Below are 57,671 nucleotides of genomic sequence, written 5' to 3' on the forward strand. Positions count from 1 at the left end.
ATGCATAAATGGATCCGGGTGGCCTTAGCCGTCTTACAATCGGGGAAGCCGTTTGATTCTCGACTAAACCTGCCAACCGAAGAAAATTTGGTTTCAAACTTGTAAAATTTGACAGTTCATAGGCACGGCATGTTTGTAGCAAATCGGATCACCCGGTTCCTGCGATTTGCTACAAACATCAGTCCGCTACGCGGCCAATAATCCCATAGTTCGCGTTAAAATGATAAATACTAAATGTAAAAATTATGGACCCACGCGGGCAACTTTTACATTTTGCATTGCTCATTTTGCATTTTAAATTCATTAAAACTCTTACCTCCGCAACAGCGGAACCCTCACCCGGAACTCCTCGCCGTCGTCTTTGATTTCCAGTGCGGGCAGGCCCAGCCGGCGGAAGCGGTCGGTGAGCGTCCCCAGTCCGATGGGAATGGCCGTTACACGAAGCGGTTTGCGCTGAATCGGATTGGAGACCAGCAACTGACCGTCTTCCAGGGTCTCAATCGTCAGCCGCAACGGTTTTTCGGGCAAAATGACGTTGTACCGAATGGCGTTTTCGACCAGCGTCTGGAGCGTCAGCGGAGGCAGCATATCGTCCAGAAACCGGTCTTCCACCCGAATGTCGTACGAAATGGCCGGGCCAAACCGCGTCTCTATCAGAAACAGATACGACCGGATAAACTCCACCTCGCTGCGGAGCGAGGTCAATTCCCGCTCGCCTTCCTGCAACAAATACCGGTAGACGCTCGCCAGTTCGTCCAGAAACGCCCCGGCCTGTTTTTTGTCTTCGGTAATGAGCGACGATAAGGAATTGAGCGAATTGAACAGAAAATGCGGGTTGACCTGGTTTTTCAGCGTGTCGTACTGGCTCTGCAAGGTCGCTTTTTTGAGTGCCTCGGCTTCCGTGATGGCTTCCCGGTTTTTCTGGAGGTAGTACATACTTTCGTAAATCGCCCCCACCAGCAGGGCAAACAGAAGTGCCATGCCGATGTGAATGAGGTAAACACGCGGAAATTCGGCCGGTGTAACCATCCCCGTCAAATCCAGGTGGCTCACCACCCAGGTCTCGATGGGTTGCACAGGAATGATCAGCAGCGAATACCCCAGAAACGTCGTCAGGATGCGCTGCCGAAACTGCGTCCGGTCGGCATAGCGCACCCGCACCTTCATCACCCACCACCGCAACAATTGCCAGGCACAGGCGGTTGAAACCAGTCCCCAGAGAAAAGCCTGGGCAAACAGACGCCAATCGTAGCCGTATTCATTCATGTAAAAGAACACGAACGGCAAAACCGCCACCGGTGTGCCGATGATTTGCAGCCATTTGTCGTTGATGGGCTCTACCCGGTTGATGGGTTGGGTCATGGTCACTTTGTTCACGGAATCGGGTGGTTCTCGTTTCGTATGGGCCGGATGCGAAGGCGTTAAACCGTTCGCTAAAAGTAGTTTACCGGCAGTCTGTTTCAAAAGATAGTCGGTTGAATCCGCATTTTTAGCCCCCAAACCGTCAGATTTCGGTATGGATTTTTTCCGTACGGTTTTATTTCATTATTTTCAGGTTAAAGTATAGTATTCCTACACAACATGAACTATTCCTATGATTACCAACCCCTTAATCAAAAGGCTGTACCGACTAACCGGACTGATCGTACTGATCGGCGCGCTGGCTTTTATGCCAAAAGCGGATCATAAAACCCTGGAAATCGGTGCTTCGGCCCCGGATTTCTCGCTGCCCGGCGTCGACGGAAAACAGTATAGCCTGAAAAGCTTTGCGGGCTCTCCCGCGCTCGTCATCGTGTTCAGTTGCAACCACTGCCCCACCGCGCAGGCCTACGAAGACCGGCTGATCCAATTGGTAAAAGACTACAAACCGAAGAAGGTAAGCTTCGTCGTGATTTCGCCCAACAGCCCGGTCACCGTGAGTCTGGCCGAACTGGGATACACCGATCTGAGCGACAGTTTTGCCGAGATGAAAATCCGGGCCAAGGAAAAAGGCTATAATTTTCCGTATCTCTACGACGGTGATACGCAAACCACGTCGGAGAAATACGGCCCGGTGGCAACACCCCACGTTTTCATTTTCGACCAAGACCGCAAGCTGCAATATGCCGGGCGGTTCGATGCGAAGGAAAGACCGGGCTCGGCCAATGCCGAAGACGCCCGGGCCGCTCTGGATGCGGTATTGGCCGGGCAAAAGGTGCCGATGGCCACCACCAAAACCTTCGGTTGTTCGGTCAAATGGATCGAAAAGAGCGATTATATCCAGAAACAGCAGGCAGAATGGGCAAAACGACCGGTTTCTCTGGCCGATGTGGACGTGGCCGGGCTGAAAAAACTGATCAAGAACGATTCCGACAAACTGCGGCTGATCAATGTCTGGGCGACCTGGTGCGGGCCGTGTGTGCAGGAATTTCCAGAGTTCATCACCATTGACCGGATGTACCGCGAGCGGGATTTCGAGTTCGTGACAGTTTCGGCCGACAAGCCCGACAAAAAAGCCAAAGCCCTCGAATTTCTGAAGAAGAAGGAAGCCTCCAACCAAAATTACCTCTTCAGTTCGGACGACAAATACGCGCTGATCGAAGCCATCGATCCCAATTGGCAGGGTGCCTTGCCCTACACGATTCTGGTGGAGCCGGGCGGCAAAATCGTCTACAGCAAACAGGGGCCGATTGATCCGCTGGAAATGAAACGGAAAATTGTGGAAAACCGGCTGATCGGGCGGTATTATTGAGAAGCGGTTTTTTAATAACAAATGTAAAATATAGGACTTATGTCTGAAAATTTGTTTGCATTTAAAACGCCCCTAAATCCCCTAAAGGGCACTGTCAAATCCGGATCACAAAGTCACCTTTAGGGGATTTAGGGGCGTTTTAAATGATGGACGCTAAAGGTAAAAGTGCGGGATTAGGAAACTCTGTTACATTCATCATTTAACATTTATTATTCCTCCAAAACGTTCTTCATTCAATTAAAAAGTATATTTGGCGATCTCAGCAGAGTCCCGATCGATTGCTAATTCGGAAATCGGCTTCTTTTTCTCCGTCTTTGACTGCACCCACCGTGAAAACCGTAAGCCTTGTAACGGGCCTGTTTTTCTGTTGCTGCCTACTGGCAAATGCCCAGCAATTTGCAGCCTCGGTGAAACACTACGGGCCGGAAAATGGCCTGTCGCACCGCGAGGTGAATGCCATTTTTCAGGATCGGCAGGGGATGATGTGGTTCGGAACCAAGTTCGGACTCAATCGCTTCGATGGCAAAACCTTTACGACGTTTACCAAAGACCGGAACGGCCTTGATTTTGATAATATCCAGTCCATTGCTCAGGATGCGGAAGGGAATTTGTGGCTGATGGGGGCTAAAAGCCAAACCAATGTTACGGTATTTAATCCGCTGACAAACCAGGCAACCTCTTTTCAGAAAAAGTTTGAAAAGCAACAATTCTCTACTTCTTTTACGGATCTTCAGGGCCTGTCAAGTAGTGATAACGGTACCATCTACTTAACGAACTACCAGCCCGCTGCGCTCCTCTCCTATCATCCAACGTCGGGCCTGCGTGTAGTTTCGCTCCCGCAATTTAAGACGCTGGGCACCTTCCGGGCAACCGCCCATCATACCGTCTGGGCCATTGCGGACGAAAACCGCGTCGTTGAACTCACCGCCGATGGCCGTATTTTACATCAGTTTTCGCACGGAAAAGACGTCGTCAGTTGGTGTTTTGGGAAGCAAAATGCCGGGATTGAATTCTTCTACACGGTTTATAATCCGGCCCAAAAACAGAATCACCGGTTTTATAGTGTCGACGAATCGGGGCATCGGCGGGAGTGGTCACCGGCCCTGCTCGAATCGATGAAACGGTATATGGGGCCAGTTTGCTATCCCTTCGACCGAACTGGTTTGGTCTGGGATGGCATCAGTTTGCGGGACTCAACCAACCATACTTTACTCACCATTGCCGGACAAACATCCGGCGAAATCATTGAAAACCGGGATTTTTATCGTGATCAGAATGGTCAATTCTGGTTAGGAACCAGCTTTGGCGTTTATCAGGTCAAGCTGACTAAAAACCCCTTTCATCGCTTCTTTTATCAGGAAAATAACAAGGCAAAACAGGTGGCGACGCGGGGCATTACCGTAGTGGGCGATCAGGTTTTCGCTAATCTGGAAAAACTTGGCCTCTTCGCGATTCCGAGACAGGGTGGCTTACCCAAAAAACTGTACGGGAATACGGTTTTCGCGTACGGTTTAACCTCCAATGAACAGGGAAAAATCTATGCCGGAAACGGCAATCAACTGGTTCAGTACATCCCCCCGTCAGACAGATACACCACCCTGCAGTTGCCCAAGTCGTTCGTGGTCTGGGCTCTTCATCCCCTTTCCCCGGAACACTGGTTGGTTGGCACTCCAAACGGGTTGCAGTGGGTGGATACCAAAAACGGTCTGTCAAAACCATTTACGGCCTATCATCAATTTCCGGAACTCGCTCAGGCTCATGTGCTCCACATTGCTCCCGACCGGCAGGGCACCATCTGGATTTGTTCCAACGCGGGTTTGTATGTCGTTGACCCAGCCAAAGGCATCACCGCCCGCTACTGGAGTGGCGGCAAAGGCGGTTTTTACCTGCCCGCCGACAATTTTCAGCATTTCTACCAGGATGCGAAAGGCATTTACTGGCTCGCGACGGCCAATTCCGGCCTCATCCGCTGGGATCGCCCAAAAAACCGCTTTCGTCAGTTCCGACGTTCGGAAGGCTTATCGAACGATAATATTTATGCGGTTTACCCGGACCGGCGGGGCAATCTGTGGATGAGCAGCGACTACGGGGTGATGCGGTTCGATCCGGCTCGGCTGACCACCCGGACGTATTTTGTGCAGGACGGCATTACGCACAACGAATTCAACCGGATTTCGCATTTTCAGGATAAAACCGGACGGATTTATTTCGGGGGCCTCAACGGTATTACCGCTTTTGATCCAAGGGATTTTGAAGCCGAAAAACCGCCCATTCCGCCACCAATGCGGATTATTTCGTTTCGTCAGTTTGATCCTTCGCTCGATAAACTGATCGACAAAACCGGGGAATTATTGAAAACCAACGAAATCGTTTTGGAACCGGGCGATCGAACGAGTGTGCTGGACTTCGCACTGCTGAATTATACCGACGCCGAAAAAAACGTCTATGCCTATCAGTTTAAGGGCCTGGATCAGGACTGGACGGTTCAAACCGAGTCGTCGCTGCGGCTGGGCAATTTGGCCTACGGCACGTATCAGTTGCTGATCAAAGGACAAGCCGCCAACGGGCAGTGGTCGGCCAATACGCTGACGATTCAGGTTGAGGTTCGACGGCCTTTTTACCTGCAGATCTGGTTTATCATCCTGACGGTTTTGCTGCTGATTGCCGGGATCTGGGGGTGGCTGCGGTGGCGCATCTGGAACCACCAGCAGGAACAGAAACGACTGCAAACCGAAATCCGACAGGCCACTGCCCAAATTCAGGACGACAAGGAAATCATTGCCCGGCAGGCCCAGGTGTTGCAACGGCTCAACGAAACCAAATCCCGGTTTTTTGCCAATATTTCGCACGAATTCCGCACCCCGCTGACGGTTATTCTGGGCATGTCGTCGGAAATGAAACGGTATGACCCCTCGAATCGGATTCGGCGGGCATCCGATCTGATCGAACGCAACGGGGGCAATCTGCTGCGGCTCATCAATCAGATTCTGGATTTGTCCAAACTCGAAGCCGGCGAAATGCAGCTTCAACCCATCCGGGCCGATCTGGTGAACTTCGCCCGCTACCTCGCCGAATCCTTTCATTCGATGGCGACCTTAAAGGGCATTCAACTCCATTTCCGGACCGATGTAGAAACCTGCGAAACGGATTTCGATCGGGATAAACTGCAGGACATCCTTTCCAATCTGTTAACGAACGCGCTAAAATTTACCCCCGCGGGGGGCGATGTGTATTTCCATCTGGCCACCCACGCCACCTGGAATCCGCCGGGCGAGGGGTTTTACAAGGACATTTCCCCCACCAAACACCTGGGTGAACCCTGGTTTTCGATCCGGGTACGCGACACCGGGCCGGGCATCGAACCCGAGAGTTTACGCCACATTTTCGACCGGTTTTTTCAGGGCACCACCCGTCCGGATTCCGAAACCGGCGGAACCGGCATCGGGCTGTCGCTGGTGCGCGAACTGGTGTTGCTGATGAACGGCGGACTGGCGGTGTGGAGTTTGCCCGGCGCGGGTGCCGAGTTTGTGGTCAGTTTCCCCCGCACCCAAAAGGCTCCGCCAACCGACGTTGCGACAACCGACTTTGTTCTTATCAGCCCGGAAAACCGGGCCGAAACCGAACCGGTGATTTCGTTAGCCGGTGACAAACCGGTGCTGCTGCTGGTGGAGGATAACAAAGATGTCGCCACCTACATCATCTCCTGCCTCCGGAACGAGTACCGGATTATCCGGGGTGAGAATGGCCAGATGGGTATCGATCTGGCATTTTCAACTATTCCGGACCTGATTTTGAGTGACGTTATGATGCCGCAGAAAGACGGTTTTCAATTGTGTGATGAATTGAAGAACGATCCGCGCACCAGTCACATTCCCATTGTGTTGCTGACCGCCAAAGCCGCAGCCAGCGACCGCATCAGCGGACTCCGGCGGGGTGCGGATGCCTACCTGACCAAACCCTTTCAGCGGGAAGAATTGCTGGTGGTGTTGGAAAACCGGCTGCAATCCCGGCGCGTCATGCAGGCTTATTACAGCCAACTGGCGCTAAAAACCGCCCCAGACGATCCGGCGGTTACCGAAGAAACCGACTCACTGGAAAGCCTTTTTTTACTGAAGCTACGGTCGGCGCTGGAAGAACAGCTAGACAATCCCGATTTTTCGATTGAGGCCATTTGCCAGCAGATGCGGATGAGTCGCTCCACGCTTCACCTCAAGCTGGTTGCCCTCACCGGTATGTCCACGACCCGGTATATTCGGGCGCTTCGGCTTGGCAAAGCCAAAGAACTGCTGGTTGCTTCGGACTTGAATATTTCGGAAGTGGCCTACGCCGTCGGTTTTGAAGACCCCAAGTATTTCAGCCGGGTATTTTCCGACGAATTCGGCATTTCGCCCGCTAACTTTCGCCTTTCGGCCCACCATTAAACAATAGTCCACCTTTTCAGACAATAGTCCACCTTCGTTTTACGACGGCTCACGTATTCTTGTATCGCTGCCCGGGACCCTACCCCTGACGCCCTTTACAACTAAAATATCGTGACCATGAAAGAGTTAGACAAGACCGCTTCGGATCGAATTCTGGACTTTGCAGCCGCCGGCATGTGGTGGCAGATTACCAAAGATACGAAAGAGACCAACGGTGCTTTTTTTGAAGCCATCAATGTGCTGGTGCCCGGTTTCGAGGGACCTCCGCAGCACATTCACCCCCAGGCCGAGGAAAGCTACCAGGTGCTGGAAGGCACGCTGGATGTGTGGATCGACGGACAATGGCGGATGGTCAAACCGGGCGAAACCGCAACCGTTCCGGCGGGTGTTCCGCACACGCTCAAAAATTCACACGCCCAGGAGGTTCGACTCATCAATATCCACAAACCCGCCCTCGGTTTCGAGCGGTTTTTCCGGCGGATGCACACCCTGATTGCTTCGGGCAAATTGACCCTACCCCCCAAGAATTTTGGCTCCCTGATCCGGATTTCGATGCTTTTCGTAGAGCATGAAAAAGAAATCAAGTCGACCAACCCGCCCCACGGACTCATGCGGTTTCTGGCGTTCGTGGGCAGTACGCTCGGCTACAAGCTACCGGACTAACCCCCGGAAAAACCGGCCACCTGTCATCGAACCAATGTTCTGACAGTATCCATTTTTCGTCCTTAATCGATCCATGTAAAATGAAGAAACGTTTTACCTCCCTATTCCCGACCGATCCGGTCGGGACATTGCGTACCCGGTTTTTTCTGCTGGGATGCCTACTCGGTTTATCCCTGGTAACCTCCGCCCAGACGACCACCCGGTTTGTGTCGACAACCGGTACCAACTCCAATCCGGCGACGGCCACCAGTTGGGCCACGGCCACCTCCAATTTACAGGGTGCCATTAACTCGCTCAGCGCGGGCGGTGAGGTCTGGGTAGCCGGGGGAACCTACAAACCCACCACCGGAACCGACCGCGAAATTTACTTCAGAATGAGGAACAACGTGGCCATTTACGGCGGTTTTGTGGGAACCGAAGCCAATCGTAGCGAGCGGCCCGCCATCGACCTGACCACCCCTTCCAGCACTACCTTGAGTGGTGACATTGGGGCCGCGCGCGACCCGAGGGACAACAGTTACCATGTCATATACAACTCAAACATCAACAGTACGGCCATTCTGGACGGGTTTGTCATTACGGGTGGGTATGCTGACAGTGATGAAACAAACGATTCGAGGGGGGGTGGAATGTATAATTCTTTTTCCAGTCCCAGCCTGAACAACTGTATCTTTATAGCGAATTCAGCCTCTGTTAGTGGCGGGGGGATGTATAATTCTCGTTCCAGTCCCAGCCTGACCAACTGTAGTATCACATCAAATATTGCTATTTCTGGTGGTGGGGTCTGTAATTCCGGCGAAGGTGCCAGCCCCAGCTTTACCAATTGTAGCTTTGTATCAAATACCGCTAGGCAATTCGGGGGAGGAATGTGCCGTGGTGAGAACGTATATCTGACCAATTGTCGTTTTATCTCCAACTCTGCCAGCTATCTTTTGGGCGGGGGAGGGGTGTATAATGAAAATGAGGCCCACTTCTTCACCAACTGTAGCTTTGCTTCAAATACATCAGCTACTGGAGGGGCTATTTCCATTAGGGGGGGCAGTTCCAGTCTCATCAATTGCATTTTCTGGGACAATGACGGAAATAATACGCTATCCAAAAGTGATGGTGGGACAATAACGGCCAGCTATTGTCTATTCGAACCGGAGGTAACGGGCTATACCAGCTCCAACAACCTCACCACCACCACCTCGCCCTTTGTCAGTTCGGATAACCTCCAACTTAACAACTGTTCCGTGGCCATCAATGCCGGTGATCCCACCAGCGCCACGGCGGTCGCCGGGCCCTACAGTGTTACGGCCCTGCCCCAGACGGATCTGGCCGGCAATGACCGCATCTACGGAAACCGGGTCGATATGGGAGCCTACGAGTTGCAGGGAGAATGGGAGGGGGTCAGCGTATCAACCCGGGCTTCTACCGCCAGGGTCTGCATCGGGCAATCGGTTAGTCTGTCAGCAACGGTAACGGGCGGCAGTAACCTGAGTTATAGCTGGGCCGCCCCGGCCGGAGCCACCCTGAGCAGTACCACGACCAACCCCGTGAGCGCTACCCTGCTCACCAGCGGCCCCAAGGCATTTACGGTGACGGTCACCAATCTTACCTCGGGCTGCACCGCCACCAGCAATGTCACTGTAACCGGCAATGCGGATCCCACGGCCACCATTACGCCATCAAGCGCGACGCTGACCTGTGCCAGTCCGACCGTGAGCCTGACCGCCAGCGGAGGAAGTTCGTATCGCTGGGACGATAACTCCACCAACGCCATCCGCAGTGTCGATGCCGCCGGACCCTATTCGGTCACCGTCACATCGGGCGGGGGTTGTTCGGCTTCCACCAGCATTACGGTTTCGGAGAATGCCTCGGCGCCCACGGCCACCATCACGCCCTCAAGTGCGACCTTGACCTGCGCCAGTCCGACCGTCAGTCTGACCGCCACCGGGGGAGTCTCTTACCGGTGGGACGACAACTCCACCAACGCCATCCGAACCGTCAGTGCCGCCGGCCCCTATTCGGTCACCGTCACGGCCGAGAATGGTTGTTCGGCGTCCACCAGTATAACGGTTTCGGGCAATTCAGCCGCGCCCATGGCCACCATCACACCATCAAGCGCGACCTTGACCTGTGCCAGTCCCACCGTCAGTTTGACCGCCAGCGGAGGAACTTCGTACCGTTGGGACGATAACTCCACCAACGCCATCCGAACCGTCAGTGCCGCAGGACCCTATTCGGTCACCGTCACATCGGGCGGGGGTTGTTCGGCTTCCACCAGCATTACGGTTTCGGAGAATGCCTCGGCGCCCACGCCCACCATTACGCCATCAAGTGCGACCTTGACCTGTGCCAGTCCGACCGTCAGTCTGACCGCCAGCGGAGGAACTTCGTACCGTTGGGACGATAACTCCACCAACGCCATCCGAACCGTCAGTGCCGCCGGACCCTATTCGGTCACCGTCACGGCCGAGAATGGCTGTTCGGCGTCCACCAGTATAACGGTTTCGGAGAATGCCTCGGCTCCCACGGCCACCATTACGCCATCAAGTGCGACCTTGACCTGTGCCAGTCCGACCGTCAGTCTGACCGCCAGCGGAGGAACTTCGTACCGTTGGGACGATAACTCTACGAATGCCATCCGAACCGTCAGTGCCGCCGGACCCTATTCGGTCACCGTCACGGCGGGCAATGGCTGTTCGGCTTCCACCAGCGTGACGGTTTCGGGCAATTCAGCCGCGCCCACGGCCACCATCACACCATCAAGTGCGACCTTGACCTGTGCCAGTCCGACCGTGAGCCTGACCGCCAGCGGAGGAACTTCGTACCGTTGGGACGATAACTCCACCAACGCCATCCGAACCGTCAGTGCCGACGGACCCTATTCGGTCACCGTCACGGCAGGTAACGGATGTTCAGCTTCCACCAACGTGACGGTTTCGGGCAATTCAGCCGCGCCCACCGCAACGATTACGCCGTCGAGTGCCACGCTGACCTGCGCCAGTCCGACCGTCAGTTTGACCGCCAGCGGAGGAACTTCGTACCGTTGGGACGATAACTCCACCAATGCCATCCGAACCGTCGGTGCCGCCGGACCCTATTCGGTCACCGTCACGGCGGGAAATGGTTGTTCGGCTTCCACCAGCGTGACGGTTTCGGGCAATTCAGCCGCGCCCACGGCCACCATCACACCATCGAGTGCGACCTTGACCTGTGCCAGTCCGACCGTCAGCCTGACCGCCAGCGGGGGCGTCTCTTACCGTTGGGACGACAACTCCACGAATGCCATCCGCAGTGTCAATGCCGCCGGGCCGTATTCGGTCACCGTCACGGCGGGAAATGGTTGTTCGGCTTCCACCAGCGTGACGGTTTCGGGCAATTCAGCCGCGCCCACGGCCACCATCACACCATCGAGTGCCACGCTGACCTGCGCCAGTCCGACCGTCAGTCTGACCGCCACCGGGGGCGCTTCCTACCGTTGGGACGATAACTCCACGAATGCCATCCGAACCGTCAGTGCCGACGGACCGTATTCGGTCACCGTCACGGCCGAGAATGGTTGTTCGGCTTCCACCAGCGTGACGGTTTCGGGCAATTCAGCCGCGCCCACGGCCACCATCACACCATCGAGTGCCACGCTGACCTGCGCCAGTCCGACCGTCAGTCTGACCGCCACCGGGGGCGTTTCCTACCGTTGGGACGATAACTCTACGAATGCCATCCGAACCGTCAGTGCCGCCGGACCCTATTCGGTCACCGTCACGGCAGGTAACGGATGTTCAGCTTCCACCAACGTGACGGTTTCGGGCAATTCAGCCGCGCCCACGGCCACCATTACGCCATCAAGTGCGACCTTGACCTGTGCCAGTCCGACCGTGAGCCTGACCGCCAGCGGAGGAACTTCGTACCGTTGGGACGATAACTCCACCAACGCCATCCGAACCGTCAGTGCCGACGGACCCTATTCGGTCACCGTCACGGCAGGTAACGGATGTTCAGCTTCCACCAACGTGACGGTTTCGGGCAATTCAGCCGCGCCCACCGCAACGATTACGCCGTCGAGTGCCACGCTGACCTGCGCCAGTCCGACCGTCAGTTTGACCGCCAGCGGGGGAAGTTCTTACCGGTGGGACGACAACTCCACCAATGCCATCCGAACCGTCGGTGCCGCCGGACCCTATTCGGTCACCGTCACGGCGGGAAATGGTTGTTCGGCTTCCACCAGCGTGACGGTTTCGGGCAATTCAGCCGCGCCCACGGCCACCATCACACCATCAAGCGCGACCTTGACCTGTGCCAGTCCGACCGTCAGCCTGACCGCCAGCGGGGGCGTCTCTTACCGTTGGGACGACAACTCCACGAATGCCATCCGCAGTGTCAATGCCGCCGGGCCGTATTCGGTCACCGTCACGGCCGAGAATGGTTGTTCGGCTTCCACCAACGTGACGGTTTCGGGCAATTCAGCCGCGCCCACCGCAACGATTACGCCGTCGAGTGCCACGCTGACCTGCGCCAGTCCGACCGTCAGTTTGACCGCCACCGGGGGCGTTTCCTACCGTTGGGACGACAACTCTACGAATGCCATCCGAACCGTCAGTGCCGACGGACCGTATTCGGTCACCGTCACGGCCGAGAATGGTTGTTCGGCTTCCACCAACGTCACGGTTTCGGGCAATTCAGCCGCGCCCACAGCCACCATCACACCCTCAAGTGCCACGCTGACCTGCGCCAGTCCGACCGTCAGCCTGACCGCCAGCGGGGGCGTTTCCTACCGTTGGGACGACAACTCTACGAATGCCATCCGAACCGTCAGTGCCGACGGACCCTATTCGGTCACCGTCACGGCAGGTAACGGATGTTCAGCTTCCACCAACGTGACGGTTTCGGGCAATTCAGCCGCGCCCACGGCCACCATTACGCCATCAAGTGCGACCTTGACCTGTGCCAGTCCGACCGTGAGCCTGACCGCCAGCGGAGGAACTTCGTACCGTTGGGACGATAACTCCACCAACGCCATCCGAACCGTCAGTGCCGCCGGACCCTATTCGGTCACCGTCACGTCGGGAAATGGTTGTTCGGCTTCTACCAGCGTGACGGTTAGTAGTAATGTACTTTCCGTCTCTACTCCCAATCTAACCAGCACGACCGTCACGCAGGGAGCGCCAACGGTCAGCTTAACCGCCAGCAATTGTGCCGGAATCCTCACCTGGAATGGCCCGGGTGGTTCGTCGGGAACCGGAACTATTTCTGTGCTGACCACGGACCCCGGCACGGTCGTCTACCAGGCGACCTGTACCGTCAACGGTTGTATCAGTGACCCCACCAGTGCTACCGTAGTGGTCAACGCGCCGACCGTCACCGGCTCCTTCGATGGGTTCATTTACGGTGCCGACTGTTCGACATTTCGGGGCTGGGTCTGGGATCGCAACAAACCCAATACCGCCGTCTCGGTCGATATCCTTGATGGAACCAACGTCATCGCCAGCTTGCCCGCCGATCAGTTCCGCCAGGATTTGCTCGATGCGGGGAAAGGCAACGGAAAACACGCCTTTTTCTGGTCGATTCCCGAAACGCTCAAAGATGGGTTGGCACACGTCCTTTCGGCCCGGGTGACGGGCAATTCGTTCGTGCTGAAAGATTCACCCAAAGCCCTCATTTGCCAGGTCAATACCAACCCCGGAGGCAACCAACCCCCGAAAGCACCGACTCCTACAGTATCGATTGTTCCGCTGGTAGCTCAGGTTGAAGTCCCATTTTCGGCTCCCCTGGTGGCTTTTACCGATCCGGAAGGAGGGACTTTAAGTTACGGACTGAGTGGCTTGCCAGCAGGCTTGAGCCTGCAAATGCCGAACCGCATTATTACAGGTACGCCAACCGAGTCGGGTATATTTTTCGTCACCTATCAGGCGACCGACCCGCTGGGAGCCAGCAACAGCGTAAGTTTCCAGTTGACAGTCAATCCGGCTGAAACCGTCGTTACGGGTAGTTTCGAAGGCTATCTGGATAAACTCGATTGTGGAGGGATTCGCGGGTGGGTCTGGGATCGCAACAAACCCAATACCCCGTTGACTGTGGAATTTTACCTCGAACCCAGTCCGGGAACCATCACACCTTTGGGCAGTACACTGGCCAATATTTACCGGGTCGACCTGAAAGATGCCGGAAAAGGCAATGGCGCGCATGCGTATAATTTCACGCCACCGGGCAGCGTCGCCAACGGTACCAAGGTGTTGGCACGGGTGCTGGGTTCTACGTTTATCTTAAAAGGGTCACCGAAGGAATACCAGTGTGCGCCCGGTTCCCGGTTGTCGGCCGAAACCACTTCCGACCTACAGGTAACGGTGTTGGGCAACCCGGTTTCCAGTCAGGTTGAAGTGGAAATCCGGGGGGCCGAAGGAAAACCGCTGCACGTGCAATTGACAGACATCAATGGCCATCTGGTCAGTGAGCAGCGGGTGCCGCAGGCGGCTGTGGTTGACCATCTCCGGCTCCCGGTTTTTCATCAGGCACCGGGAATGCTGTTGTTGCAGATTAGTACGCCAACTAAGCAGAAAATCGTAAAGATTCTGAAGGGCAAGTAAAAGAATGGAGCTGCCAATAAGCTCTTTTTTGTATCATTTTCAGCGGTGAGTTTTTGATCGGGGCGGTTTGTGGGTATATCTTTAAAACCGCTCCGATCGCAACCGCTGACAGGGTCTTCGACCGCTGTCAGGGTTACGTTAAAACCACTTCCTCTGTTGGATCGATGCGGAGCCAGAGCAGGCAACTGCACAACAACAGAAACGCAATCAGGAATAACGGCAGGTTGAAATCGCCGGTGAGGTTGACGATGTAGCCGAACAGCACCCCCAGAAAAACCGCCCCCAACTGCCCGACGGTATTCATGGCACCCGACACCATGCCCGACTGACTCCGGCCCACATCGTTGCAAACCGCAAACGAAACCGGGAGCGTCAAGTCCTTAAAACCCATACCCATCGACAGGAAAATCGCGGCCGTTTGATTGTCTTTCGTCAGCGCCGACAGCAAGATCATCACCGCCGAAAGTCCTAACCCCACGATGCCCACTACCCGCCGACCGACTTTTAACCCATAGCGTTTCGAGAGCCAGTCGCTCAAATAACCGCCCGTGAAGCAGCCGATGGCACCCAGAAAAAACGGCAGCGTGGAAAAAAGCTGCATGTGCTCTTTATCGAAATGCCGCCCTTCTTTAAGGTAGGTAGGCAGCCAGCCCGTGAAGAAATACGCACCGTACATGTAAAAATGGAACATCATCATGATGGCCCACATGTTCTGACTCCGCAATACCGCCCGCCAGGGAATGTGGTGACTGGAAACCCGGAACCGGCGGTTTTCTTCGATGTGGGCGAGTTCTTCGGCGGTGATGTTTTGTTTTTCGTTCGGAAAATCGCGAAACCAGATATACCAGCAAACCGCCCAGACCACGCCCAGCAAGCCCATCGCGTAGAACGAAGCGCGCCAGCCGAAGTGTGTGGCCACCGGCACCACGATCCAGGGCGCCAGCATCCCGCCCACGCGACCAGCAGCCCAGATATAGGCCTGCGCCCGACCGGTTTCCTGCCGCGGAAACCAGCGGGAAACCACGATGGAGGCATTGGGATAGGCCCCGGCTTCGCCCGCACCAAACAAAAACCGCACGATGACAAGATAAAGCCAGCTTGTGGCGGTGCCAGTGAGTGCCGTGAAAACCGACCACCAGCCCACTACCCGCGTGAGTACCCGCCGGGGTCCCAGCCGGTCGCCGAGAGCACCCGTTGGCAGTTCAAAGAGCGCGTAGGAAAGCGCAAAGGCACTCAGAATCCAGCCCCACTGATCGTTCCCAATCTTTAAGTCACTCTTGATGTCCGATGCCACCAGCGAGATGCAGGTTCGGTCGATGTAGGTAATGGTGGAAAGCGCGAATAAAAACGAGAGTACCCGGGAGCGGTAATTCATGGGAAGGGCCGTGGTGAAATCCGGTCTCAAAATAGTGAATTACTAGACAGGATTTTAGTGATTTCGTGGATTACACAAAATCTTCCCGCATCGGCGTAAACACATCCACCAGTACACCAGCTTCCAGCGCTACGGCACCATGAGGAATATCCGGTGGGAGGTGATAGACGTCACCGGCTTTCAGTTCGCGGGTTTCACCGGCAATCGTGATGGCAAACCGCCCGCTTTCGACGTAACTCATCTGGGTGTGGTAATGGTGGTGAATGGCGCCAACTCCGCCCGCGTCAAAGGCCACTTTCACCAGCATCAGGTTGGCATCATACGCCATGATTTTGCGCCGGACACCGGGGCCGACGGCTTCCCAGGGCAGATTTTCATCATTGATAAAAAGAGGATCGAGCATTGACATCCGCGGCTGGTTTTACGTGAGAATTTCCCGGCAAAAATACCAGAATACACCATACCAACCGCCCTGATTGGAAGAATACCCTAAACACGGGGCCGGCTGAGCCGGTTTTCGGGAAGGCCCTGACGATAGATTTTCGCTTTTCGGGCGAAAAAATCAACAATTAACCGTTTATCTTAGTTGATTAAACCGGATATACCAGCCCCTGATTGGGCTGATTTGAAATGGATAAACCACCCCAGGATTCAACTCAAGACCCACTAGTGACCGAAATTTCCCGATTGCGCGCGTTGATGGACAGCGCCCAGTCGGCTTTATTCCTGCTGCAACCGGTTCGAAACGATCAGGGCGAAATAACGGATTTCCGGTTTACCATTATCAATAAAAAACTGGCAGCCTTCGTCGATCAGGAGCCCTCCGCTCTCCTCGGCGAACTCCACAGCCGGTGGTTTCCAACCTACAAAACCAACGGCATTTTCGACCATTATTGCCGGGCTATGACCCAGAACGAACCCCTCAAACTCGAACACCACTACAACAGCGACGGCATGGACCGCTGGCTGACGGTGGTGGCCAACCGGTTCGGCGACGACCTTCGGGTTACGTTTCTGGATATCACCGAAAACAAACGCATCCAGCATCAACTGGAAGCCACTATCCACCAGATCCGGAATTCCAACGAAAATCTGGAGCAGTTTGCCTACATCGCATCCCACGATTTGCAGGAACCGCTGCGTAAACTACAGGCTTTTGGCGATGTGCTGCAAAGTCAGTTTGCGGATAGTCTGGCCGATGGCGAAGTGGACCTCGTCCGCCGGATTCAGAATTCGGCCAAACGGATGCAGGTGCTGGTGCGCGATCTGCTGACGTATTCGCGCCTGTCGACCCAGACTGAACCGTTTGAAAACATCTCGCTGGCGCGGCTGATCAAGGAAGTGCTGGGGGATCTGGAAATGTCGATTTCGGAGAAAAAAGCAATTGTTAAGGTATCTCCGTTGCCTAATTTGCTGGGCAATCCGCTGCGCTTGCGGCAGTTGTTCCAGAATCTGGTCGCCAACGCCATCAAATTTCAGAAAGCCGACCAGAAACCGGAGATTCAGATCAATGCCCGCTATCCCGAAGTTGAAGAGTTGCCGGAAGAGCTTCGGAGCCAGGCCCAGCGGCTTTTTCTGCTGGTCGAAGTGGCAGATAATGGAATCGGTTTTGACGAAAAGTACAAGTCGCGGATTTTTCAACCCTTCCAGCGTCTGGAAAGTCGGTCGGCCTACAGCGGGACGGGCATCGGGCTGGCAGTCTGTAAAAAGGTAGCCGAAATTCACGGCGGAGCCATCGACGTATCGAGCCAGGTTGGCAAGGGTGCTACCTTTAAAGTGTTTCTGCCGGTATATGGCAAAAATGGTTAAGCTACGGCCTGATGCTGCGGCTGCGTATGTCTGAAAATGTCGTGGTATGCTAAGAAGGCCTGCTGAGCCGCTTCAATAATCCGATCGTGGTCTGCCTCCTTCTGAGCGGCCAGAATTGCCCCAAACGCCTTCCATTTGTTCAGAGCTTCAACACCGTAGCCCCGGTAAAACCGGGCATTTGCGAGCAGGGGCTGCAATTCCGGGCTTTTCTGTAAATAATGCATCACCGCTTTCCCGCCCAGCATCGAGCCTTCGCCCACATAAGCCGCCCCCAGCAAGTCAACGGGCGACCAGTGCCGAAACAGATCCGGCCTGGTGTCTGGCAATGAAGCGTTCAATTCGGCCAGATCTGCTTCCAGCCAGGGCGTTTTCCGGCGGTCGTCCTGATCGTAGGACTGAAAAAAAGCGGGATTTTGATCGATGGCGGTTTCCAGCGCCTGGTGAAATGTCCAATGTGCCCGCAGCAAATGCCGGTACTGCTCCGGATTCAGCGCACCGGACCGCAAGGATTCGGCATAGAGCAAAGCTTCCGTTTGCTCGTGCAAGGCACGGGTTTCGTGTCGCAGTCGTTCCGCTACCGTCATCCGTTTACGACATTGTTATCGATCAACCAGAAGTCGCACAGCCGACGCAACAACTGCCCAATCGATTGGTAGGTGCCGGGTTTGACGACGTAGGCATTTGCGCCCAGTTGAAACGACTGGCTGATGTCCTGCGGATTGTCGGAGGTGCTGAAAACCACAATCGGCAAAAGCCGCGTTCGAGACAGCGACCGCGCTCTTTCGATGATATCAAAACCGCTGTATTCCGACAAATCCAGGTCGAGCAGCAGTAGTTTGGGTAAGGGAGCCGTTTCGGTTTCGTATTTCCCTTCGGCACTCAGGTAATCAAGCGCTTCGGAGCCCACATTGATCACTTTGTAGGAGATCGTTTTCTCCATTTTCCGGATCACCCGACCAAAAACGTCGGCATCGTCCGGATTATCTTCAACATACAATAAATCTAACATCGTCGTACAAGCTTACGGAGTCTGCTGCTCCTTTGGAAAAGATACGGAAAAAACGGTTTCGCGATTTGGTTCACTGTGAAACCAGATTTTTCCCCGGTGCCGGTTGATGATCCGCTTGACAATGGCCAGTCCGACCCCGGTTCCTTCAAAGCTGGCCGCATTTTCCAAACGCTTGAAAAGGTCAAACATTTTAGCGGCATGCTTCATATCGAATCCAATCCCATTGTCTTTCACGGTATACGTTACGTCGTCGCCGGTTTCCCGGCCTTCCACCCGAACCACCGCTTCCGGGACTCGCTGGGTGTATTTGGTCGCATTGGAGATCAGATTCGTAAACACCTGATTCACCATCGTTGGATCACCGTAAATCGACGGCATCGCACCAAATTCGATTCGGACGTTCCGGTTTTTATTCTTTTCGGTGATCAGAATTTCGTCCCGAATCACGTCCAGCATTTTTGGCATGTCCAGTTGTTTAAAATTCAACTCGGTGCGCCCCATCCGGGAATAGTACAAAATATGCCGAATCAGGGACCGCATCCGCTCCGTCGAGTCCAGAATTTTCTGGAACATCACCCGCGTATCGTCGTCCATCGTGGCACCCTGCTCCTCCAGAATGATTTCGGAATAACAACGAATCGACGACAAGGGCGTCCGCAAATCGTGCGAAACCGTGTAGCTGAACGCATCCAGTTCTTCGTAGGCCACCCGCAGCCGTTCGTTCAATTGCCGGACTTCGTTGGCTTTGCGGGCCACCACCTGCAACACGTCTTCCCGCAGTTTGATGGCGACCGATCGTTCGGCATCCCGCCAGGGCTCCGACGTGTTGCGAACGGTTTGCGACCACGCTTCAAAGCTCTTGCGCGGATGCAAATGCTGCCGACCGTTTTCCGAAACCGTTACGGGTTTATCCGGATTGCCCGCCCAGGTGACCTGCCGAATCTGCTCCGGTTTGAACCAGAGCAAATATTCATCCAGTTCTTTCGACAAAGCGATGGCCAGCATCCCCGAAGCCACTTCCCGAAAGGCTTCGGCCGATGAATACAGCTCCGGCAAGCGGTCGGTTTCAAAAACCGTATCGAATTCCTGCGTTTTTAACCAGTTTGTGATCCCGGCCACCGCCGATTCGCCAGGGGTTTTGCCCATGCAATAAAAGGCATTGTCGAACGCCAGCACCGCCCCCGTAGCACTGGTGATGTGTAAAGCCGTCAACGGATGTTGGGTCAAACCCGCCACAACATCCCAGTCTTTCAGAATCTGGCTATTGAGCGTTTGCCCGTTCTGCTGAATCTGAAACAGCAGCGACTGATCCTCTTCATCCTTCCGGAATTCGAGGGCCGACGACAGCAACTGGCTGACAAATTTAGCCGCCTGCCGGGCCGGAAAATCGACAAACCGGGGCGTTGAATGGTGGCAGGAAATCAGCCCCCAAAGCTCACCGCGATACAGCAGCGAAATGCTCATGGAAGCCTGAACATCCATATTTTTCAGATACTCGATGTGAATCGGCGACACCGCCCGCAGCACCGAATGGGTCAGATCCAGCGGCTGGCTTTCCTCCTGCTCGCCCTGGCTCAGTGAAAAAATGGGCGAGGGCGCACTTTTCACATCGGCGATGATTCGCACCAGATTGGTTTTGTACAATTCACGGGCCTGCCGCGGAATGTCCGAAGCCGGATAATGCAGGCCCAGGTACGACTCCAGGTGCGATTCTTTCTCTTCGGCAATCACCTCGCCGTGCCAGTCGGCAGCAAACCGGTAAACCATCACGCGGTCGTAGCCGATGATCTGCTTCACCCGCCGGGCGGTATTCTGGATCAGTTCGATCAACGTCCGGTTGGATTGTACTTCGGTCAACGCATCGGCAATCAATTGTTGCTCAAAATTGGCATGGGCCGCCACCGCCGATTCCCACTCCAGGATGATCAGGGTGTCGTGCTGGTGGGCAATCAGGTTCCAATCTTTCCCGTTGATGCGAAACCGGTGCGGGTTCATCCGCGACCAGGCGTTCTCCCGTTTTCCAACGTTCAGAATCGACACCAGCTCGGCGACCGGCAGGTCGGTTTCGGTCAGCAGGGCGTCGAGCGGTTTTCCCAGCAAATCAGTCGCCGACCGGTTTACAAACGTGCTGCTATTCTCGCTACAGTAGCGAATGATAAAATCGTTTGCCGAAATGGCCACTAAAAAACCGTGGCTTTGGATATAACCGGGAATGTGAATAGGCTCTGTTTCACAGTTGGTCAAATTGATTTCTGAAGGTGCTATGTTGGCTGTTGGTACAATCATTTTATGGGGTTAACAGACCCTTGTGGTCCTTATTCTGTCTTAGCTCAGGTTTTGTAAGCAAACGTAAAAGGTAAAAAAGGAGGGAGTATCCGAGCAAATAAAACTCGAAAAACTTAGTTTGGGTTTAAAAAACCGGATTAAAAATACGGAAAATCGTTGATGGCAACTGCGTCAACACCAGCACATTCGAGGATTAGCCGTACCGAATTCGGACCTTTTTGCCGGTTTTTCGATGATTTCTGAACCGTATTTCCCAAATCTGCCGCGAACTTTTACTTTTACCATTCTATTCCAACCCGGATTGTTTATGACCCCGACTTTTTGCCTGCTCTTCTGGCTGTTTGCCAGGCTACCCGCTCCACCAACCGCCGAATGGAAGCTGGTCTGGGCCGATGAATTCAACACACCCGGCCCGCCCGATCCGAAGAAATGGGCGTTCGAAACCGGTTTTGTCCGCAACAACGAACTCCAGTGGTACCAGCCCGACAATGCCCGCTGCGAAAACGGTTTGCTCATCATCGAAGGCCGTCGGGAAAGCCGCCCTAATCCCACCCATCAGCCCGGCAGTACCAACTGGAAAACCAGCCGCGACTCCATCCGCTACACGGCCGCCAGCCTGCTGACCAAAGGGTTGCACCAATGGCAATACGGCCGGTTTGAAATGCGGGGACGGATCGACACCCGGCCGGGGCTCTGGCCCGCGTTCTGGACGCTGGGCGTGTCGGGCGAATGGCCGGCCAACGGCGAAATCGACATCATGGAATATTACCGGAATAGGCTGCTCGCCAATGTCGCCTGGGGAACGAATGAAAAGTGGAAAGCGGAATGGCGGACGACGAAAAAAAACATCACCAACTTCACCGATCCAAAGTGGTCGGAGAAATTCCACACCTGGCGCATGGACTGGGATAAAGATTTTATCAAACTGTACGTCGACGATCAGTTGCTCAACTCGGTGGCACTGTCGGCCACGATCAACGGCGACGGCAGTGGCAAAAATCCGTTTCACCAGCCGCACTATCTGCTCCTGAATCTTGCCATCGGCGGTCAGAACGGCGGTGACCCCTCGGCAACGAAATTCCCGGCGCGGTTTGAAGTAGATTACGTGCGGGTTTATCAACAATGAGAGGTTGTGTCGCGGAGTTGAGCGGAGTAAAAAGGAGGTAAGCGGAGCAAATTAATAACTCCGCTAAACTCTCTTTTACTCCGCTCAACTCCGCGACACAACCTCTCATTACCTTACCGTTACCTTTCGTTCGAACAGTTCGCCGGATACATTCAATTGATTAATTTTGTCGGCTCTTTGCCTGACAACTCCTCTCCCCCTATGAAACGGTTTTACGTACTCGCCTGCCTGTTCGTTTTCGGAAATGTACTGATCAGCTACGGCCAGACGGTGGGCCAGCCGCTGCCGGTCTGGCAGGAAGGCTATCTGGACATTCACCAGATCAATACCGGTCGCGGCAATTCGGCGTTTTTGATCCTTCCCGATGGCACCACGGCCCTGATCGACGCCGGGGAACTGGATCTGACCGACCCCCGAACAACGAGCCCGCGCAACACCCCCGCCCGCCCCAACGCCGACCGCCATGCCGGGGAATGGATTGCGCGTTATGCCCGAAAAGCCCAAAGTTTCCGCTCCGATCCGGCCATCGACTACGCTATCATGACCCATTTTCACGACGACCACATGGGCGCACCGTCGTCAGCTTCCAAAAAATCGGCGGGCGGTTATCTACTCACGGGGGTTACCGAAGTCGGCGAACATATTCCCATCCGAACCCTTATCGACCGGGGCTGGCCGGATTACAATTATCCCCGCTCCTTCGAGCAGGACCCGCTGGTGACGAATTACCGGAAGTTTCTGAGCTGGCAAATGCAGAACAAGGCCCTGAAAGTCGAGCGGTTGCAGGCCGGGCGCAACGACCAGATTCAGTTGCTGAAACAACCCGCGAAATACAAGGACCGGTTTGAAATCCGGAACCTGGCTGTCAACGGCGAGATCTGGACGGGCGTTGGGTCAGTCACGCGCCAGCATTTCCCGGAACTGAAATCGTTGCCCCAAAATCAGTATCCCAACGAGAATATGTGCAGCATGGCCCTGCGGCTGAGCTACGGCAAATTCGATTATTTTTCGGGGGGCGACATTCCTGGCGTCCTGCAATTCGGTGCGCCGATGTGGCACGATGTCGAAACGCCGGTAGCGCGGTCGGTTGGGCCGGTGGAGGTGCAACTGCTCGATCACCACGGCAACCGCGATTCGCAGAACGGTTTTCTGCTCGGTAGCCTGCGCCCCCGCGTACTGGTGATCCCGGTCTGGTCGTCCGACCATCCGGGACACGATGTGCTGGCGCGCATTTATTCGCAGCAGGTTTACCCCGGCGACCGCGACGTGTTTGCCACTAACATACTGGAAGCCAACAAGTTGGTGATCGGTGAGATGCTAAACCGCCTGAAAAGCGATTCCGGGCATGTGCTGGTGCGGGTCGATCCGGGCGGAGACACGTATCGCGTCATCATTCTGGAAGATACCGACGAGTCGTTCCGGGTGAAAGCCATTCACGGCCCGTACCAGTCGCGGTAATATTTACAACGGAAAGAACCGTCAAAAGGGGATTTCCTGCGTCAGATACGTCGCCTGCTTATCGCCGTTGATCCGAACCGTCGCCGTTTTTCTGGCCCAGTCGATGGTGAACAAGCCGTAGTTCAGATCGAAAACCACCTTGCCAACCCGCAGGGCGTTCGGCTCTTCACGGGGTTTGGAGGTATGTGTCAAACCGCTGCTGGTGATGTCGTATAAATCATAGCCGAGTCCCGGAACCGTGATTTTGGACACTTCGGCAATGTGCCGGTCACCACTGATCAGCATGGCCCCTTTGGGTTTTGTTTTGCTCAACAGATCGAAAAACCGCTGCCGGGCGGTGGGGTAGTTGCCCCATTTTTCGTAGATGTGTTCGTTGGCCAGAAACTGAATACCGCACCCGATGATGTGAACATCGGCGTCGGATTTCGTCAATTGTTGCTCCAGCCACTGCCATTGCGCTTCGCCCAGAATATCCCCGGACGGATCGGGAATGTTGACTTTGTTCTCCTGCTTCAACGGATCGCGGAAATACCGGCCGTCGAGCAGAATCACCTTCACCCGTTGCCCTTTTGGCCCATAAACGTGCGAGGAATAAGCGCCTTCCTGCTTGCGCAAGGGACTGCTGGCGGGTACGTCCAGAAAATCCAGCATCAACTGCTGACTTTCCTTCCGGCGCGGATATTCCTTGCCGCCATCGTTCACGCCGTAATCGTGGTCGTCCCAAACGCCAATGATTTTCGTGGACTGCCGCAATTGCCCGTAAACCGGGTTGGATTTCTGCTTGTCGTATTTGGCTTTCAGCGTATCCAGGTTTTCCGAATCCCCGTAGATGTTGTCGCCCAGCCAGATCCAGACCTCCGGTTTTTGAGCCACAATATCATCCCACAAGGGCGTTGGCCGCTTCTGATCGCTGCACGAACCGAAAGCAATCGTGGTGACGGTCTGAGTGGCGGAAGCCGCCGTTTTGGTTTTCGGGGTACGGCATCCCATCCAAAGCGTGCAGCCAAGCAGACCGAGTAAAAAAATAGTTTTCATAACGTTGAGAAATCAGGAAGCTGTATCAAAAGGGGATTTCCTGCGTCAGATACGTCGCCTGGTTGTCGCCTTTCACCCGAACGGTTGCCGTTTTTTTAGCCCAGTCGATGGAAAACAAGCCGTAATTTAAGTCAAAAGCCATTTTGCCGACCCGATACGCATTCGGTTGTTCGTAGGGTTTGGAGGTGTGCGTCAGGCCACTGCTGGTGATGTCGTACAGATCATAGCCGAGTCCCGGCAGGCTGATTTTGGATATTTCGGCAATGTGCCGGTCGCCACTGATCAGCATAGCTCCTTTCGGTTTTGTTTTGCTTAACAGATCGAAAAACCGCTGCCGGGCGGTGGGGAAGTTGCCCCATTTTTCGGATGTGTGGTCGTTGGCCAGAAATTGAATCCCACACCCGATGATGTGGACATCGGCGTCGGAGTTGGTCAATTGTTGCTCCAGCCACTGCCATTGCGCTTCGCCCAGAATATCACCCGAGGGGTCAGGTGTATTGACCTTGTTGACTTTTTTCAACGGATCACGGAAATACCGGCCATCGAGCAGAATCACCTTCACCCGTTGCCCTTTTGGCCCATAAACGTGCGAGGAATAAGCACCTTCCTGTTTCCGCAAGGGGCTGCTGGCGGGTACGTCCAGAAAATCCAGCATCAACTGCTGACTTTCTTTCCGGCGCGGATATTCCTTGCCGCCATCGTTCACGCCGTAATCGTGGTCGTCCCAAACGCCAATGATTTTGGTGGATTGCCGCAACTGCCCGTAAACCGGGTTGGATTTCTGCAGGGCGTATTTGGCTTTCAGCGTATCCAGGTTTTCCGAATCCCCATAGATGTTGTCGCCCAGCCAGATCCAGACGTCCGGTTTTTGAGCCACAATGTCATCCCAAAGCGGTTGGGGCCGTTTCTGATGGCTGCACGAACCGAAGGCAATTTGGGTAACGGGCTTCTGAGTGGCGGAAGCCGCCGTTTCGGTTTTCGGGGTGCGGCATCCCGTCCAGACCAGCAGGCCAAGTAGAACTAGTTTTTTCATGGAGGAAGATTGGGGCGATAATTCCTGTAAATGTAAAAAAGTTGATTCGTTTCCGAATCAACTTTACCATTTGTTAACAGAAGAAAAGGAGCTGATCACTTCCCGGTTTGCGACGTAAACGTGCTCTCAAAAATCTTGTCCGCATTGCCGGCTTCAAAACCGTCGCGCCGGTGTTCGCGCCGGATCTGGTCGGCGGGCAGGTGCCGAAATTCCGGCAACACCCGGCGTTCGGCAAATTCGACGTAGGAACCCGCAATGCGATGGGTCTTGCCGTCGGCAAATTCCGCGTCAATCATCTGAGCAACAGTCGACGCCTGCAACAGCCCTTCGTCCGGACTGGTTTTGATCGTACCACCCGCCGTGTTGAGTTTGATCCCGCGCCGTTCCAGAAAAGCGACAAAGTCCTGAATGGTGTTGTAACCCGGTTTCAGGTTATGCACACTGATCGTGAAGTGGTTGAGGTAATAGCGGTTATAAATCACCCACGCGGCATATTCACTTTCGTTCAGCAACGTCCGGTAGTCGTCGAGCGAAGGAATCTGCCAGAGCGGCTGGTGCAGAAACTGATCGACGGCCCCGGCATCGTCCAGATCCAGCGCATTGACCGGGTCGAAAACGACGGTATCCGTGTACTTGTAAATGACATGCTGGGCTGCATCGGACAAATCCCGCACCCGCAGTTCGCTCACAAAAATGCGCGGATAATGCGGTTTCGGCGGGCTGTACCACCAGGCGTTCAGTTTCTTTTCCTTAAAGTCATACGGTTCGCGTTTTTCGTAGCCGTAGTGCAGAAAGATCTTTTCAAACGACTGGATACCGAGGCTCGGCACGCCCATCGTCCGGAACGCAATGTGGTCATTTTCAATATCGTCAGCGACCCGAATCACGTTCTCGTCAATGAGCGCATCGACGATTTTCAACACGTCGGGAACGCGTTCCTGATACCGGCTCATCAAACCGTCGAGGACGGCGTCGAGGGTTTTCAGTCTTTCGGATGGAGTGGTCATGGATTAGAGTGTCGATTAGGGACTGGACTGTCGAATTAAGGATTAGATTGTCGATTAAGTATTAGGTTGTCGAATTAAGGATTAGATTGTCGATTAAGTATTAGGTTGTCGAATTAAGGACTAGATTGTCAAAAAGCTACAATTATAGTATCTTTAACTAAAATAGTGTAGCATATGGCTTCTATCGATTCTAAAAACTCTTCGCTGGAACAAACCGCCTTATCCAATGGGAAACTGAGCCCACTACAGCTTCATATGCTGCGTGCATTTGACCGGGAGTTAACGGAAGAACAGGAAAAAGAGATCAAACAGCTTATTGCGGATTATTTTTTCCGACTGGTTGATCAGGAAGCGGATGAAATTGAAACTCAAAAAAAATATACTCCCGACGATTTTGAAAAAATGGCGCATGAACACCACCGGACTCCTTATCAGCAAACCGGAAGATGATTGTTGTCATTGACTCCAACTGTTTGTCGGCGTCCATCGGTAAAGGATCACGACATCGCTGGCTTTTTGACGCACTACGAAACCGGGAGTTTGAGTTTGGGATTTCAACCGATATCATCGCAGAATACGAAGAACACCTTGAGACATATTATAGCTTAAATCTGGCCCGAAACGTCACTGAGGGCTTGCTAAACAGCCAAAATGCAATTCTGGTCGCTCCCAGCTTTTTCTGGCATTTAATTGAAGCAGATCACGACGATGATAAGTTTGTCGATTGCGCAGTGGCTTGTCAGGCAGACTACCTCATCACGTTTGACCGACATTTTGACGTACTGAAAAAGATCGAGTTCCCTAAGGTCAATCCCGTCACACCGGACGAATTCTACCGTATTCTTAAAAATAAAGACATCACTCCACCACCACCTCATCCACGCTAACCGCCGTCGGCAACCCTTCCCTCGGTAAACCCGCCGGAGCCACCCCGGCATTTTTGGCTTTGATGCGCACATACCGCGCCCGGGCGGTTTTGAAATCGGCTACCACCGGCAGCATCCCCCACGATCCTTCGAGCGGATACTTGACCGGCTGGCTGATCGCATCCTTGTAGGTCGTGCCATCCTGCGACAAGCCGATTTCGACGGCAGAAGGCGGAAAATCGTTGTACGAAATGCGCTTCAGGAAGTTGGCCGACACTTTGGTGACGGGCCGCACCTCGCCGAGATCGATCGTCACCTCCAGATCTTCGCCGGTTACGCTGACCCATTCCGACTTGTTGCGGGGACTTTGGGCAACCTGACCGTCGGTCAGTTTTTTCTTCGTTGGGTCGGCTTTTTCAGTAGCAATATTGGCGTAAGTATACGGTTTTCCTTTCGCCCGATGGATGTAAAACGTTTCCTCAAACCGGGCTCCGGCGGTTGTCACGGCTTTGATCGTCGTCGTTTTTTTCAGCGCAATCGGCATGGTGTATTCGGTCGACGTCGTGGAAGGTTGTTTGCCGTTGGTCGTGTAATAAATCTTGCTGTCGGAATCGAGTTTTTCCAGCCGAACCTGCAACTGGTCGGCGTCGGTAAACTGCGTCACGGCCCGAACATCGAGCAGTTGTTTGGAATAGTTGACATTCAGGTAATTCAGTCGTTTCAGGTGCTCCTTCAGGCGCATCGCAAAATCCTCGAAATTGCGCGGTCCCTTTGGCATCCAGCCAATTTCGGCCAGCGCCGACGCCCGCGGAAAAACCATGTACTCGACGTGCTGCGTCGTCGGAATATATTCGGTCCAGACGTTGCCCTGCACCCCCAGAATGTATTTTTGCTGGTCGGGCGTCAGTTCGGCAGGCGTCGGCTCGTAGCTGTACACTTTTTCGATGGGCAAATAGCCGCCACCCGCCAGCGGTTCCTGCGCCGGATTGGCCTGATATTGATCCAGATAGCAAAACTCGCCGGGCGTCATCACCACGTTGTGTTTCTGTTTGGCGGCTTCAATCCCGCCTTCGGTGCCGCGCCAGCTCATCACCGTTGCGTTGGGAGCCAGACCACCTTCCAGAATTTCGTCCCAGCCAATAATGGCCCGTCCTTTCGAGTTCACAAACTTTTCGATGCGCTGAATGAAATAGCTCTGCAACTCGTGTTCGTCTTTCAGCTTCAGTTTTTTGATCAGGTCCTGACAGAATGCACTGGCTTTCCAGGCGTCTTTCGGGCATTCGTCTCCGCCGATGTGGATGTATTTTCCGGGAAACAGCGCCATCACTTCCGTCAACACATGCTGCAAAAACGCGAACGTTGGCTCGTTGGGGCAATAAACGTCTTTGAAAATGCCCCAGCGTGTCGCCACCTCGTATTTTTTGGCCGCATCGCACGAAAATTCGGGATACGAAGCCAGAGCCGCCAGCGCGTGGCCCGGCATTTCAATTTCGGGAACAATCGTCACGTGCCGGGCAGCCGCATACCGCACCACGTCTTTGATCTGTTCCTGCGTATAAAAACCGCCGTATTCTTTTCCATCGTACTGAAACGGGTAGTTGGCAGCATTGTGACCGACCACAGTTTCCTTGCGTTTGGAGCCGATCTGCGTCAGTTTGGGATATTTTTTGATCTCGATCCGCCAGCCCTGGTCGTCGGTCAAATGCCAGTGGAAGGTGTTGAGTTTGTGCATCGCCATCAGGTCGATAAACCGCTTGACGAACGACACCGGCATGAAATGGCGACTGACATCGAGCATCAGCCCCCGGTAGCCGTAGCGGGGCCGGTCGAGTAGCTGGCAGGCCGGAATGGTCCAGGCAACATTGTCGACTTTCGTGGGGCTGAAAACCGCCGTCGGCAAGAGCTGAAGTAAGGTTTGTACGGCGTAGAAATAGCCTTTGGGCGTTTCGGCTTCCACCACAATCCGTTCCGGTTTTACGTTCAGGACATAGCCTTCCGGGCCACAGCGACCGGCTTTATGCGCCTGAAAAACAATGTGCTTTCCTTTCGCCAGCGCGGGTGTTACCGCAATTGGAAAACCGCTGGCGGGTTTCAGTTGGCCGGCCAGCGCTTGGGCGGCTGCTCGCTGCCCCGCGTCTTTGGCGCCAATGACGATGCGCGTAGCGGCCGAAACCGTAAAGTGGCCGTCGCTGCCCGCAAACTGGGCCGGAAAAGGAAGCAGGTTGTAAGCGTTGTCGGATTGGGCAATCAGGGAAAACGATAGCGTAAGACAGACCAGGAAGGCAACAAGGTGTTTCATGAAGAACGTACGGTGGTTGGCAAAATTCAAAGGTAGGCAAAAAGGAATTTCCCCCTTCCAGATTCATAGCGAACGGCTCAAACGGGTTCCTGAAGCGTCAGTGGAAGTCGAATCACAACCTGCGTTCCGGCCGGTTCGCCGTCGTCATTCCGTTTGTCGATGATTGTCGATCCCGCTTCTTTTCCGCTGCGCTGCTGAATCAGTTGCAGTCGTTCCTCCGTCACTTTCAGACCGACGCTCTGGTGCGACGAAGCCGCGTGGCTTTTGAGGGATGCGGCTTTTTGCCGCCCCACCCCATCGTCGTCCACCATGCACTCCAGGTGTTCGCCGACGGGTTTGATGCAAACCCGGATGGAACCCCGGCTTTTTTTGTGGGCCATGCCGTGCAGAATCGCATTTTCGATGTAGGGCTGAATAATCATCGGCGGAATGGAAACCCGCTCCTGATCCAGCGAAGGATCGGTTTCAATCGAAAAGTCGAACTGGTGGCCAAACCGCAGTTGTTCCAGTTCCAGATATAGTTGAAGCTGTTCGGTTTCGCTGGCCAGCGTCACCCACTCCTGCCGCGAATTGCCCAGAATCAGCCGCATCAGCCGGGCGAATTTGACCAGATACTTATCCGCATTGTCGCTGTCGTTTTGCAGCACAAAAAGCCGGACGGCATTCAGCGAATTATACAGGAAGTGGGGGTTCATCTGCGACCGAAGGGCCTTCATTTCCGAGGTGGCAATCCGTTCCCGCAGCTCGCTTTTCTCCTGTTGCTCCTTCGCCACCCGGCGGTTTCGCCACTGGGCAATGAAAACCACGAGGGCAATGAGGGCACCAAGGGCCGAGAGCCGAAACCACCAGGTTTCCCAGAAGGGCGTCCGGATCGTCACCCGCAGCCGGTAGCCTTCCCGGTTCCAGATGCCATCGTTGTTGGCTGCAATGACGTGCAGGACGTAGTCGCCGGACGGCACATTGGTGTAGCTGGCAAACGGGCGGTTTCCGGTCTGGTTCCAGCGTTCCTCGAAGTCTTCGAGCCGGTAGGCATACCGGTTGGCACCAGGATTGTCGAAGTTCAGGGCCGCGATTTCAAAGCTGAACTGATCCTGGTCGTGATCGAGAACGATGTCCGGTGGATTGGCCGAAATGTTCCGCAAATACTCCCGCCCGTTGACTTTGAAGGAGGTCAGATACACCGGCGGAACAAACCGATTGATCCGAACCCGGCCGGGCTGAATGTAGACCAGCCCCCGCATGGCCCCAAAATAGAGCCGCCCTTTCAAATCGCGCTCGCTCGACCCCGACTCAAATTCGGTCATCGGCAAGCCGTCGGCTTCATCGAAGGGGACAAAACGAAGCTGGCGAATATCGGTGACGGCAACCCCGTTGGACGTGCTGATCCAGAGCGTATCGCCGGTCAGTCGCAAAGCGGCAATGTCGCTGTTGGGCAAGCCGTGCCGGGTTGTAAAGACATCGAACCGTTTGGTTTGTTCGTCGAGCCGGGCCAGGCCATTGTCTGTACTCATCCAGAGCTTTCCGGTTTCATCCTCGGCAAAGTCCGTTACGCCATCGTCGGGTAAGCTGTGCGGATCGTTTTGATCATGCACATATTCATCCAGCAGTTTTAGATCCGGGCTGATTTTATAAACCGGCCCAAACCCTCCTACCCAGAGATTGTTGAAGCGGTCGATATAGAGTGTATTGTAGTTTTTGCCGGGTAATTTCCGGATTCGTTCGTCGTTGAACCGGTTGAGGAACGTGCGGGTTCGGGGATCGTAAATGGTCAATTTTTCGTTTGTCCCGATGAAAATCCGGCCATCTGGAGCCTGTGCGCTATAAAACACCTGACTACCGGCCACAAAATCGCGTCGGTTCGGATCAAAAGGCGGGTAATTGGCCAGGTTGTCGGCCGTAGGCAAACAACGAATTTGCTCGAACTGGTGCGTGGCCGTATCCAGCCGACTCAAACCGGTGAAATGACCCACCCAGATTTTCCCATCCCGATCGGCCAACACATTGTAGGTCAGGTCATTTCCGATGCTGGTCGGGCTTTTCGGGTCGTGCTTGTAAATCCGGTAGGACTGTTTCTGCGGATCGATCATGACCAGCCCATCGCGCGAGGCAACCCAAAGCCGGTCGCTCCGGTCGAACGATAGCGACGTGGCGTCCAGGCCCAGGGATGAGGCCGGACTGTAACCCACATCGTCGTAGAGCGAGCGGAACTTATCAATTTTGGGGTTGAACCAACTCAGTCCGGCATCATCGGAACCAACCCAGATGATCCCGGATCGGTCTTCGAACAACGCGCGCAGGGAATTGGAAACCAGGCTTCGGGGGTTATTTTCGTCATTCTTATACCCCAGAAACCGGTTTTGGGAGGCATCGTACCGGTATAACCCTTCGCCGGCGACGGCAGCCCACAGATCGCCTTCCTGGGTAATCAATAACGAGGCTATGCTCTGGTTGACCGCGATTGGCAGGGATCGAAACTGGCCCGTAGCTGGATTCAGGATGGCAATCTGCCCCTTTCGGGTTCCAACATACAAGGCGCCCGAACGGGGGTGCCGGGTGATTGAAGCAATATGATCATCGGGCAGCGAGGTGGCCACGGATGCGTTATGACGAAACCGGCGGAACTGTTGCGTAGCCGGGCTGTAGGCATAAAGACCGGCTTGCGTGGCAATCCAGATCGTTGGGCCATCGAGTACCAACTGCCGGATAAAGTTAGCCGTTGGTCGTTCGGTAGAGTCGGACGGCATGGTCAGCAACCGGGATTTTCCGGTTGCCGGGTCAAATGTCACCACCCCACCGCTGGTACCAAACCACAGCAGGCCGTTGGTCGTTTGAACGGCGGTCCGAATCAGGTTGCAGCCTTCGCCCAATGATTTGAACGAATACCGCCGGAACGACTGCGTCTGGGGATCAAGCCGGGCCAGGCCTTTCTGGGTTCCTACCCAGAGAATACCATCCCGGGCCTTGAACACACAACGGACGGTACGGTGTGGAAGTGACTGTGGATTACCGAATTGAGGGCTATAATTGGTGCAGCGCAACCCGTCGAACCGCGTCAGGCCCCTGACTGTTCCGATCCAGATAAATCCGAGATCATCCTGTGTAATGGCACTGACATAATTCGTGGCCAACCCCTGGCGCAGCGATAGGCGTTGAAACGACAGCGTGGGGGACTGGGCCAGGACCTGCGTAAACAACAACCAGAAGGTTACTAGAAACGCCGGGCGTCGTAGGGTAATCATTGAAAAAGAAAGGGGTCGGTGGGCGAAAACGCTGGTTTGTTGTACCGGTTTTCAAATGACGCAAAAATAATACTAAAATGCATCATCTGAGTCTATTTCCCCCATCGGAAAGCTACGCAGCCCGCAACCGGAAAACCGCCCCGTCCATCGTCTCGTCGACACGCAACTGACACGCCAGCCGACTGTCCGAATCCGCGTCGGGCAAGGTATCCAGCAGATCGCCTTCCGCATCGTTCACCGGCGGCAAGCGGTCGGCGCCTTCCAGCACGGCTACATGGCAGGTGGCGCACAGGGCCATGCCCCCGCAGGTGGCCAAAATAGGGTATTCGGAAGCTTTCAGCACTTCCATCAGGCTCAGGCTGATGCCCTCCGGTATTTCGATCGGCTGCTGCCCGCCGGTTTGGTCTTCAATGGTGAAGTGGATCATGGTGTAGATGTGAGAGTAAAGACAAGAGAGTAAAGACAAGAGAGTAAAGACCGGTGACCACGGCTTTTTTTGTCTCTACTCTCTTGTCTATCCTCTCTTGTCTAAATATTAAAAAGTTGGTATTCCGTTGACGGTGGTGTATTTAAAGCTTAATTTCTGACTGGGATACACGTATTTGAACGCACTCTGGCACATCAGGGCGGCTTCGTGAAAACCGCACAGAATCAGTTTCAATTTGCCGGGGTAGGTGTTGATGTCGCCGATGGCGTAAATCCGTTCTACGTTGGTGGCATAATCCGTGGTATCGACCTGAATGGCTGATTTGTCGATCTGAAGTCCCCAGTCGGCGATGGGGCCGAGTTTGGGCGTCAGGCCGAAGAGCGGAATCAGGTGGTCGGTGGCGCGTGTCGTCACGGTTTTGTCTTTGCCCGTAATGGTGATCTCCTGCAAATGGCCGTTGCCGGAAATGCGGGTGATGTTGGATTGCAGAATCAGGTTGATCCGACCTTCGCTGGCAAGCTCAAACACTTTTTCGGCCGAATCGGGTGCCCCCCGAAAGCTGTCGCTGCGGTGAATCAGGGTCACTTCTTTGGCGATGTTGGCCAGGAAAACCGTCCAGTCGAGGGCCGAATCGCCCCCGCCCGCCAGCACCACCCGCCGGTCGCGCAACAGCTCCGGGTTCTTGATCATGTACGAAACGCCTTTCCCTTCAAACGCTTCCAGCCCCTCGATTTCGGGTTTGCGGGGTTCGAAACAACCTAAACCGCCCGCAATCACCACGACCTGGCAATGCACCACGGTTTGCTCGTTGGTGGTAATGAGAAACGATCCGTCGGCCTGGCGTTCCAGATTTTCCACCCGTTCGCCCAGCGTGAACGTCGGGTGAAACGGATTGATCTGTTCCATCAGGTTATCCACCAGCTCCTGCGCTTTGACGTCGGGGAAGCCGGGAATGTCATAAATCGGTTTCTGGGGGTAGATTTCGGATAACTGGCCGCCCACCTGCGGCAGGGCGTCGATGAGGTGGCAGCGCATCTTCAGTAAACCGGCTTCAAAAACAGCGAACAGTCCTACGGGACCCGCGCCAATGATGCAAATGTCTGTCGTGATCATGGTATTTGTTTGTGTGTTTGCTCGTCAGGATTTGGTGCTTGTCAGGATTTGGTGCTTGTCAGGATTGCAACCGCGACGGCGGACCGTTCCCGACCAGCTTCCGCAGGGCAAAGGTAGTCGCCAAAACCGCAAAAGGTCATAACAAAAGGTATGACAAAACAGAATATGCTATAAGTACAGGGAATAGGCATGGCCGTTTTTTTATTGATTGAGCAAGCGGTCGCGGGGTGGCGTATAAAGTCTCTTTTTTGTCGGAAAATGCGACAGCCGCAATTCGGTGAATGCCGCACCTTTGTACCCGTAGTTGAACGCTACTTACAAAAACAGTAAACAGCATCAGATCATGAAAAAACGAATTCCTGCCGCGATTCAATTCGCGAAAAACTCCGCGTGGGTCAACACCGTATTTACCCAGCGTGCCTTTGCCATCCTCCTTTCAGCCACGTTCCTCGTAACCGGTTGTAAAAAAGACGACGTCGATCCAACCCCCACTCCCTCCAACACGGTGACGGCCAATGCCGGTGCCGATCAGGAAGTGCAAGTGGGCGAAACCGTGAAACTCGACGGCAGTGCATCCGTCGATACCAAAGGAGCCCCCTTGACTTTTCAGTGGACGATTGCTTCCAAACCCGCTAAAAGTACGGCAGCCATCACCTCGGCCACCACGGCCAAACCCACCTTCGTCGCCGATGAAGTGGGTGATTATGAACTCGAACTGACGGTTTCGAACGCCAACGGAACCAGCAAGGATAAAGTAAAGCTGGCCGCTTCCGTCGCCCAGCCCGTTGCCATCGACAAGAGCATCACCGTTAAAACCGTGCTGACCGACCGCATTGCCAACCCCGACTATCCGGATTATATCATCACCAAAAGCATCACGGTCTCCCACGAACTAACCATCAACCCCGGTGTCGTGATCGCCTTTGAACGGGATACCCGCATGGACATCAACGATGGCGGTGGCTTGATCATCGCGAAAGGAACGCCGGAGAAGAAAATCCGTTTCATTGGTGCCGAGAAAACCAAAGGCTACTGGGTCGGTATCATGATCTACTCGGGCAGCAACGCCAACGTGTTTGAAAACATTGAAGTGATGCACGCCGGAAGCCGCGCCCTCATCAGCGCAACCAAAGCCGGGATGGCGCTATTTGGCGGTGGAAAAGCACAGATTGCCCTGAAAAACAGTCTCTTCTCGCAAAACGATGGCTATGGTCTGCTGGTGCAGGAAGGCGGTATTTTGCGCGAATTTGCCACCAACAGCTTTACGAAAAATACCGAAGCCGGGATTGTTCTCGATCCGGCCAACGTCGATAAACTGGATGCCGCTTCGGTTTTCACGGGTGAAAACGGCCGGAATGTGGTTGAAATCAAGGGCTATTACCTGCGGGAAGGCAGCGACATTACCTGGGGTGGTTTTAAAGACAAAACGCCGTATCGTCTGGCCGGTGATTTTGCGGTCGAAGCCGGCTTGACGCTGAGCCCCGGTGTAACGATCGAAGCAGCCCGCGATGTGGTCATGATGATCAACAGCAAAGGCTATCTGATTGCCAAAGGAACGGCCACCGAAAAAGTGATCTTCACGGGTGCCGACCGTACCTCCGCTTCCTGGAAAGGTCTGATGGTTTACTCGAACAACTCCCGAAATGTGATCGAAAACGCGGAGATCAGCAACGGGGGAAGTCTGGCCATCGTTTCAGGCAAAAAGGCTAATGTGGCTTTGTACGGCGGTAATTTATCGGTCAAAAATACCACGATCGCCAACGGTGGCGGCTACGGAATCTTCGTCAGTTACGGTTCAAAACTCAACACAGATGCCTCGACCGTCAACACCTTCAAGGCCAATGCACAGGACAATGTTCTGCTTGAAAAATAACGGGTAAGAATTTGAGATTAAGGGTTTAGGGATAATTCAGACAGCCCGGTACTGCTTGTGCCGGGCTGTTTTTTGTATTTTTTTAGAGACTGTCCAAAAATGGTAATTAAATTCGTTTAAGCATAGTGCGAATCATGGCCAATTGAATCATGGCTTCTGACGATTTGACCGATCTTTCGTAATCGACGCTTAATCGTCGGTGTTGATTTAACCAGGCGAATGTGCGCTCCACAATCCATCGTTTGGGTAAAGGGATGAATGTTTTTAAGCCAAACGGTTTGCGAACAATCAGCAACAACCACTGGTATGTTTTCTTGACAATCGTCTCAAAATCACCCCCGTAACCCCCATCGGCAAAAATGACGGCTAAACGGGGAAACATCGCTTTATGGCTGAAGAGTCGGGCTAAAACGAAACCGGCCCCTCGTCGTTCATCAATGTCGGCTCGGTGAACCACCACCGCCAACAATAAGCCCAGTGTGTCAACAATAATGTGCCGTTTGCGGCCTTTGACCCACTTGGCCGCATCAAAGCCGCGTTGGCCACCTACTCCTGTTGTTTTAACACTCTGGCTATCGAGAATGCCCGCCGAAGGACTGAGTTTACGCCCGACTTTTTGACGGATTTTTTCCCGTAATGCATCGTTCAATTCTTGCCAAATGCCCAACCGACGAAATTTGGTGTAGTAGTAAAAAACAATGCGCCAAGGTGGTAAATCATTGGGCATCAGCCGCCAGGGAATACCGCCCTTGACAACATAAAAGATTGCATTAAGCACGTTACGCAGTTCATATTTGCGTTTTCGTTGGTCGGCAAGTAGTTCTTGAATAACTTGCCACTGGGAGTTGGTGAGATCAGTAGGATACATTGGTGGTTCTTTGTTCCTACCAACTTACCGGCTCCTTATTTTATTTCAAATACCATTTTTGGACAGTCTCTTATAAAAAGGAATAATAAATGTAAACCGGGTCGCCGGAGCGATGATGAATATTAAATGTAAAAGTGCCGGATTGACAACTCCTTTTACATTTAATATTCATCATCGCTCCGGCGACCCGGTTTACATTTATCATTCCCTTGTAACAAAAAATCAACCCGGCGCAATCAGATCCTGCACCACCTGTCTGTAGCTTTTCCCAACCGGCAACCGCTTCCCGTTCCGGAGTACAATCGTGTTGCCTTCGATAAACTGCACATAGGGTTTGTTGAGCAGGTAGGATTTATGAATGCGAATAAACGCATCCGCCGGAAGCTGGCTTTCAAAACTGCTCAGGGTTCGGGGCGTCAGTAAAAAACCGGTTTCCCGCCAGACTTTCACGTAATTGCCCAGACTTTCCAGGTAGTAAATCTCGTCCAGATTGACCAGCACCTGCTTTTTGTCGGACTTGATGTAGATCTGCTCGGGAGCGGGAGAAACCAAAGCAGGTGGGATAGGCACCGGTTCCCGGCGGGAGAAATCAACCAGCGCCCGATTGACGGCTTTCAAAAACCGATCGAACCGGAAGGGTTTCAGCAGGTAATCGGAAACATCCAGATCGAAGCTTTCCAGGGCATACTCTTCGTAGGCCGACGTAATGATTACCAGCGGTTTTCGGGTCAGGGTTTTTAACAGATCAAGGCCCGTGAGCCGGGGCATCCGGATGTCCAGAAAAATCAGATCGATCGGGTGCCAGCTCAGAAAGTCGAGTGCTTCCGTGGCCCGGTAACACTGCCCGCAAATCTCCAGAAAAGGCACATCCTCCGCATACGCCCGAATGACTTCGTGCGCCAGGGGTTCATCGTCAATAATCAGACAGCGCATCTTCATGAGAATAGCAGCGTTAATTCGGCCGTAAACCGCTGGTCCGTAGCAGTAATGATCAGCGTATGCTTTCCCGGATACAGCAACGCCAACCGCCTTTGTAGGTTTTGCAACCCAATCCCGGTCTGGCTTTTTTCCGGCGGCTCAAACGAGTTTTCACAGCGCATAAAAAACTGCCGGGCATCGGATCGAACCAGCAGGTGCAAAAAGGCCGTGTCCTGTGCCGGTTCAATCCCATGTTTGAAGGCATTTTCAACCAGCACAATGAGCAGCAGCGGGGCTACGGGCAACCGATCGTCGGTGATTTCCTGTTCAAACCGGATGTCGGCCTGCCGTTGAAGCCGGAGTTGCTGCAAATACAAATAATCTTCAAGATAGTCAATTTCCTGCCGGATGGTTACCTGCCGTTCCCGACCTTTGTAGATGACATACCGCATCAGTTCGGCCAGTTTCAGGATGCTTTCCGGTGCCCGCTCCGATTTCTGAAGGCTCAGGGCGTAGAGGTTGTTGAGCGTATTGAAAAAGAAATGCGGGTTAAGCTGTTGTTTCAGTAAATCGAGTTCGGCTTCGGTTTTTTCCTTCTCCAGCGACACGATCCGGGCGTTCTGGTTGAACCACTGCAACGCCAGCACCACGGGCAGGCTTACCAGCATAACCGCCAGAGCGGCAAACGCATTTTCCAATTGAAACGGGTTACTCGAAAAAAAACCGCCCAGCCGCTCGTTGATGGGCAACAACAGCAATGCCTGGGCAATTAGCGGATACAGCAACGCGATGGTGGCCAGCACACTCAGGGCGTAAAACACCAGCCCCTTCTGTTTCAGAACGTGGGAAACCAGAAAGTGGCTGTTGAGGTAAAAAAACAGATAACCGCTCAAATACATCAACAAAAACTGTAGCGCATAGCTCAGAAAGGTACCGAAATGCTGGAATAGCTTACCCAAATCCAGCGTAAACGCAATCAACAACTGCTCCTTCGTGTCATACAACGGATTACCCAGGCTCGAAACGGCCATGGCCGCCAGCGTAATGGAAATCAGCGTGACGCTGATGATGAGGGCTTCTTCCAGACCGAATTTTTGCAGCCACTGAAGCCGCCGGAACTGTTTTTGCAGGTAGGCCGCACTTTCCAGCAGCAACTCGAGCAGAAGCGCGTAGAAAGCGGCCAGAATGAACAACGAATCGGGTAAGCCAAACGGGGCGAAATAGACAAAAACCGCCGTACTGAGCGGGAGGTAAAATGCGAAACAGGCCAGCCACCGTTGCAGATACCGTCGGCGAGGCTGGTGCTGTTTCCAGTGCAGTTTCTTCCCCGAGAATACCAGAACCGGCAGAAGTAATACACTGACGGTCAGCACGGATTGGCAATAGGTCAGCCAGGTGGTCGGTCGGTTGGTCAGGGTATTGGCGATGCTCAAAGCACTGGCCATCCCTAGAAAAAGCCCGATCTCCAGGTATCGAAGCAGCCGTTCGGGTGGGTAAACTACGGTATTCGTGGTCATGGGAAGATCAAGAAAGCAGGTTGAGATGGAAACCCCAAATCAAAATGACGAACGGATCGAAGCCGGTGACGAACGTCGCCGGAATGCTAAAATCCGGCTGTACGCATCGTTCGTCACGAAACCGGCTGCGTTGCTCATGTAAACCGTTCATTGACGTAGATCTCCACTACTTTTCGGCTCTCTTTCGTTACGAACCAACTTGGTATGAGTCGCTTACAAATCAACCAACTCAGCAAACAATACGCCAACGGCGTGAAAGCACTGGACGCGGTTTCGCTCACCATTCCCAACGGTTTGTTTGGCCTGCTGGGTCCGAACGGCGCGGGCAAATCGTCCCTTATGCGAACGCTCGCAACCCTCCAGCAACCCGACAGCGGTACGGTTTTCTTCGATGGCGTCGATATTCACCAGCATCCGCAGCGCTTGCGGAGTCAGTTGGGCTACCTCCCGCAGGATTTCGGCGTGTATCCCAACGTGTCGGCGAGCAAACTCCTGCATCACCTGGCCATTTTGAAAGGACTGCTGAACCAGCGCGACCGGCGTGAACAGGTCGATGCGCTCTTGCAGCAAACCAATCTCTACACGGTTCGGAAACAGGCCGTCAGCACGTTTTCGGGCGGAATGCTGCAACGGTTCGGCATTGCGCAGGCACTGCTGGGAAATCCGCAACTCATCATCGTGGACGAACCAACGGCGGGTCTCGATCCCAAAGAGCGGAACCATTTTCACGATCTGCTGAGCGAAATCGGCGAAGAGGTGGTGGTGATTCTGTCGACGCACATCGTGGAAGATGTTTACGAACTGTGTCCGCAACTGGCGATCCTGGCATCGGGAAAAATCATTGCGCAGGGCAGTCCGGCCCACCTCACCAGCACACTGCAAGGCCGGGTCTGGGGCAAAACCATCCCGAACGACACGCTGCCACAGTATCAGGCGGCCTACACGGTTTTGTCGACCCGCCGGTTTTCGGGGAAACGTCAGGTGCTGGTGCTGGCCGACGAATGCCCTGAGGCTGGTTTCGAACCGGTTTCGCCCAGTCTGGAAGAAGTATATTTTTCGGTTCTCCCGGAGACCAAACAGGAAACCGTATGCTAAACCGCTTACTTCGCTTCGAAGGTTGGTATCACAGCCGCCAGCTCTCGTTCCGGGCCGCAGCCGGGTTGTTCTTTCTGTTTGGACTCATCGCCGTGCGGGGCGGTTTCGGGGGCGACGCGGTATTTACCAACGCCCCCTACGTCGTCAATGCCCTGGTGGCGTTGCTTTCGCTATTTTCGATTCTGGTCAGCACGTTGCTGTGCGCCAATGTGGTGTTGCGCGATACCACCTACCGGATGGACGCGCTCGTTGCCACGAGTTCCGTCCGGCGGTTTTCTTACTTTACGTCCCGGTTTTCGGGTTTGTTTCTGGCGGTTTTCAGCCTGCTGGGGCTGGCGGTTCTGGGCCTCTTCGTCGGTTCTTTTCTGAGCGATTCAGCCCGGCGCGGACCGGTTCATCTGGCTTTTTACGCCTGGCCAATGCTGGTGTTCGGGGTGCCGAATCTCTTCTTTTCGATCAGTCTCATTTTTAGCACGGCCCTGCTGAGCCGGAGTCCACGGGCGGTTTATACCACCGGCGTGTTGATTTACGTGCTGTATCTGCTAGGCTCGGTTCTGGGCAATTCGCCCCTGATGGCGGGTTCGGCACCCCGCGCGGATTCAAGTAGTTTGCTGCCGTTTCTGATGGACCCGTTTGGACTGGCGCCATTTTTTCAGGAAACCCGTTTCTGGACCGTCGAGCAGCGAAATCATCAGCTTTTTCCCGTCAACGGTTTGTTCGGGATCAACCGCCTGGTGTGGAGCGGACTGGCCCTGCTGGTGCTGGCGGTCAGTTATCGCTGGTTTTCGTTCGGCGAAACCAAACCGGTTCGTTCCCGAAAAACCAAACCGGAGTCGCCCATTGGCCCGCCAATGCCGTATCGCCGGTACCGCCTGACGCCCGGCACGTTCCGGCATACGGCAATGGCGTTCGGAGCGCAACTAAAAGCGGAAGCCAGGGCGGTTTTTGGAAATTTCCCGGTTTGGGTGATGCTGATTCTCTGGGTTTGCCTGACCGGAATCGACCTGAAAGACCACCTGCTCAACGGCTGGTTTGGCATCGTGACGTATCCGGATACGGGCGTAATCGTCGAATACCTTTGCTCGATTCGGCCCGCCCTGTTGCTGATTATTTTCTGGGGAGCCGAACTGGTCGGACGGGAGCGATTGGGTCAGCGGCAGGCGTTAATCGCCAGCACCCCCGCGCATCCGCTGGTTTTCGTCGGAGCCAAACTGGCGGCTTTAGCCCTGCTCATTGGGCTGATCATCAGCATCAACATCGGGATCGGGCTGACAATTCAGGGAATGGCGGGCTATTTCGAACCTGCTGTCCTGCTTTACGGGTCGCTTTACTATTACAGCGGTTTGCCCCTGCTGTGGTTTGCGGTTCTGGTTGTTTTTATCCAAACCCTCAGCCCGAACAAATACCTCGGCTTACTCCTCAGCCTGGTAGTGGCGGCCCTGCTGGTTTTCAGCCGCCGACTGGGCATCGAACATTACCTGCTCCGGTACGCCATCGTTCCCGAACTGAATTATTCATCGATGAACGGTTTTGGTCATTATGCCCCCGCTTTTGATTGGTATATGGCCTACTGGGGCTGCTGCGCGGTTTTGCTCACGGTTTTGGCCGTCGGCTTCTGGCCCACTACGCTGCACGTCCGGGCGCGGCACCGCCTGAAAACCGTCGGAAAACAGGTCGGAAAAACCGGAAGAATCCTTTTTGGCGGAGCGTTTCTGCTCGGATTGCTGGTGGGCGGGTTTATTTATTACCAGACTAACGTGATTGGGAAGTACCAAAGCAAAACCACCCGGCAGAACTGGCAAATTCGCTACGAACAGACCTACAAACGGTTTGCAAACCGCCCCCAGCCGGTGATTACCGCCGTGAAAATGCAGGTGGATTTGTACCCGGAACATCATCGATACCGGGTAAAGGGACGTTATCAGCTTCAGAATCAATCCAAAACGCCCCTGAAGCGGATCTGGCTGGGTGTCGACCCGGAAGTTTCGGACCTTCAACTGACGCTCCCCGGCGGTCGGGAGAAAACCTACGACCCGGTTTTTCACCAATACCAGTTCGAACTGGCCAAACCGTTGCGGCCGGGCGAAACCACTTTGCTGCACTTCTCGATGGCGGTTTTGCGGTCCGGTTTTATGCCGTTCAACAGTGAAAACTCAGTGGTCGAAAATGGTTCCTACATCGAACTGGAGAAGTACGTGCCGTTTTTCGGCTACAACGCCCGGCTGGAATCCGACGATGAAACCGTTCGCCGGGCAGCAGGCTTGGGTCGGCAAACCGTTGAGAACCCTTCGGACCACTACCACCTGATCGATCTGGAAACCACGATTTCAACGGCTGCCGACCAACAGATTGCCACGGTGGGGACACTGCAAAAATCGTGGCTTCAGGGCGACCGACGTTTTTTTTCCTATAAATCAAGCCACCCGGTGCCGTTCATGTTTGCGCTGAGTTCGGCCCGGTATGTGGAAAAAACAGACGTTTATAAAGGGGTGACCTTACGCATTCTGTATCAACCGGGACAAACCGCCAATATCCCGGCCATGATGCAGGGTTTGAAGGATGCGCTGGCCTACGGCATCCAGCATTTTGGCCCGTATCCGTTCCGGCACCTGACGCTGGCGGAAATTCCGCAGTATGGCGGTTCGGCAACGGCCTATCCGGGAACGGTTTTCAGCCGGGAAAAACTCAATTTCCTGACGGATTTTCGGGAGCCGCGAAACGTGAATTATGCCTACGCCACCGTCGTACATGAAGTTGCCCATCAGTGGTGGGCGCACCAGCTTCGGCCGGTTTCCGGGCCGGGTGATCAGTTGCTGACGGAGTCGCTGGCGAAATACACGGAAGCGACCGTTCTCCGAAAACGGTATGGTAAAATGATTTTAAGGTCTTATTTTCAGGGCGATAAGAATTTTTATTTTGCCAGCCGAAATCTGTCGGAAGCGGAACTGCCGTTGGTTGTCACGGAGAATCAGCCGTTTGCCGGATACCAGAAAGGCGGTCTGGTGCTGTGCCGGATTCAGGAACAGATCGGTGAAGCGCGTTTCAACCGGGCGTTGCGCCAACTCCTCACCGACCACACCTATCCCCGGAAAAAGCCAAAACCGGACGATCTGGTGCAGGCCCTGAAACGGGAAGCAACGGAAGAACAGTGTCGACTGATCGACGAGGGTTTACGGAAGGTCGTCACCAACGCCTTGTCCATTCGGGTGCTTTCCTGTAAACCCGTCACCCAAGGTCGGTTTGCGCTCACGGTGGAAGTCAATATAGCGAAAACTGAGCATCGAAACGATGGAAAACCGGTAAGCCTGCCGTCCGACGATGTGTGGGAAATCGCGGTTTTTGATCAGCCTTCGGAGTTTTGGGCCGCTACAACTCGACCGATTTACAGCCGAAAATACCGCTTCACAAAACCGCGCTCCATCGTTCAACTGACCGTTGACAAAAAGCCAAAAACCGTCGCAATCGACCCGTATGGCTATGCACTGGACGAAAATTCGCAGAATAACGTGGCTGATATCAACCAGCAGGAAAAACCCTTGCGCTAACCAACGGACAGCGGAAACCGCTACAGCCGGCCAAAAGTCCTGAAAAATTTACCAGAAAAGAAGCCCTGACGACCAAGCTTTTACCCCGGTTTTCGCTGGAACCTTCGGGGCTATACGATAAGAATAGCAAAACAATTACAACTACTTCCCCGTCTACAGGGTCTTATAGCAAACAGTGGGATCGCATGTGGGGGTGGATATCCGGTTTTTCAAAGACAAATCTCCCTCTAAACAATTGATTAGCAGCCTGGTCGTGTGACGTTATCGTCGCCCAGACTGTCCGCATGACGCAGTCCCCAATAAAAACAACGTGAATGAATAGCTTGACTGCGTACGATAAGCATTTGGCCCGGATTGTGATGTTTGCGTTTTTACTGCCCAACCGGTTGCAGATTTTTGTTCTGATGGGAATTTTTCTATTCTGGGTCGTCAGAGACATTTTTTTCAATAAAAGCCGATCTTTCCGACCCTACGGCGGAGTTTTTTTACTGGGAAGTGTCTACTTGCTCTACGCTTTCCATGTCCCGTTTACCGACCCCGCCAACCGCTCCGGCGTCCTTTTTGACCTTGAACAGAAAGCCAGCCTGTTTGTCGCGCCGTTTGCCCTTCTTTTTTTACAGCCCCAAACGCGCAAAATCCTTTCCGGTGAACTGATTTATTTCGTATACGCCTGTTTTATTTCCTGTTTGGCGGGCAATCTGTTTTATCTGCTCGAATACGGCTGGCAAATCAGCGGCCCGGAAGCCCATATTCAATACCGGCTTTATTTTGAGAAAATCACGAGCTTCCACCCCACCTACATGGGCATCAACCTGTGTTTTGCCTCCGCCATTCTGTTGATTTCGCCAAAGCACCGGCAGCAACTGAAAGGCTGGAAACTGGGCGCGGTGCTCTTTCCGTTGTTCCTGTTTTTGATGGCCCTGATGCCCAAAGCCCCCGTCATTGCGCTGTTCGTTATGCTGCTCTATTACGCCTGGATCAACCGGACTCAAAAATACCGGCTTGTTCCCATTCTGGCCGTACTGGTTCTCTCGGTGTCGGTTGCCTGCATTTCCATTCCGTTCAGCAGCCAGCGGATCAGGGAATTTTCGGCTTTGATCAACGCCAAGCCAACCGACAATCCCAATGCCAATTCGGTGCAGATGCGGCAGGTAATCTTATCGGTCGATCTGGACGTTTTGAAAGAACATTGGGTGGCGGGGTTAGGTCCTGGCTACGTCGATCAGGCGTTGCGGGCTCAATATGAAGTGTATTCAAAACTGTTGCACATTCCGCTGGTGGCCTATGATACTCACAATGAATACATCAATCAATGGCTTTCGTTTGGCTTGATTGGCATTGGCTTGCTGCTGGTCATTCTGGGGGTTCAGTTTGCCAATGCATTCCGACGGCGCGATCATCTCTACACCATTCTGCTGATGATTGTCGCCATTACCTTCTTCACCGAGAATGTCTGGTCGCAACAACACGGGGTGGTTTTTTACTCCTTCTTTACGTCTCTATTTTTCCTGACCGGGATGAAACTGCCTCCAAATCCGGTAGAGCCGGAAATCGTCAAAACCAGAACCCGGCCGGAGAAAGTCCTGCACGAAATTGGATAAAATCGCCGTAACGGCGGTTAATAGCCAAAAACTTCCGTATTTTACCCCGGTTTTTAAACGATCAGAATCAATACCCAATGACCGTACGCCCGGCGACTTTAAACGACATTCCGGCTTTACTTCACCTGGTCCGGCGCGTAGTTCCACTGATGCAGGCTACCGGTAATTTTCAGTGGGACGACCAGTATCCAAACGCTGCGGTTTTCGAAAAAGACATTGCGCTGAACCAGCTTTGGGTCGCGGAACTGGACGGAAAACCGGTCGGTGTAGCCGCCATCACCACGGATCAGGAGCCGGAATATGCGAAGGTCGGCTGGGATTTGAGCGAAACGGCCATTGTCGTACATCGCCTGGCGGTCGATCCCGACGTTCGGGGCCGGGGCATTGCCGCTCTGCTGCTGGCGCAGGCTGACGAAGTGGCCCGCCAACGCGGCATCGACATACTCCGAATCGATACGAACACCCAAAATGAAGCCACGCAGCGGCTTTTTCCGAAGGTCGGTTATCAATTTGCCGGTGAAATCGGGCTGGGGTTCCGGCCTGGTTTGCGGTTTTACTGTTATGAAAAGCGGTTGAATCTTTCCTGAAATTTGCCCCTTAAATCCCCTATTTTTACGGTAAAAAGTGAACGATGGTACGACTCCTGTTCGCCCTGACGCTGCTTTTGCTGGTAGCGATCACCGCTTTTCGGCCCACTACCCACCGGAAAGATTCCCGGCCCAACATCGTTGTGATTGTGGCCGACGATCACGGACGTGAAGCCGTGGGTTGTTACGGCAATCCGGTCATCAAAACGCCCCACATCGATCGGCTAGCTGCCGAAGGCACCCGGTTTACAAACGCCTTCTGCACCACGGCCAGTTGCAGCCCGAGCCGGTCGGTGTTGCTGACGGGGCTTCACAACCACGCCAACGGCATGTACGGTCTGGAGCACCGGGAACACCATTTCAGTTCCTTCGACACGGTCCGAACGCTGCCGGTTCTGCTCGAAAAAGCCGGATATCGAACGGCCCGAATCGGCAAATTTCACGTGGCTCCCGAGCGAACCTATCATTTTCAGCAGGTGCTGAAGGGCGGTGGCGTCAACGACCCGGTGTCGATTGGCCGCAGTCCGGTGTCGATGGCCGATTTGTGTTATTCGCTCTTCTCCGAATCCGACGAAAAACCGTTTTTTCTCTACTTTGCCACCGACGATCCGCACCGGAGCAACGCCGTGTCAGCAGGTGGTTCACCGGTTTTTAAAAGTGATCAAGCCAATCGGTTTGGCAACCGGCCGGGCGGTTATCCCCAGGTTCACGACGTTTTTTACCAGCCTTTTCAGGTTCAGGTACCGCCTTACCTGCCGGATACGCGGGCGTCCCGGATGGAGTTGGCGCAATACTACGAGTCGATCAGCCGACTGGATCAGGGCGTAGAACGCTTGGTGGCGCTGTTGAAAGAAACCGGGCAGTATGACAACACGCTGATCGTGTACTTATCGGACAATGGCGCACCGTTCCCCGGATCAAAAACGACTTTATACGAACCGGGGATGAAACTGCCGCTCATTGTCAAACTGCCGAAACCGCAAAAACCCGGATTTGTGCAGGATGCGATGGTTTCGTGGGTCGATCTAACGCCCACCCTGCTGGATTTTGCGGGCGCGTTGTCAGACACGGTTTACAGCCAGGGCCGGAGTTTCAAAGCGATCGTGGAACAGGAAAAGGTGACGGGCTGGGATGAAGTTTACGCGTCACATTCACTGCACGAGGTGACGATGTATTATCCGATGCGCGTCTTGCGCGAACGACGCTACAAGCTGATTTTCAACCTCGCCCATGCGCTGCCCTTTCCGATGGCGCTCGATCTGTACCATTCGTTTACGTGGCAGGATGTGCGCAAAACCGGTCGTACTGTATACGGTAAACGGACCGTGACCGCGTATCTGAATCGCCCGCGTTTCGAGTTGTATGATCTGCAAACCGATCCTAACGAAGTCCGTAATCTGGCCAATGATCCCAAACACCGGGCGACTTTGAAACGGATGCAGGAAAAGCTCAAACGGTTTCAGCAGCAGACGAAGGATTTGTGGGTGAGTAAATGGGAGTTTGAGTGATCCTGCTAAACCAGAAACCCATGACCAGTAGCCTCGAAGCGGGTATTCAATCGATTGCGGAACTCTCGCGGGACGCGTCCGATTTATTGCTCCACGCCACCCGGCAAAAACCGCTGGCAAAAGGTCAGGTTTTGCTGTCGGAAGGCCAGGTTTGTAAAACGATCTGGTACGTTGAAAAAGGGTATCTGCGAACGTTTTACAACAAAGACGGCAAAGAAATCAACACCCGGTTTTCGTTCGAAAACGAATTTGTGACGGATTTGAAAAGCCTGCGTTCGGGCGTTCCTTCGGCCTGCTGGATTCAGGCGGGTGAAGCTGCCGTCGTTTGGGAGTTTGCGAAAGAAACCCTGCTGGAGTTATACCGCCAGTCGGCCGAGATCGAATCATTCGGACGGAATTTGCTGGAGCAGATGCTGGTCGATCAGGAAGACCACGCCAACCTGTTCCGGATCCACTCCCTAACCGAACGATACGCCTACGTGGTTCGCCATTTCCCGCAGTTGCTGCAACGGGTTTCGCTGTCGCAGCTTTCCTCCTATTTGGGCATGGCCCGGGAAACGGTCAGCCGAATCCGAAAAAACCGGTAAGGGTTTTCATTTTGTGATTTTCGTCACAGGTTGATTCAAGAAGATCCGGCGAATTTTGCCGTTTTCTATTCTTTATCAATCAAAACCACATGGATACTCCAACCAGTACGCGCACGATTATTGCTGATTTTATCGAAAACATCTGGAATAAAAACCGCTTTGAAACGCTTGATGATTATCTTCATCCGGAATTTATCGATCACTCGCTGCCGGCGTCGTTCCCGGCCAACCAGCAGGGATTGAAACAATGGATTCAGGCCACCAGCGCGGCATTCGAACACCAAACCGGCATTGAAGAGCAGGTAACCGAGGGCGATACCGTCATGATCAAATTCACCATGCAGGTGCGCCAGATTGGCGTCTGGCGCGGCATCGAACCCATGGGGGCGGAAGCCTCCGTGGTGGGCTATCGGTGTTTTAAAGTAAGCGACGGAAAAATCCGGGAACATTGGGCCTTACTCGACGGAAATTCACTGGAAAATCAACTGAGAAACAGCACCCACGGCTGCAAAATCCAGGTGTGAATGCTGGGGAAAACGTCTGCCATGTACAAAGAAACACAACACTTTCGTCAACCCTGGCTCTGGGTGCTGCTGCTCGGAAGCCTGGCCCTGGTCATTTATCGCTGGCAACCCATTAGTGTGGGCATCATGGCGGTGGTTATGGGTTTGTTCTGGTTCCTGCGGCTGGAAACCCGGATCGATCAGGAAGGAATTGCCTACCGATGGTTTCCGTTTCAGTCAGCCTACCGGGTGATTAAATGGAGTCAGATAGAACAAGCTACTGTCCGCAGCTATTCGGCTCTCGGCGAATTCGGCGGGTGGGGCATTCGTTTTTCCTGGAACGGAACCGCCCATACGGTTTCCGGCAATTGGGGCATCGACATCAAATTGAAAGGAAAAAAGCGGACGTTACTCGTCGGAACCCAGCACCCGGATGAGATCCGTCAACAAATCGGGAGCGAGCAGTTGGCTGGTAGCTAACCAGTTACCCAAACCGCAACGCGATTCATCAGCGAAAAAAAATAGCCTTCTGTAACAAATTAAGCGCACTTTCCAGTAAGTTTAACAACAAAATCCCCCATTTTCAGTAGTGGTTCTATAGCCGGGCAGTGTGTTTGATTCAGTCCGCTCTACCAGGTGACTGGCAAACTCCGAGCCCGCGCTGTTGACCCGTTTTGCACGATGCAGCAAGTATTTGATTTTTTCCAACGGCTCGCCGATACCAGCGACTGGCCGCCCCGCTGGTATTGCGGTACCTGGACCGATTTTCATGGCTGGCTGTATATTCTTTCCGACCTGACCATCTGGCTGGCCTACATGGCGATTCCGCTCATTCTGGTTCGCTTCATTTTTATCAAAAAAGGGGTACCCCTGGCCGGTGTTTTCTGGCTTTTTGGTGCCTTCATTCTGTTTTGTGGCCTTACACACCTGATTGATGCCGCCATGTTCTGGATTCCGGCCTACCGCATCAACGCCCTGATCCGTTTTCTGACGGCGGTGGTGTCGGTGGCAACGGTCGTTGCCCTGATCCGGTATTTCAACGAAGCAGTCGGGCTGCGCACATCGAAAGAATACGACCGCGAACTGTCTTACCGCCAACTGGCCATGCAGGAACTGACGCGCTCCAATCAGGAACTGCAACAGTTTGCCTACATCGCGTCGCACGATCTGCAATCGCCCCTGAAAACGATCGCCAACTACCTGTCGCTGCTCGAAAACAAACACGGCGATCAGCTTGATCCGGATGCCCGGCGACTCATTGGGGTGTCGACGGCTGCGGCCGAGCGCATGCGCAACCTGATCAACGATCTGCTGGATTTCTCGCGCGTTGGCAGTGAAGTTGCGCTACGGCAGGTCGATCTGCAGGAACTGGTCAATGAAATTCTGGAGGAACAGCAAGCCGAAATTCAGGCCACGGGGGCCGTGGTGGATCTGGGCACGCTGCCCACAATTATGGGGCATCGCACCGACCTGAAACAGTTGTTTCAAAACCTGGTTTCAAACGCCCTCAAATACCGCCGACCCGACGTGGCTCCCCGGGTCAGCATCCAGGTGACGGATGAGGGCCACCAGTATCGCTTTGCCATTCGTGACAACGGCATTGGCATCGAACGCCAGTATTTCGAGCGGGTGTTCCAGATTTTCCAGCGGCTTCACGGGCGCAATCAGTATTCCGGTACCGGCATCGGGCTCGCTACCTGCAAAAAAGTGATCGACATTTACGGGGGGCAAATCTGGATTGACAGCACCGTAGGCCAGGGAACGACGTTTTATTTCACCATTCCGAAAGTGATCAAAATGCTTCACCACTTTGTCCAGACCGATTCCCTGCAGTCGCTTAATTGACGCACTCTCTACTCGTAGTGATAATAAACCGTACTGACCGGAAACGGCTTCGTTGTCGTCATCTGCTGGGTTTTATGCGTCGGATAGCCCTGTTTATTGTACTGATACGTCAGGGTCAGCACCGAGATAACCGACTGATCTTCCGCCCGTTTAACGGTAATTTTTCCCGGATTGTTGACCATCGTCCGCTCCTGCGATAGATAGGGATACTGAACAAGCGGACGATGCGGATTTTTCTTTTCGTCATAGCCTTCATACAAAACCGTTTCCCAGGCTTTAAAAGACGCACTGCCCGGTTTTCGGATGAACGATTGGGTCTGCGTCACGTTTCCCCGGCTGTCATATTCATACCGGTATTTGATAAACGTAGCGGTTTCAAAAGTATCGTTGTCGGTATCGTGAATCTGATCGAGCAGTTCGACCAGCCGGCCTTCCGCGCCAAAAAGGTAAAAATGCGAAACCACCAGCCGGTTCCGATGATCGTATTCTTCGGTTTTGTCGAGCAATTTCCCTTCGTAGTAAAACTTCACCGACAGGCTTCCATTGCTGATGATGCGACTCAGGCGGTTTTCAGCATCGTATTCCAGCTCTGCATTCAGGATCGCTACCGTGCTGTCAGTATACGCCCAGTTCGATTGAAATTTGGCTAAAAGACCGGCAGAGTTGTAGTGATATTGCTGAAAGTTCTTTTCGCCCGCCGTGATTTTTTGCAGTCGAAGGGCGGTCGGTTCCGGTTCCTGCGAAAGCGTGGAATCAGGCGAACAGGCGCTCAGGTTCATCAAAACGAGGAAACCCAATAGCAAAAACCACGGGCGGTTTTTCTGCAAGGCGGAAGTGATCATGGCTGGTGGTGGAGCGTTACGATGACAGCGCGCTCCGCTTACTGACCGGCGGAGTGGCTGATAAATCGCTGCAAAACTAGCCTCAGGAGCGCGTTTCTCCAGACGGTTTTGTCATCAACGGCTAATTAGGGGCATTGAAGCCGCAGAAAAAAGGATTGAATAGAACAACGAAATCCCATGGTTAGTAGGCCTACGTCTGAATAACGCCCACATTAAACGCCTTCGTGATCGGCGCGTGGTTGGCGGCTTCGATGCCCATTGAAAGCCAGGTGCGGGTGTCGAGCGGATCGATCACGGCATCGACCCAGAGCCGCGAAGCCGCGAAATAGGGCGAAAGCTGTTCGTTGTATTGGTTCGTGATTTTTTGCAACAACTCCTGTTCCTTCTCCGACGTGATGGTTTCGCCTTTGGCTTTGAGCGACGCCACCTGAATCTGCAAAAGCGTTTTGGCCGCCGAGGCTCCGCTCATCACCGCCATCTGCGCCGTGGGCCAGGCCACAATCAGCCGCGGGTCGTAGGCTTTGCCGCACATGGCGTAGTTGCCCGCGCCGTAGGAATTTCCCACAATCACCGTGAACTTCGGCACCACTGAGTTCGCCATCGCGTTGACCATCTTGGCGCCGTCCTTGATAATACCGCCTTGCTCCGAGCGGCTCCCGACCATAAAACCGGTGACGTCCTGCAAAAACACCAGCGGTATTTTTTTCTGGTTGCAGTTCATGATAAACCGGGCCGCTTTGTCGGCTGAGTCGGAATAAATGACTCCGCCCATCTGCATTTCGCCCGGCCCGGAAGCGCCCCCCGCCCCCGTCCGGCCTTTTGCCTTCACGACTTTCCGCTGGTTGGCCACAATGCCGACCGCCCAGCCGTCGATCCGCGCGTAGCCGCAGAGGATGGTCTGGCCATACAGTTCCTTGTATTCATCAAATTCGGACTTATCCACCAGCCGGGCAATCACCTCACGCATGTCGTACGGTTTGACGCGATCGACCGGAATCAGGTCGTATAGTTCCTGCGGATTTTTGGCGGGCAAAACCGGCTCGGCGTAGCTAAAACCGGCCTTTTCAGGTTCTCCTAATTTATCAAAACTTCGCCGGATGGCGTCCAGACAGCTTTTTTCGTCGGGGTATTTGTTGTCAGTCACACCCGAAATCTCGCTGTGGGTGCTGGCTCCGCCGAGGGTTTCGGCATCGACCTCCTCGCCCACCGACGCCTTGACCAGATACGGGCCGGCCAGAAAAATCGATCCGGTGCCTTCCACAATCAGGGCTTCGTCCGACATGATCGGCAAATACGCTCCGCCGGCCACACAACTGCCCATAATGGCCGCAATCTGGACAATTCCCATTGCCGACATCTGGGCATTGTTGCGAAAAATACGTCCGAAATGTTCTTTATCGGCAAAAACTTCGTCCTGAAGTGGCAAATAAACGCCCGCACTATCGACCAGGTAAATGATGGGCAGGCGGTTTTCCATCGCAATTTCCTGCGCCCGGAGGTTCTTTTTGGCCGTAATCGGAAACCAGGCCCCGGCTTTCACCGTCGCATCATTCGCCACAATGACGCACTGCCTTCCCGACACATAGCCCAGACCGACCACCACGCCCCCCGACGGGCAACCGCCGTGATCGGCGTACATCCCATCCCCGACAAATAGTCCGATTTCAATGAAAGACGAATCCGTATCGATCAGATAATCAATACGTTCTCGGGCGGTGAGCTTGCCTTTGCGGTGCTGGTCTTCAATTTTTTTCGGGCCACCGCCGAGTTGGGTTTGGGTAGACTTGCGGTTTAATTCTTCCAGAAGCGGAGTCATCGTCGTCAGGCGGTTAAACACCTGTAAGTTTTTTTTTAACCTTGCAGGTGTCGCTTTTTACCGTTTTCTAGCTCAGGTCTGTGATGCAACCTTTGCCGCTTTTTTCTACATAAGGCTAACACCTGCAAGGTTAAAAAAAACTTACAGGTGTTACTTAATCGAATCCGAAACCGGCACCACGATGGTGGCGCTCTGCGCCGGTGTGGTTACCGCCTTTTCCTTCTTGCCGAACAGCGAAAAATGCACGTACCGCTTCGGATGCTCGCGGAAATCGGTCAGCAGTTTGTCCAGACTGGCGGTGGCGTTGTTGACGTTTTTATACAGGGCCTCGTCGCCTTTCAGCTTGCCCAGCGTGCCTTTCCCGCTGTTGATGTCGGCCAGCATCTGTTGCAGGGTTGCGATGGATTGGTTGGCGCTGGCCAGCGTCTGGCTCAGTTTCAGGGCGTTGAGCGAATCGGCAAAGGTACTGGCTTTCGATAGCAGCGGTTTGATTTCTTTCTCGGTTTCGGCGAGCGACGCCGACAGGGTGCCGAGATTGGTCATCAGCCGCTTAATGCCTTCGCGGTTTTCGCCGATGGTGAGTTGCAGGGTTCCGGTGGTTGCTTCCACGCCTTCCAGCGTCCGGGTCAGCACCAGACCCGTGCGGTCGAACTGCTTGACGATCCGGTTCAGGTTGATGGTCAGCGAATCGACGGTATTCAAGACCGGCAGGGTTTTCTCTTTGATCAAGGCCGTCAGACCCGCTTCTTTCCCGCTGACCAGCGTATCGCCTTTGGCCAGCTCACCCGCCGACTGGTTGATTTGCAGGATGATGAGTTTGCCGCCCAGCACCCCGGCATCGGCCAGAATGGCTTTGGAGCCTTTGCCGACCTGAATCCGTTTGTCGATGTCCAGCGTAACCAGCAAACGGTTGCCCTGCTGCTGCAGAATATCGATCCGATCCACCCGCCCGACATTCAGGCCATTGAGTTGCACCGGATTTGAGGGCGTCAGCCCATCGACATTATCATAAACGACTACGTATTTATTCGATCGGGAAAAGATATCGGCACCTTTGAGGTAATTGAATCCGAAATAAAGCACTGCCAATGTTACCACTGCCAGGAGGCCCACCTTTGCTTCTTTTGAAATTTTCATGCGTGGCGTGTGAAAGGATGAATGGTCAGATGGTTAACAAGGGTTAAATGGATAAAATGGTTGGATAATTAAATAACCATTTAACCATAAAAACCATTTAACCATTCATCCATCCAATAATAAAAACCGTTGCGAAGTTAACAACAACTTGCTTACTCTACTGCATCTACTTCGTCTTTATACGCCTTAAAAGCCCGGAAAATGGCATTTGCCATTTCTTCCTGCCCTTCTGCGGAAGCCAAATACCGTTCTTCGTCCGGATTGGTGATGTAACCGGTTTCAACCAGCACACTGGGCATCGTGGTTCGCCACAAAACAATGAAACCCGCCTGCTTGACGCCCCGGCTGGGTCGTTCGGCATTTTTCTTGAAACTCCACTCCACTTTCTGGGCAAAATCGACGCTGCTGTTCATGAACGCGTGCTGGTAATTGGCCAGCATGATGTGGGCCAGTGGTGAGTCCGGATCGAAACCCTGGTAGTTTTCCTTGTAATTGCTTTCTTTCAAAATAACCGCGTTCTCGCGTTTGGCAACGTCCAGATTTCCAGTGGTTTTGTGCAGCCCCATCGTGTAGGTTTCGGTTCCGTTGACGCGGCTGGACGATGGACTGGCATTGACGTGGATCGAGATAAAGAGGTCGGCTTTGTTGCGGTTGGCAATGGCCGAGCGTTCGTTCAGTTCAATGAACACATCCGTTGAGCGGGTGTAAATCACTTTGACATCCGGCAGTTCCTCCTTGATTCGCCGACCCAGTTCCAGCGCAATTTTCAACACAATCCGCGATTCGCGGTTGCGTTTGGTCATGGTGCCGGGGTCTTTGCCGCCGTGGCCGGGGTCGAGAACGACCGTTCGTAGCCGACCGGGCCGGGCCTCCGCCTGTTCCTGTTTTGGATTATCCTGCGGTAAAACCGGGATCATGCCGGGCAACGCCAGCAAACACAGAACGAGAATCACCAAAGAAGAAGCAGGCAATAGGGTCCGGGCAGTCGATTTCGGGGCCGTCCGGAATAGTTTAATAATTTTTAACAGGTTTAACCGTTTCAAGGCAGTATTGGAATGAAGTTAGCGACTAACTTTGTAAACCGGAGTAGGCCGGAACCCTCTTGGCCATTCGACCGGACGGGCTGACAGCGGAAGCCAGCGCTGGATTGTGAGCAAATATAATTTTTTTGATAAAACTGAAAAATCCATACTTTATTATCCGGAATCTGGTTTGCTGCCTGATCGCCCTCTTTCCACTGGTGGTTTACGGGCAGCAACAACCGGCGCGTCGTACCGTTCCGGCTTTTAACCCGCGCTCGGCAACTCCCTCTTCCGCTACCGTCACCGGCAATTCGGTGGTGGTCGATACGACGCGGGGAACGGTGAGCCGCCCGGATTCGGTCGATAGCGGCAGTAATTTACAAACAACCGTCAACTATTCAGCCAAAGATTCCACGCTCTTTGATGCAACGGGCCAGATTGTCGAACTTTTCGGCGATGCCAAGGTCGACTACGGCGATATCCACTTAACGGCAGCCTACATCAAACTGAACTGGACTACCAACGAGGTGTTTGCCAAAGGCCGCTACGATTCGACTGCCAAAAAAATGGTCGGTCTGCCTATTTTTCAGGATGCGAGCGGCCGGTATGACACGCAGGAAATCCGCTTCAATTTCAAAACCAAAAAAGGCTTTATCAAGGGCGTCATTACGGCCCAGGGCGAAGGCAATGTTCGGGGAAAAACCGTCAAAAAAGACGCTGAAGACAATTTATACATCCGAAATGCCATTTATACGACCTGTAACCTGACCACGCCCCACTTTCACATCAACGCCAGCAAGATCAAGGTTGTTCACAATAAACAGCTCATCTCCGGTCCTTTCAACTTAGTTATTAACGACATTCCGACCCCTTTAGCGCTCCCGTTCGGCTTTTTCCCGATTCCCAAGAAAAACGAAATCGGTACCTCGGGGCTCATTTTTCCTCAATACGGTGAAGAACCCAACGGGCGTGGTTTCTACCTCCGCGATGGCGGTTATTACTTCGCCATCAGCCAGTACATCAGCATGAGCCTTCGGGGGCAGATTTACTCCAACGGTAGCTGGGGGCTCGGCCTTTCGTCGGAATACCTGAAACGGTATCGCTTTGGCGGCAACTTCGCCCTTTCCTACGCCCGCAACCGGACCACATCGCTCGTCGATACAGCCACGAAGCCGCGCAACGACTTCAGCATCGTCTGGTCGCATTCGCCCCGGCCCCGCGGCAACTCGCAGTTTTCGGCCAATGTCAACGTCAGCAGCAACAGCTACAACCAGTTGAACACTTCGCTGACCTCGGGCCGCTACGTTTCCAATGCGGCCAACTCCGGCGTCAACTACAGTCACAAGTTTGGGCAGTATGTGACCAGTTCGGCCAACATCAACGTCAGCCAGAACTTCGGGAAATACAATCCGGTTACCAACCTGCGCGAGAGCGGGCAAACGAACATCTCGTCGGGTTTTAACCTCGGCGTGGCCCAGATTGCGCCCTTTGCCCTGAAAGGCGGGACCGGGCGATGGTTCGAAAGTTTCCGGCTGGGGCTGGATTTCAACGCCCAGGCCACCGTCAACAACACCCTCAGAACCGTGGATATTACCAACCTGGGCTTCCCGGTGGTGACCTCACTGACGATTCGGGGGGATACCTTGCAACGGCTGCGGGATAGCCTGGCGGCCGTGGCGAATCAGGAGATTTATACCAATTCCAACCTGATTCCGATGACCGTCGAAAACCTGCCGACCATCCTGAAGAACGCGCAGGTACAGAGCCGGTATTCGATCCCCATTTCGTTACCCAACTTCAAACTGGCCCGGTATCTCAACTTCACGCCGGGGGTTTCGCTCAGTGGAGATGTTTATACCAAAAGCCTGCAATATACCTACTTGCCCGACCGAAGAGCCGTAAAGGTGGATACTGCAAGTGGTATTTCTGCGACGTATTTTC

General features: G+C 53.9%; 40 protein-coding genes (1 of these 40 running past the window's edge). 20 read left to right on the top strand and 20 right to left on the bottom strand.

The genetic code is table 11. The annotated features are described in order from the left end of the window. Positions 1 to 312: 312 nt before the first annotated feature. Positions 313 to 1,464, bottom strand: a complete 1,152-nt coding sequence (locus DUE52_RS22150) for a sensor histidine kinase (protein WP_133299911.1) — start codon at positions 1,462 to 1,464, stop codon at positions 313 to 315. 130 nt (positions 1,465 to 1,594) lie between these two features. Here DUE52_RS22150 and DUE52_RS22155 point away from each other — a divergent pair, with 130 nt between their 5' ends. The 4 genes from DUE52_RS22155 (at position 1,595) to DUE52_RS22170 (ending at position 14,384) form a co-directional block, all read left to right on the top strand. Further along, positions 1,595 to 2,731 carry a redoxin family protein gene (locus DUE52_RS22155; RefSeq protein WP_114408250.1) on the top strand — a complete coding sequence of 379 codons (1,137 nt, stop codon included), beginning with the start codon at positions 1,595 to 1,597 and terminating at the stop codon, positions 2,729 to 2,731. A gap of 329 nt (positions 2,732 to 3,060) precedes the next feature. Further along, on the top strand, positions 3,061 to 7,152 hold the full coding sequence (locus tag DUE52_RS22160) for a hybrid sensor histidine kinase/response regulator transcription factor (protein ID WP_114408348.1): 4,092 nt from the start codon (positions 3,061 to 3,063) through the stop codon (positions 7,150 to 7,152). A 117-nt stretch (positions 7,153 to 7,269) separates the two neighbouring features. Further along, entirely contained in the window at positions 7,270 to 7,815 is a 546-nt protein-coding gene (locus DUE52_RS22165; RefSeq protein ID WP_114408251.1) for a cupin domain-containing protein, read from the top strand. A gap of 80 nt (positions 7,816 to 7,895) precedes the next feature. Continuing rightward, the gene (locus tag DUE52_RS22170; protein WP_114408252.1) at positions 7,896 to 14,384 is read left to right on the top strand and encodes a choice-of-anchor Q domain-containing protein; all 6,489 of its coding nucleotides are present in this window, start codon (positions 7,896 to 7,898) and stop codon (positions 14,382 to 14,384) included. A gap of 133 nt (positions 14,385 to 14,517) precedes the next feature. Here the strand turns inward: DUE52_RS22170 and DUE52_RS22175 are convergent, their stop codons facing one another. Both DUE52_RS22175 and DUE52_RS22180 read right to left on the bottom strand, forming a co-directional pair. Beyond that, positions 14,518 to 15,759, bottom strand: coding sequence for an MFS transporter (locus DUE52_RS22175; RefSeq protein WP_114408349.1), 1,242 nt, complete (start codon positions 15,757 to 15,759; stop codon positions 14,518 to 14,520). A gap of 70 nt (positions 15,760 to 15,829) precedes the next feature. Continuing rightward, positions 15,830 to 16,162 carry a cupin domain-containing protein gene (locus DUE52_RS22180; RefSeq protein ID WP_114408253.1) on the bottom strand — a complete coding sequence of 111 codons (333 nt, stop codon included), beginning with the start codon at positions 16,160 to 16,162 and terminating at the stop codon, positions 15,830 to 15,832. A gap of 266 nt (positions 16,163 to 16,428) precedes the next feature. Here DUE52_RS22180 and DUE52_RS22185 point away from each other — a divergent pair, with 266 nt between their 5' ends. Further along, positions 16,429 to 17,568, top strand: coding sequence for a sensor histidine kinase (locus DUE52_RS22185; RefSeq protein ID WP_165840998.1), 1,140 nt, complete (start codon positions 16,429 to 16,431; stop codon positions 17,566 to 17,568). Here DUE52_RS22185 and DUE52_RS22190 read toward each other — a convergent pair. From DUE52_RS22190 to DUE52_RS22200, 3 genes are read right to left on the bottom strand one after another with little or no spacing between them, the layout of a single operon-like run. After that, positions 17,565 to 18,152, bottom strand: coding sequence for a biliverdin-producing heme oxygenase (locus DUE52_RS22190; RefSeq protein WP_114408255.1), 588 nt, complete (start codon positions 18,150 to 18,152; stop codon positions 17,565 to 17,567). The genes DUE52_RS22185 and DUE52_RS22190 overlap by 4 nt on opposite strands. Continuing rightward, positions 18,149 to 18,577 carry a response regulator gene (locus DUE52_RS22195; protein ID WP_114408256.1) on the bottom strand — a complete coding sequence of 143 codons (429 nt, stop codon included), beginning with the start codon at positions 18,575 to 18,577 and terminating at the stop codon, positions 18,149 to 18,151. The genes DUE52_RS22190 and DUE52_RS22195 overlap by 4 nt, the downstream gene beginning before the upstream one ends. Before the next feature lie 12 nt (positions 18,578 to 18,589). Continuing rightward, complete coding sequence (locus tag DUE52_RS22200; protein WP_229312263.1) at positions 18,590 to 20,863, bottom strand: ATP-binding protein; 2,274 nt, start codon at positions 20,861 to 20,863, stop codon at positions 18,590 to 18,592. A 307-nt stretch (positions 20,864 to 21,170) separates the two neighbouring features. On the opposite strand from DUE52_RS22200, the gene DUE52_RS22205 reads away from it, so the two are divergent. Then, positions 21,171 to 21,989: a glycoside hydrolase family 16 protein gene (locus tag DUE52_RS22205; RefSeq protein ID WP_114408257.1), complete on the top strand. Its 819-nt coding sequence runs from the start codon at positions 21,171 to 21,173 to the stop codon at positions 21,987 to 21,989. Positions 21,990 to 22,190: 201 nt separating this feature from the next. Then, the gene (locus DUE52_RS22210; RefSeq protein WP_229312264.1) at positions 22,191 to 23,447 is read left to right on the top strand and encodes a ComEC/Rec2 family competence protein; all 1,257 of its coding nucleotides are present in this window, start codon (positions 22,191 to 22,193) and stop codon (positions 23,445 to 23,447) included. Between the two features lie 21 nt (positions 23,448 to 23,468). Here DUE52_RS22210 and DUE52_RS22215 read toward each other — a convergent pair whose 3' ends face one another. From DUE52_RS22215 to DUE52_RS22225, 3 genes are all read right to left on the bottom strand, one after another. After that, entirely contained in the window at positions 23,469 to 24,482 is a 1,014-nt protein-coding gene (locus DUE52_RS22215) for an alkaline phosphatase D family protein (RefSeq protein WP_114408258.1), read from the bottom strand. Positions 24,483 to 24,507: 25 nt separating this feature from the next. Continuing rightward, positions 24,508 to 25,515, bottom strand: a complete 1,008-nt coding sequence (locus DUE52_RS22220) for an alkaline phosphatase D family protein (RefSeq protein ID WP_114408259.1) — start codon at positions 25,513 to 25,515, stop codon at positions 24,508 to 24,510. Between the two features lie 95 nt (positions 25,516 to 25,610). After that, positions 25,611 to 26,522, bottom strand: coding sequence for a DUF1338 domain-containing protein (locus DUE52_RS22225; protein WP_114408260.1), 912 nt, complete (start codon positions 26,520 to 26,522; stop codon positions 25,611 to 25,613). A gap of 174 nt (positions 26,523 to 26,696) precedes the next feature. Here DUE52_RS22225 and DUE52_RS22230 point away from each other — a divergent pair, with 174 nt between their 5' ends. Then, positions 26,697 to 26,972, top strand: a complete 276-nt coding sequence (locus DUE52_RS22230; protein WP_133299912.1) for a DUF8507 family protein — start codon at positions 26,697 to 26,699, stop codon at positions 26,970 to 26,972. Beyond that, positions 26,969 to 27,409, top strand: a complete 441-nt coding sequence (locus DUE52_RS22235) for a putative toxin-antitoxin system toxin component, PIN family (RefSeq protein WP_114408262.1) — start codon at positions 26,969 to 26,971, stop codon at positions 27,407 to 27,409. Before DUE52_RS22230 ends, DUE52_RS22235 begins: the two co-directional genes overlap by 4 nt. Here the strand turns inward: DUE52_RS22235 and DUE52_RS22240 are convergent. From DUE52_RS22240 to DUE52_RS22255, 4 genes are all read right to left on the bottom strand, one after another. After that, complete coding sequence (locus DUE52_RS22240; protein ID WP_114408352.1) at positions 27,381 to 29,687, bottom strand: glycoside hydrolase family 20 protein; 2,307 nt, start codon at positions 29,685 to 29,687, stop codon at positions 27,381 to 27,383. The genes DUE52_RS22235 and DUE52_RS22240 overlap by 29 nt on opposite strands. A 77-nt stretch (positions 29,688 to 29,764) precedes the next feature. Continuing rightward, entirely contained in the window at positions 29,765 to 32,926 is a 3,162-nt protein-coding gene (locus DUE52_RS22245) for a sensor histidine kinase (RefSeq protein ID WP_114408263.1), read from the bottom strand. A 112-nt stretch (positions 32,927 to 33,038) separates the two neighbouring features. Beyond that, on the bottom strand, positions 33,039 to 33,353 hold the full coding sequence (locus DUE52_RS22250; protein ID WP_114408264.1) for a 2Fe-2S iron-sulfur cluster-binding protein: 315 nt from the start codon (positions 33,351 to 33,353) through the stop codon (positions 33,039 to 33,041). Positions 33,354 to 33,461: 108 nt separating this feature from the next. Further along, entirely contained in the window at positions 33,462 to 34,466 is a 1,005-nt protein-coding gene (locus DUE52_RS22255) for an NAD(P)/FAD-dependent oxidoreductase (protein ID WP_114408265.1), read from the bottom strand. A 343-nt stretch (positions 34,467 to 34,809) separates the two neighbouring features. Here DUE52_RS22255 and DUE52_RS22260 point away from each other — a divergent pair, with 343 nt between their 5' ends. Continuing rightward, on the top strand, positions 34,810 to 36,339 hold the full coding sequence (locus DUE52_RS22260; RefSeq protein ID WP_222930315.1) for a PKD domain-containing protein: 1,530 nt from the start codon (positions 34,810 to 34,812) through the stop codon (positions 36,337 to 36,339). Positions 36,340 to 36,445: 106 nt separating this feature from the next. Here the strand turns inward: DUE52_RS22260 and DUE52_RS22265 are convergent, their stop codons facing one another. The 3 genes from DUE52_RS22265 to DUE52_RS22275 all read right to left on the bottom strand — a co-directional run bounded on the left by DUE52_RS22265 (position 36,446) and on the right by DUE52_RS22275 (position 39,642). After that, on the bottom strand, positions 36,446 to 37,207 hold the full coding sequence (locus DUE52_RS22265) for an IS5 family transposase (RefSeq protein WP_114408266.1): 762 nt from the start codon (positions 37,205 to 37,207) through the stop codon (positions 36,446 to 36,448). A gap of 222 nt (positions 37,208 to 37,429) precedes the next feature. Further along, a complete protein-coding gene (locus tag DUE52_RS22270; RefSeq protein WP_114408267.1) occupies positions 37,430 to 38,146 on the bottom strand; it encodes a LytR/AlgR family response regulator transcription factor in 717 nt (238 codons plus the stop codon). Continuing rightward, complete coding sequence (locus DUE52_RS22275) at positions 38,143 to 39,642, bottom strand: sensor histidine kinase (protein WP_114408268.1); 1,500 nt, start codon at positions 39,640 to 39,642, stop codon at positions 38,143 to 38,145. The genes DUE52_RS22270 and DUE52_RS22275 overlap by 4 nt, the downstream gene beginning before the upstream one ends. 204 nt (positions 39,643 to 39,846) lie before the next feature. Here DUE52_RS22275 and DUE52_RS22280 point away from each other — a divergent pair, with 204 nt between their 5' ends. The 9 genes from DUE52_RS22280 (at position 39,847) to DUE52_RS22320 (ending at position 50,913) form a co-directional block, all read left to right on the top strand. Further along, positions 39,847 to 40,737, top strand: a complete 891-nt coding sequence (locus DUE52_RS22280) for an ABC transporter ATP-binding protein (RefSeq protein ID WP_114408269.1) — start codon at positions 39,847 to 39,849, stop codon at positions 40,735 to 40,737. Next, positions 40,731 to 44,282 (top strand): ABC transporter permease/M1 family aminopeptidase, encoded by a 3,552-nt coding sequence (locus tag DUE52_RS22285; protein WP_114408270.1) that lies wholly within the window; start codon positions 40,731 to 40,733, stop codon positions 44,280 to 44,282. Before DUE52_RS22280 ends, DUE52_RS22285 begins: the two co-directional genes overlap by 7 nt. A gap of 314 nt (positions 44,283 to 44,596) precedes the next feature. Beyond that, a complete protein-coding gene (locus DUE52_RS22290) occupies positions 44,597 to 45,883 on the top strand; it encodes an O-antigen ligase family protein (protein WP_114408271.1) in 1,287 nt (428 codons plus the stop codon). Between the two features lie 77 nt (positions 45,884 to 45,960). Continuing rightward, entirely contained in the window at positions 45,961 to 46,470 is a 510-nt protein-coding gene (locus DUE52_RS22295) for a GNAT family N-acetyltransferase (protein ID WP_114408272.1), read from the top strand. A gap of 44 nt (positions 46,471 to 46,514) precedes the next feature. Then, the gene (locus tag DUE52_RS22300; protein ID WP_114408273.1) at positions 46,515 to 47,978 is read left to right on the top strand and encodes a sulfatase family protein; all 1,464 of its coding nucleotides are present in this window, start codon (positions 46,515 to 46,517) and stop codon (positions 47,976 to 47,978) included. A gap of 20 nt (positions 47,979 to 47,998) precedes the next feature. Further along, the gene (locus DUE52_RS22305; protein WP_114408274.1) at positions 47,999 to 48,565 is read left to right on the top strand and encodes a Crp/Fnr family transcriptional regulator; all 567 of its coding nucleotides are present in this window, start codon (positions 47,999 to 48,001) and stop codon (positions 48,563 to 48,565) included. Positions 48,566 to 48,654: 89 nt separating this feature from the next. Beyond that, positions 48,655 to 49,089 (top strand): ester cyclase, encoded by a 435-nt coding sequence (locus DUE52_RS22310; protein ID WP_114408275.1) that lies wholly within the window; start codon positions 48,655 to 48,657, stop codon positions 49,087 to 49,089. 21 nt (positions 49,090 to 49,110) lie between these two features. Then, on the top strand, positions 49,111 to 49,548 hold the full coding sequence (locus DUE52_RS22315) for a hypothetical protein (RefSeq protein ID WP_133299913.1): 438 nt from the start codon (positions 49,111 to 49,113) through the stop codon (positions 49,546 to 49,548). 201 nt (positions 49,549 to 49,749) lie between these two features. After that, positions 49,750 to 50,913: a sensor histidine kinase gene (locus DUE52_RS22320; RefSeq protein WP_114408277.1), complete on the top strand. Its 1,164-nt coding sequence runs from the start codon at positions 49,750 to 49,752 to the stop codon at positions 50,911 to 50,913. Between the two features lie 8 nt (positions 50,914 to 50,921). Here DUE52_RS22320 and DUE52_RS22325 read toward each other — a convergent pair whose 3' ends face one another. The 4 genes from DUE52_RS22325 to DUE52_RS22340 form a co-directional block, all read right to left on the bottom strand. Further along, positions 50,922 to 51,755: a hypothetical protein gene (locus DUE52_RS22325; protein ID WP_114408278.1), complete on the bottom strand. Its 834-nt coding sequence runs from the start codon at positions 51,753 to 51,755 to the stop codon at positions 50,922 to 50,924. A gap of 190 nt (positions 51,756 to 51,945) precedes the next feature. Next, positions 51,946 to 53,571, bottom strand: coding sequence for an acyl-CoA carboxylase subunit beta (locus DUE52_RS22330; protein WP_114408354.1), 1,626 nt, complete (start codon positions 53,569 to 53,571; stop codon positions 51,946 to 51,948). Positions 53,572 to 53,721: 150 nt separating this feature from the next. Next, a complete protein-coding gene (locus tag DUE52_RS22335; RefSeq protein WP_114408279.1) occupies positions 53,722 to 54,708 on the bottom strand; it encodes an MlaD family protein in 987 nt (328 codons plus the stop codon). A 152-nt stretch (positions 54,709 to 54,860) separates the two neighbouring features. After that, entirely contained in the window at positions 54,861 to 55,625 is a 765-nt protein-coding gene (locus tag DUE52_RS22340) for an N-acetylmuramoyl-L-alanine amidase family protein (protein WP_114408355.1), read from the bottom strand. Positions 55,626 to 55,876: 251 nt separating this feature from the next. Between DUE52_RS22340 and DUE52_RS22345 the strand changes: the two genes are divergently transcribed. After that, positions 55,877 to 57,671 carry the 5' portion of a putative LPS assembly protein LptD gene (locus DUE52_RS22345; RefSeq protein ID WP_229312265.1) on the top strand. 1,112 nt of this gene lie beyond the right edge of the window, so only the first 1,795 of its 2,907 coding nucleotides appear in the window; it begins with the start codon at positions 55,877 to 55,879; its stop codon lies off the right edge, out of view.

Source organism: Larkinella punicea (assembly GCF_003334855.1).
Classification (GTDB): Bacteria; Bacteroidota; Bacteroidia; order Cytophagales; family Spirosomataceae; genus Larkinella; species Larkinella punicea.

Excerpts from the sequence above, each read along its gene's own strand:
- DUE52_RS22155 (WP_114408250.1), top strand. The coding sequence starts at position 1,595 with ATGATTACCAACCCCTTAATCAAAAGGCTGTACCGACTAACCGGACTG.
- DUE52_RS22165 (WP_114408251.1), top strand. The coding sequence starts at position 7,270 with ATGAAAGAGTTAGACAAGACCGCTTCGGATCGAATTCTGGACTTTGCA.
- DUE52_RS22170 (WP_114408252.1), top strand. The coding sequence starts at position 7,896 with ATGAAGAAACGTTTTACCTCCCTATTCCCGACCGATCCGGTCGGGACA.
- DUE52_RS22175 (WP_114408349.1), bottom strand. The coding sequence starts at position 15,759 with ATGAATTACCGCTCCCGGGTACTCTCGTTTTTATTCGCGCTTTCCACC.
- DUE52_RS22180 (WP_114408253.1), bottom strand. The coding sequence starts at position 16,162 with ATGCTCGATCCTCTTTTTATCAATGATGAAAATCTGCCCTGGGAAGCC.
- DUE52_RS22190 (WP_114408255.1), bottom strand. The coding sequence starts at position 18,152 with ATGACGGTAGCGGAACGACTGCGACACGAAACCCGTGCCTTGCACGAG.
- DUE52_RS22195 (WP_114408256.1), bottom strand. The coding sequence starts at position 18,577 with ATGTTAGATTTATTGTATGTTGAAGATAATCCGGACGATGCCGACGTT.
- DUE52_RS22200 (WP_229312263.1), bottom strand. The coding sequence starts at position 20,863 with ATGATTGTACCAACAGCCAACATAGCACCTTCAGAAATCAATTTGACC.
- DUE52_RS22205 (WP_114408257.1), top strand. The coding sequence starts at position 21,171 with ATGACCCCGACTTTTTGCCTGCTCTTCTGGCTGTTTGCCAGGCTACCC.
- DUE52_RS22210 (WP_229312264.1), top strand. The coding sequence starts at position 22,191 with ATGAAACGGTTTTACGTACTCGCCTGCCTGTTCGTTTTCGGAAATGTA.
- DUE52_RS22215 (WP_114408258.1), bottom strand. The coding sequence starts at position 24,482 with ATGAAAACTATTTTTTTACTCGGTCTGCTTGGCTGCACGCTTTGGATG.
- DUE52_RS22220 (WP_114408259.1), bottom strand. The coding sequence starts at position 25,515 with ATGAAAAAACTAGTTCTACTTGGCCTGCTGGTCTGGACGGGATGCCGC.
- DUE52_RS22225 (WP_114408260.1), bottom strand. The coding sequence starts at position 26,522 with ATGACCACTCCATCCGAAAGACTGAAAACCCTCGACGCCGTCCTCGAC.
- DUE52_RS22230 (WP_133299912.1), top strand. The coding sequence starts at position 26,697 with ATGGCTTCTATCGATTCTAAAAACTCTTCGCTGGAACAAACCGCCTTA.
- DUE52_RS22235 (WP_114408262.1), top strand. The coding sequence starts at position 26,969 with ATGATTGTTGTCATTGACTCCAACTGTTTGTCGGCGTCCATCGGTAAA.
- DUE52_RS22240 (WP_114408352.1), bottom strand. The coding sequence starts at position 29,687 with ATGAAACACCTTGTTGCCTTCCTGGTCTGTCTTACGCTATCGTTTTCC.
- DUE52_RS22245 (WP_114408263.1), bottom strand. The coding sequence starts at position 32,926 with ATGATTACCCTACGACGCCCGGCGTTTCTAGTAACCTTCTGGTTGTTG.
- DUE52_RS22250 (WP_114408264.1), bottom strand. The coding sequence starts at position 33,353 with ATGATCCACTTCACCATTGAAGACCAAACCGGCGGGCAGCAGCCGATC.
- DUE52_RS22255 (WP_114408265.1), bottom strand. The coding sequence starts at position 34,466 with ATGATCACGACAGACATTTGCATCATTGGCGCGGGTCCCGTAGGACTG.
- DUE52_RS22260 (WP_222930315.1), top strand. The coding sequence starts at position 34,810 with ATGAAAAAACGAATTCCTGCCGCGATTCAATTCGCGAAAAACTCCGCG.
- DUE52_RS22265 (WP_114408266.1), bottom strand. The coding sequence starts at position 37,207 with ATGTATCCTACTGATCTCACCAACTCCCAGTGGCAAGTTATTCAAGAA.
- DUE52_RS22270 (WP_114408267.1), bottom strand. The coding sequence starts at position 38,146 with ATGAAGATGCGCTGTCTGATTATTGACGATGAACCCCTGGCGCACGAA.
- DUE52_RS22275 (WP_114408268.1), bottom strand. The coding sequence starts at position 39,642 with ATGACCACGAATACCGTAGTTTACCCACCCGAACGGCTGCTTCGATAC.
- DUE52_RS22280 (WP_114408269.1), top strand. The coding sequence starts at position 39,847 with ATGAGTCGCTTACAAATCAACCAACTCAGCAAACAATACGCCAACGGC.
- DUE52_RS22285 (WP_114408270.1), top strand. The coding sequence starts at position 40,731 with ATGCTAAACCGCTTACTTCGCTTCGAAGGTTGGTATCACAGCCGCCAG.
- DUE52_RS22290 (WP_114408271.1), top strand. The coding sequence starts at position 44,597 with ATGAATAGCTTGACTGCGTACGATAAGCATTTGGCCCGGATTGTGATG.
- DUE52_RS22295 (WP_114408272.1), top strand. The coding sequence starts at position 45,961 with ATGACCGTACGCCCGGCGACTTTAAACGACATTCCGGCTTTACTTCAC.
- DUE52_RS22300 (WP_114408273.1), top strand. The coding sequence starts at position 46,515 with ATGGTACGACTCCTGTTCGCCCTGACGCTGCTTTTGCTGGTAGCGATC.
- DUE52_RS22305 (WP_114408274.1), top strand. The coding sequence starts at position 47,999 with ATGACCAGTAGCCTCGAAGCGGGTATTCAATCGATTGCGGAACTCTCG.
- DUE52_RS22310 (WP_114408275.1), top strand. The coding sequence starts at position 48,655 with ATGGATACTCCAACCAGTACGCGCACGATTATTGCTGATTTTATCGAA.
- DUE52_RS22315 (WP_133299913.1), top strand. The coding sequence starts at position 49,111 with ATGTACAAAGAAACACAACACTTTCGTCAACCCTGGCTCTGGGTGCTG.
- DUE52_RS22320 (WP_114408277.1), top strand. The coding sequence starts at position 49,750 with ATGCAGCAAGTATTTGATTTTTTCCAACGGCTCGCCGATACCAGCGAC.
- DUE52_RS22325 (WP_114408278.1), bottom strand. The coding sequence starts at position 51,755 with ATGATCACTTCCGCCTTGCAGAAAAACCGCCCGTGGTTTTTGCTATTG.
- DUE52_RS22330 (WP_114408354.1), bottom strand. The coding sequence starts at position 53,571 with ATGACTCCGCTTCTGGAAGAATTAAACCGCAAGTCTACCCAAACCCAA.
- DUE52_RS22335 (WP_114408279.1), bottom strand. The coding sequence starts at position 54,708 with ATGAAAATTTCAAAAGAAGCAAAGGTGGGCCTCCTGGCAGTGGTAACA.
- DUE52_RS22340 (WP_114408355.1), bottom strand. The coding sequence starts at position 55,625 with ATGATCCCGGTTTTACCGCAGGATAATCCAAAACAGGAACAGGCGGAG.